Below are 56,380 nucleotides of genomic sequence, written 5' to 3'. Positions count from 1 at the left end.
CCAACTGGCTCTGCGGTTTGTAGCGGCTGCTTTCCCTGAAACCTTCACCAAAGGTCTCTGAGTCAAAACGCATGGTGTTGAAGATGTCCTGCACTCTTAAGATGATGTTGCCCTTGCCGTTCAGAATCTCTTTGCGGGCGCTCAACCCGGTAAAGAAAAACGCCGACCGTTCGCCTTGCACTGTCACAATAGGGGAGCGGTAATTGGCAGAAAGCTGCACCTCGGTTTTAAAGGGAAGTTTGAAATTGGCGTTCAGGCGGCTGGTCCAGCTGAAGCGGCTGTTGGAAGCCAAACCTTGCTCAGAGCCGTTGATGTAGTAATTAAACGCCGAGGCATTGGCGTTAAGTTTAAGCCAGGTAGAAGCATCCAGGGTTCCTGTCAATTCCATGCCGTAAGAGCGGCCGCTGGCAATGTTCTGGAACGTGGTGAGCGTGGCTTGGCGCTCGTTTCCGTCAACGTCCAATAACTGCCTGATGGGCTGCACAATGTCGGTCATTTGGCGGTAGAAAACAGCCACGGTAGCCGTGGTGCGTTCCCAGAAATGCAGGTAATTCACTTCCAGGGCATCAATAAACTCGGGGTCCAGGTCAGGATTTCCCTGGCGCACATTGTACAGGTCAGAGATGTCCCGGAAGGGGTTGAGTTGGCGGGTGCCAGGCCGGTCAATGCGACGGCTGTAGCTGGTCTGTATTTTCTGCTCCTCAGAGAAAGCATAGGTCAGGAACACGCTGGGGAAGACGTTGAGGTAATCTCGTTTGTTCTTTTGTTTCTGGGTGATCTGGTTGGCGGTAATGTTGGTCTGCTCCACGCGCGCGCCCAGTTGGTAGCTTAGTTTGCCCAGAGCGTTGCCGTAGTTTCCGTACACGGCGTGCACCCATTCATCATAGACAAAGCGGTTGGTGCGGCCAATATTGTTCTCAAAGGTGTTGCTCTCACGGCTAAAGTCAGTGGCTTGCACGTCTTCATCGCTGCGTTCATAGGTGCTGCGGTAGCCGGCTTCCCATTTGCCTTTCTCACTGAAGGGCTGCACGTAATCTACCTGCAGAGAGCCTTCGCGTTCCTGCTCCAGGTTGCGGTTGCGCTGGAACACCACAGGCCTGAACCTGCTGGGCGATCCATCTTGCAAATAGAAATACTGACTGAATTCGTCCTGGCCGGGTTCCTGTTCCACGTTGAAGACGGCATCGGCGGTGAGTTCACGGCCCGCCTGCGCAAAAGTTTTGCGGTAGCCCAGGGAATATTCCCAGAGGTTGCGGGTCTCAGAGCCCAGTACATTTCTGGTGGACGTGCTGTCTAAGCCTTCATTGCGGCCCAGGAAGCGGTAAAATGTATTGCCTTCGTTTTCATTGCGGCCCCGGCGGTACAGCACAGAACCGGTAATACTTTGCAAATCAGTCAGCTGGTAATCGGCCCCGAACCGGATGTTGTGGCTGCTGTTGGTGCGGTTGTTCTCAGATTCTACCTGTTGGTAATTAATGGCGTCTTCCGTCTGAAAATTCGCCCGGTTGGAGCTGCCTTTGCCTTCACGGTAATCTTGCCGGAAATCATAATTGGTGAACACGTTCAATTTGCCAAAGCGGTAGTTGAGGTTCAAAGACGAATTGTAGCGTTCATTCAGGCCCACGTTCAAAGACGCCACGCCGTTGAGCCCGCGCTGTTTCTCTTTCTTTAAGATGATGTTCAGCACGCCGCCCGTGCCGCTTGGGTCATATTTGCTGCTGGGGTTGGTGATCACTTCCACGCGTTCAATGGTGCTGGCCGGAATCTGGTCCAAGCCCAAACCGGCGATTGCCGATGGCTTCCCGTCAATCAAAATGGTGATGTTGCTGGTGCCGCGCATGCTCACGGTGCCTTCCTGGTCCACGGTCACGCTGGGCACGTTCTGCATCACATCTACCGCCGTTCCGCCCACGGTAGAAAGGTCCTGGCTCACATTATACACACGTCTATCCAGACCATATTCTACCTGCGCGCGCTGGCCTACCACTTCCACGGCTTTGAGCTGCGTGCTGGACATGCGCAAACCAATTAACCCTAGGTTTACGTTGGGCGCGGCGGCGGTTACCTGTACATTAGGCACCACGCGGGTCACATACCCCACAAACGATATTTTCAAAGCATAGCGGCCCACTGCCACCGGAGCCAAAGTAAAACTGCCGTCGCCTTCCACCAGCGCGCTGGCCGTGATGGTGGAATCTGGCAAGGCCAGCAACGCCGCCGTGGCGTAGCCAATGGGCTGCTTGGAAGTGGCATCTTGCAATTTACCGGTGACTTTGCCCTGGGCCGAAGCCTGGAACGAGAAAAGAAAACTTGCGCAACACAGAAGAAAAAGGGAAAGCGGATGTTTCATGCAGGGGAAATAAAGCGTTTTGGTACTCTTGAAGTTGATAGTCATTAGTAGGTTGGATGCCGAAATGGGCAGAAAGTTTAATACGTAGCTACATTAAATTTTAACCTTGCCAGAAGTCAGACTTTTCTTTCTAACGGAAAACTGGCTTTGCTTGAACAGGAAACCCATGATTTTCTGATGCTTACCTGTGGCTGATAAATAGTTAACCGCTGAACTCGCTTTCTGTTTTCGGGCTCATTTCTGGAAACGGGGCCAAAAACAGAAAGGCCCGAAGAAAACTTCGGGCCTTTCATATGTATGGGTTGATTTTACTACAAGTGAATCACTTCGCCGTAGGCAGCCGCGGCGGCTTCCATGATGGCTTCTGACATGGTGGGGTGCGGGTGAACGGCTTTGATGATTTCGTGACCGGTGGTTTCCAGTTTACGGGCCACTACAATCTCGGCAATCATCTCGGTGACGTTGGCACCAATCATGTGCGCACCCAGGAACTCGCCGTACTTGGCATCAAAAATCACCTTCACAAAGCCGTCTTTCACGCCACCGGCGCTGGCTTTGCCTGAGGCCGAGAACGGGAACTTGCCTACTTTGATTTCGCGGCCCAGTTCTTTGCACTCTTTCTCAGTGTAGCCCACTGATGCAATCTCCGGAGAGCAATAGGTACAGCCCGGTATGTTTTTGTAGTCCAATGGCTCTGGGTGGTGACCGGCGATGGCTTCCACACAGATAATTCCTTCTGCACTGGCAACGTGCGCCAAAGCCGGGCCTTTCACAATGTCGCCGATGGCGTACACGCCTTCCACATTGGTTTTGTAGAAATCATCGGTCTCTACGCGGCCGCGCTCTACTTTCACGCCCAATTCCTCTAAGCCAAGGCCTTCCAGGTTAGTCTGGATACCCACCGCTGATAAAACTACATCGGCTTCAATAGTCTCTTCGCCTTTGGCGGTTTTGATTTTCACCACGCAACCTGCGCCGCTGGTGTCTACCGACAATACCTCAGAGCTGGTCATCACGTTGATACCCGATTTTTTGAACGATTTCTCCAGTTGCTTAGAGATTTCTTCGTCCTCCACGGGCACAATGTTGGGCAGGTATTCCACCACGGTCACCTCAGTGCCCATGGCGTTGTAGAAATACGCGAACTCCACGCCAATAGCGCCAGAACCCACTACCACCATTTTCTTGGGTTGGTTTTCCAGCACCATGGCCTGGCGGTAGCCTATGATTTTCTGGCCGTCAATCGGCAGATTTGGCAACTCGCGGGAACGGGCCCCGGTGGCCAGAATGATGTGCTTGGCTTCGTAGATTTGGGCGGTGCCGCCTTCTGGGGTCACTTCTATCTGGCCTTTGCCTTTGAGTTTGCCGTAACCGGCTATGTGGTCAATCTTGTTTTTTCTGAACAGGAACTGAATGCCTTTGCTCATGCCCTGGGCCACGCCGCGGCTGCGGTTCACCACCGCGCCAAAGTCAGCCGATGCCTCAGAAACATTGATGCCGTAATCGGCGGCGTGCTTGATGTACTCAAACACCTGCGCGCTTTTCAATAAGGCTTTGGTGGGAATACAGCCCCAGTTTAGGCAGATTCCGCCTAGTTCGGCTTTCTCTACCACGCCTACTTTCATCCCTAACTGTGATGCCCGTATGGCGGCCACGTACCCGCCCGGGCCGCTGCCTACCACTATCAAATCATATGTTGCTGCCATGTGTTTGGTCTAAAGGTTTGTTAGGCAAAGCTACATCATAATCACGCTTTTGCCAAGTGAAACCGCAGCAAGCCGTTTTTGGGCTCATTTCCGGAAACGAAGCCGAAAACGGAAATTTTCCCATGCCTAGGGGCAGATTTCAATAATGCCGTTGCTGGACTTTTAGTCATACCTTCGCAAGAAAATTTGATAACACATGCAAAAGCTACTCCCCGCAACTGTCTTTCTCTTTCTGGTGGTCACCTACCAGGCAATGGCCCAGAACACAGATGCGCTTCGGCAGAAAATACAGCAACTAGTGGCCGGGAAAAACCTGGAAGTGGGAGTGGCCATCAAAGGGAAAACCGCTAAAGATACCCTGACGGTCAACGGTAACCGGCAATTCCCCATGCAAAGTGTTTTTAAGCTGCACATTGGCATTGTCATGCTGGCTGAGATTGACAAAGGGAAGTATTCCCTGGACCAGAAAATACGCATCACCCAGGCAGAACTTCTTCCTGGTTTGTATAGCCCGCTTCGGGAGAAATACCCACAGGGAGCCGAGCTTCCGCTGTCAGAAATCTTACAATACACCGTTTCCAGCAGTGACAACGTGGGCTGCGACGTTCTCCTGCGACTTCTGGGCGGACCCAAAACCGTGGAAAGCTATTTTCACAGAAACAAGGTGACGGACCTGTCCATTAAAATAAACGAAGAGGTGATGCAGGCCAACTGGGACCTCCAGTTCCAGAACTGGACCACGCCGCTAGCCGCCAACGCCGTGCTCTCCAAGTTTTATTACAACCAGGGGAAATTACTCTCGCCGGCTAGTCACGCCTTCCTCTGGAAAATCATGAAGCAAACCGAAACCGGCAAAGACAGATTAAAGGGAAAATTGCCCCCAGGAACGGTGGTGGCGCATAAGACCGGTTTCTCGGGCATCAACAAAGCGGGTGTAACCGCGGCCATGAATGACATTGGCGTTCTGTTCCTGCCCAGCGGCCAGCCCATTTTCATAAGTGTGTTTGTCTCGAATTCAAAAGAAACCACCGCTGTAAATGAACAAGTGATTGCGGACATAGCAAAAGCAACCTGGGCCCATTTTACTACCAAAGCCAAATAAACATCACTTGGGCATTTAGCGGCAAAGCCCAGACTATTCTAACCCTGGAAGTAGCAATCAATGGCTCCCCGTTTTGGGGCTCATTTTCAGAAACGAGGCCTAAAACGGTAATTTTACGCCACAGCCTCTCCATCATTCTTTCATTGATTTAAAGCTATGTTAATTGACTGCCTAGGGTTACTTTGCAATGAGAACAGAACAAGGGAGAGGGAATACACTTCATTCAAAAGTTCACTTCTATTATAAGTAACCATGAAAATGATACTAGCCATAGGCTTGGGAAGTTTCCTGGGCGGCATCGCCCGTTACCTGCTTTCCTTGGCCATCCAGACGAAGGTGGGCGTGGCGTTCCCCTTCGGGACGTTGGCGGTGAATGTGGTGGGTTGCCTGTTGATTGGCGCGGTGTTTGGATTGGCCGAGAAAGGAAATCTCTCACCTGAAGGACGGCTTTTTCTGGCCACCGGCGTGCTGGGCGGCTTCACCACGTTTTCGGCGTTCTCCTATGAAACCGTGGCCATGCTGCGCGATGGACAAGTGGGCTACGCCGCCGCATATGTAACTGGCAGCGTGTTGTTAGGTCTATTATCGACGTTTGCGGGTATGTCTGCGGTAAAGGCTTTCCTGGCCTGACAGACATTGCGCCGCACGGGCATTTTTACTTGATGGTGTTTCAGGCAGTCTATTAGCGGTAAAAGCATAACTCCCGTTTTGGGCCTCATTTCTAGAAATGAGGCCCAAAACGGGAGTTATGCTTTTTTGAAATATAATTAATCTGAATCAGCTCCGTCTCCTACAACATCTTCTGGTTCAATATTCCGGTGATGTGGCTTTTCATCAACTGACCACCATGCATCAGAATTGTCAGTTTTCTTCTTGGGTTTGTTCTTCGGTTTGCCATACGTGTTATAAGAGTAAATCCAGATGAAGACAATTGCTGCTAATACAACTAATAGAAACATCATAGTTATAAGAAGTATTAAAAACAGGCAGCAGGAAAGTACACTGAAAAGGTAGATTACTTGGCCGGCGCCACAGAGGCATCTCCGTAGGTGCTTACTTCTACCTGGGGTTCTTTGCCTTGCTGCAAGGTGACTTTGAACAAATAGTCATATTGGTGGTCGGCTACTTCTGTCAAAGGTTTTTTAGCGCCCAGGGCTTCAATGATAGAAAGGACGGTATTGGAATGTCCGGCCACTACTACGGTTTTACCTGTAAAATTCTGGCTAAGGTTCTGGGCCAGTTGGGTAGCGTTGCCGGCGTCATATTGTTGCACGGTCTGTTTTTTGGCCTGGGCCAGCGGCTGCAGCGTGAGTTGCGTGCGTTTGTATTTAGTCGCGAAGAATGCGGCAATCGGCTCTTTGCCTAATTTGGAAAGTAAATCCAGGGCGCGTTTCTGGCCGGCCGCCGACAGCTCCGGGTCATCTGTCATGGCGCCGCTGGAGGGTGCTTTTTCGGCGTGCCGCACCACGTAGATGACGGTTTTCTGGCTGGCCTGCGGCGTGGTGAACAGGGCGCAACTCAGCAGGCTGGTGGCCACCAGGGCCAAAACGCCCACCAAAAAGAAAGACTTGAAGTTTTTCATACACAAAAGATTTAGGCCTTGAAGGTACATAATTTCCTGAAAACCCGGGCAGGGCAGGGGCGGTGCCTTTGGCTTTTTCCCTGTGGCACCTATCTCTAGGTCAAATCACATGCAGAGCATATTTTTTGCCGAAGCGGAATATTTCAGGATAACTATATACCCCTAAATCTAGTATGTAGCATCAGATTATTCGTTTGGGTCTATGCAATCATTTTCGGCTTATTGGCAACAGGGGTTTCGGCGCGCGCGCCTGGTTTCTTTGTGGGCGGTTCTCTTGCTGGCGGGCGCCTGCAACACGGCCAAAATCCATTACCGCGAAGGTCTGGAGCGCATGAGCAAGAACGACTACATTGGCGCCATTGCCGAGTACGACCAGGCCATTGCCAAACGCCCCAACGACGGCAGCCTGTACCGCCTGCGCGGCATGGCCAAGTACGAGTCCAGTAATTTTGACGGGGCTTACGCCGATTTCACCAACGCCATCTCGCTGACACCCACAGATGCTGAATCCTATAAATTTCGCGCCGATATCAAGCAGAACCGCAAGCAGTACAAAGCCGCCATCGCAGATTATGATTTGGCCATTCAGCACCAGCCCAGCTATGCCAAGGCCTTCAACAACCGCGGCCTCAACAAGGCGCGCCTCAAAGACAACAGCGGCGCCATTGTAGATTTCAGCCAGGCCATTGCGCTGCAGAAAGATTACAGCGTGGCGTACCTGAACCGCGCCAACCTGTACGTGCGCCAAAAGCAATACCCCAAAGCCCTGGCCGACTATGACCAGGCTATTATACATGACCCCAGCCTGGCCGAGGCCTTCTACAACCGCGGCGTGCTCAAACACACCCAACGCAAAAAGAAAGAGGCCTGCGCAGACTGGCAGAAAGCCTTTGAGTTAGGCAATGCGCAAGCCAGCGCACTGCTCAAACGTTTCTGCAAGTAGTTTCCGTTTTTGGCCTCATTTCTGGAAATGGGGCCAAAAACAGGAATATTTAAGGCAAACGTCAGCGCCTATCTAAGCAGTTCGCAAACAGAACTACGCAGTCTCTTCTCCCTCTGGGAGAAGGTTAGGATGAGGGTGTATTCATATAATTAAACAAAACTGTTTACAAAAAGACCCTCACCCTAACCCTCTCCCAGAGAGAGAGGGAATTCTACTTTGCGTTTTCGGGCTTGTTTCTGGAAATGAGGCCGAAAACGCAGTTGTTAGTAAATCTTGGGGTGGTGCTTTTGCAAAAGCGGGCATTTAGTATCTTTGGGGCTGTACCAATTGGCTTGCTGGCTCCGGCGCAGCGGGCTTCTACCCAAGACCTATGAAATTACTGGAAGGAAAAATTGCGTTAGTGACGGGTGCCTCCAAGGGCATCGGGAGGGCTATTGCCAAGAAATATGCTGAGCAGGGCGCCAGCGTGGCGTTCACGTATCTGTCAAGCGTGGAAAAAGGCCAGGCCCTGGAACAAGAATTAGCCGAGTACGGCATTCAGGCGAAAGGTTACCGCTCAGATGCCTCTGATTATGCCCAGGCTGAGCAATTGGTGGAGGACGTGGTAAAGGATTTCGGGAAGCTGGATGTGCTGGTGAACAACGCGGGCATCACCAAAGACGGCCTGCTCATGCGCATGTCTGAAGAACAGTGGGACGCGGTCATCAACACCAACCTGAAATCTGTCTTCAACCTCACCAAAGCCGCCACCAAACACATGATGCGCGCCAAAAGCGGTTCCATCATTAACATGACCTCTGTGGTGGGCATTAAAGGCAACGCCGGCCAGGCCAACTACGCCGCTTCAAAGGCAGGTATCATCGGGTTCACCAAATCAGTGGCCTTGGAATTGGGTTCCAGAAACATCCGCAGCAACGCCATCGCGCCCGGCTTCATTGAAACCGACATGACCGACGAGCTGGACGCCAACACCGTAGCCGAGTGGCGCAAAGCCATTCCGTTGAAACGCGGCGGTGCCCCCGAAGACGTGGCCAACGCCTGCGTGTTCCTGGCCTCAGACCTTTCATCGTACATTACCGGTCAGACCTTGCAGGTAGACGGTGGTATGTTGACGTAATGGTTGATTTTTTATAGAAACAGAAAAGCCGATGTTAGGAGATCCTGACATCGGCTTTTTTTTACCCCCAACGGTTAGTATAAACAACGGGCTAAGCCGTTGGCCTAAGTATGGTGTTTATATAGTTTTGGCACAAGTAATTTTTTACTCATTCAGAATTGTTGGTCCTGGTATAAGTTGTCTGTTGAGAATTTCTTTAATTTCAGGAACGAGTTTGCTTAACGTCATATAAGTGTTGTCTGCGGCATTTAGCACTAAAACAGGAACAGAGTATTTTTTGAAATTCTGCTGATACTGTAAATTCTTGTCGAAGGTGAACAAAGCATCAAAGTTCTCTGCTATAAGTAGCTTCATCAGTTCCCCATTCTTCTTTCCGTTCCAGCCTTTGTCGCTGACGGTATAGATTTCATGTTCTGGAAAGTCAAGTTTAAGCCGCTTAGGTAAATTTTCGTCAAGCAGCAGCCTCATATATCTTTTCTATATTTTTAGAAGTCATTATTTTTTCGGCAATTCCCAGCACACTAATCGCCTGTTCTTTGCTTACAGTCGGAAAATCTTCTAAAAATCCGTCTAGGGTAACTCCTTTTTCTAAATGAAGGAAAAGCGATTCTATCGGAACCCGTGTCCCTTTGAAAACAGGCTGTCCTCCTAATATTTCTTGGTCAATGCTGATGAAGTCCCTGATATTAGTCATAAGTCAAATATACGTTTTTTACAGAAGTAAGGTAGTTCTTTAGCTGGTGCCTAACCGACTAGTATAAACATACTAAATGAATCACACCACCGCTACATCAAGAAGCGGCCGGTTGCTTAAAAATAAGAAAATTTCTTGCCTGCTGATAAGACAAAAACGAAGCCGAGCCTGGAGGCATGCCTAACGGTGCCCCGTTGGTTATCTAAATGGAGAACCAGTCAAGATTACTCCTTAATGATGAGACAAGGAAGTGAATAAAGGGGGTAATGCCATAAGAATGAAACAATTGCGGCACATTGCAGTAAAGCAAAACCGTAGTTCAAACAATGTTTCATCTCACCTTAAAATTTATGGAATATTCTTTAGTACAGCGCGGCAACCCAGCCAAGCCTACGGCCGCCAAGAAGTGGTATGCCCAAAGCGTCTCTACCCGTAAAGTGCCCATTCGTGACATTGCCAACCGCATTAACCAGATAAGCACCGTAAGCGTGCCAGATACCATAGCCGTTATTGAGAGCTTGCTCACGGTGCTGCCCGAGATGCTGGGCGAGGGGGCTATTGTGGAGCTGGGCGATTTCGGGTCTTTCCGGACGGTGGTGAGCAGCGAGGGGACTGAGACGCCGGAGGAGTTCACGGCCGCGCAGATAAAGAACGTAAAAATATTGTTCAGGCCGGGCAAACTGGTGAAACAGGCCGTTGAAAACGCCCCTCAAACCCTGGTGAAAAGTGCTTAAAAGGGGCCAGGCCAAAAGGTATTGACCTTTCACCCAAAAGGCCCTAAGCTTTTAGTAAGAAAGTACTAACCTTCTCACTAAAAGCTTAGGGCCTTTTTCTTTGCCACAAAACTCATATAGAACCTTTCTTGAGGAAAAAATACTCGCCCTTGCTGCCATCTGGAAAAGCAAGCAACGGACTCATGTAAATAACGTGCAAGGCCGTCGGCCGATGTATGACTTTTACGCACTGTTAGGCACGTTTTTTTATTCTTCTATGGAGAACACTTTAGCAAGCCCAGACTTGATTTCTTCTAGCTGCTCAGATGTTATTCTTCCCAGCTTTTTTGTAAACCGAAGTTCAGAAAGTGAGCGCACTTGAAAACAGTCCGTTGCAGATGGTTTTGAGAGGTTATTATTTTTTCCTAGTATTATTTTCACCATCCAAGGAGCTATATCGTATCGGTCTTTCCAATCCGTCAACGGTACAATGATTTTTAGGGGCAGCTTACCAAGCGTATTGTCATTAACTATTATAGCCGGTCTAGTCTTTTTAATCTCAGAACCAACAGTCGGGTCTAGGTTAATCAGCCATACTTCACCTTGCTTCATAGAAATTCTCGAAGTCCAGCCCAATAAAAGCCGTCAAGTCCTTGTCGGTTGAATAGTCTACACACAAGGCGTCTGCAGCCTTTTCAAGTTGCTTTTTGTTTTCCGATTCCCGAATAGACTTTAGCGTCTGCTCCACAATCTTTAGCCTTTTGCCTATTGGTAGCCTTTTTATTTCTTTAATTATCTCTGTCGTTCCCATATACCGAATATACAAAATTTAACAGGCAAAAGTTGAGAATATTTTAAATGTGCCTAACGGTCTCGTATAAAAAACGTGCTAGGCCGTCGGCCGTAGCATGATTTTTATACAATGTTATGTGCCTGCCCTTTATTTATTCTGCTTTGTTTTATGAAATTTATATCCCAATCCTATTGACCATACCCATTTGTCTGCACCTTCAAAATGGAAAAATGGCGCAATCAAAGCAACGTTCTTAAAGTCAATTCGTGGGGAAACCCCAAGTTTAGCACCCGTCTTTCCTTCCTTGATGTAAAATGACGGTAAAGCACCAACGCCTACTTTCCAATCATCATTTAGTCTTAACATAAGGCTTGGCCCGCCAACATTATAAAGCGTAGAAGTTCTTACCAGCTGTAATGCCAAGCATACCTTCTAAGCCAAAATCCCATTTTGGATTTGATTCGCTTTTAATTTCTTGGGCAAAAGTTAAAGTTGAGATAAAAAATGTTAAGCTAAAAATTACCGTTCTCCTTAAAATCATCTTATATTTTTATTTTGTAAGCTTTAAGGCATTGTCAAGGCGCTGCGCGGCATTGTCCCAATTGATGATGTTAAACAGATTGTCTACAAAATCGGCCCTTTTGTTTTTGTATTTCAGATAATAGGAATGCTCCCAAACATCAATCACCAGCAAGGGAATGACACCCCATTGGGTTAATTTCTCGTGATTTTCGCATTGAAGGATTGTTAATTTGTCCGTATAAGGCTGGTAGCCCAGAATGCCCCACCCATTGCCGTCCACGTCCTTGGATGTTTTTGCCAGATACATCTTCAATTTATCGTAACTGCCGAAATCTTTATCGATGCGTTTTAGTAAGTCGCCTTTCGGGTCGGACTTCTTATTGGTCAAGTTTGTCCAGAATATAGAGTGAAGGATATGGGAGGAGAGATGGAAAGCCAGTTTCTTTGTCCAGAAGTCAACGGTTTCAAGATTGTCCTCGTCCAAAGCTTTCCGTATCATCTGCTGGTCTTTGTTCGCACCTTTTACAGCTCCGCCGTGATGGAAGGTGTAATGTAGATGCAAGGTTTCTTCGTCCATGTATGGCTCTAGATGACTTTTCGCATAGGGCAAAGCCTGATGAATGAAATTTCCGTCCTTGTCCACTAACTTGTCAATAGTATTGACCGTTAGGTTTTGAGCAAATGCAGATGTTGTTGGAATGATAGAAGCTCCGCCAAGTATAAGTCCTGATTTTAGAAAGTCTTTTCTGTTCATAATTACATGTTTAATCTTGCACTATTATATTTTAGGGTTGCACATAACTACAGTATAACTGCACCTACTACGTTTATACAACCACCATTGGGTGTATAAACGTAATCGGACTAACGAATATACTATATAGTTTTCATATTATATCTTCTACTTTCACCCTCCTTTCCAAACCAGAGCCCCAAAACGCCCTCCCACAATAACCCGTCAAATCTGGCAGTTAGAAAGAAAGGCTATGCCAAGTCTGGGACTTGCGTTATCTTGCTGATTCATCTGGTGACTGACTAACGTTTCGTGCAATCTTTCCAAATCCATACGGTTTACTCGCCCTGGTACCTGTTGCTGTGTCTGGCGGCGGGCATTGGCATTTCATGGTTGTTGTACCGCAAGAGCGGGCCCTGGCCCACGGGGTTGCGCTGGTTTCTGGCCACCTTGCGGGCCGTGCTGGTCACGCTGGTCTGCTTTCTATTGCTGGAGCCGTACACGCGCAGAATCAAGCAGGAGGAGCTAAAACCCACCGTGGTGCTGGCCCTGGACAATTCAGAATCGGTGGCATTGTTTACCCCTAAGGACCAGTTGAACAGCGCGCTCCAAGCCCTGGACGGCCTGGCCGAACGGTTGCGTGCCAAAGGCCTTCGGGTGGAGTATGAAATCAATTCTGCTGATTCAGCGGTGACCAACTTTGCCGAGATACCCTTTGCCGCGCCGGTCACCAACCTGCACGCCCTGCTGGAGACCGGCCGCCGGAAATACCAGAAAGAAAACCTGGCGGCGCTGGTGCTTATCTCAGACGGTATCCACAACCAGGGGCCAACGCCCACCTTTCAGAATTACGCGGCCAACGTGTACCCCGTGGCCTTAGGCGATAGCATTCCCAAGCCAGATGTGGTGCTGGAGGAACTGGCCTACAACAAAGTCAATTACAGTGGCACCTCGTTCCCGGTGCAGGCGCGTTTGCGGCACACGGGTTTTGCCGGCACCACGGTGACCGTGCTCTTGCAGGAAGGTGGCAAGACGGTACAGCGCCAGAACGTCACGCTTCCGCGCAGCACCGACGTGCCGGTGTCTTTTCAGGTCACGGCCGCGCAGCCGGGCAAGAAGCATTATGAAGTGCTGGTGCAAGGCCCAGATGCAGAATTTACAAAGCTCAACAACCAGCGCCACGCGTACTTAGATGTGGTGAAAGGCAAACTGAACATTCTGCTGGCCGCCGCCGCCCCGCACCCAGATGTGAAAGCCATTAGGAGCGCCTTGATCACCAACCCGCTGCTAAACGTGGAGGTAGTGCTGGGGCCGTTCCAAAATCCTAAGTTCCAGTCCCCGTATGATGCCGCCATCCTGCACCAGATTCCCAACAGCAACGGCATGGGCACCAACTGGCTCCAGCGCCTGCGCACCGCCAACGTCCCCAGCTTCTACATTTTGGGTTCCCAGACCGATTTCAACGCGTTCAACAACCTGCAAGCGGGCATCACTTTGCCCAGGCCGTCTATTCAATTTGACGAAGTGCAGCCGCTGTTGAACGCAAAATTCCAACGCTTCGCCACCGAGCCCATTGCCAAAGGGCGCATCAGAACCTGGCCGCCGGCCGCCGTCACCTTCGGGGATTGGGCTTTGGGCGGCTCCACGGAAATAATATTGTACCAGCAGGTGGGCAATGTGCAGTCCACAAAGCCTTTGCTGGTGTACAAGGCATCGGCGCCCGCGCCAACGGCCGTTCTGTTAACCGACGGAAGCTGGCAATGGCGACTCTCAGAAGCGGCAGACCACGGCGAGGCCCAGATTTATGATGACCTCATGACGCACATGGTGCAACTGCTGGCCAACCGCCGCGACCAGAAACGCCTGCACGTGTACCCCGTGAAAGATGAATTCAACGTGTCTGAGGAAGTGATTTTACAAGCCGATGTCTATAATGCCGTGCAGGAAGAAGTGTTCGGGCAGACGGTTTCGCTCACCCTCACCCGGGAAGGCGGCCAGCAGACGCGTCACCGGTTTAAACATGAACAAGGCGGCGAAGGCCTGAAACTAGGCGCCCTGCCCGGCGGCGTGTACCGTTACAGCGCCACCACCCAGGCAGACGGGCAGACCCACACAGACACCGGCGAGTTTTTGGTAGTGGAGCAGAACCTGGAAGCCCTGCAAGCCGTGGCAGACCATGAACTATTGAACCAACTGGCCCAGCGCTCAGAAACCCGGCTGTATTACCCCACGCAACTGGCCCAACTGGAGCAAGACCTGCTGGCCGCCAATTTCAAAACCATTTTGCGCAGCAAGGAAGAAGAGAAAAACCTGCTAGAGCAATCCTGGTATTACATTCTGCTCCTGGTGCTGGCCTGCGCAGAGTGGGCCCTTCGGCGGTATTACGGAAGTTTATAAAGTAGGTGCTTTTAGTAGCATGGAAAGAGAATCGGCTTAAAACTACTCTAAGGCAAGTCTTCTTTCTGCCAACTTCTTGCCCGGTTCTACTTTCCGTTTTGGGGCTCGTTTTGGGAAATGAGCCCTAAAACAGATTTTCCGCCAGAAGTTTTTCTTACATTCACAGGCCCAACGCCCTGCCCATGTCTACAGAAGAGAAAGACCAATTAGTCACCATTTGCCGGTACAACACGCCCATAGACGCGCACATGGCCAAAAACAAACTGGAGAGCGAGGGCATTATGGTGTTTCTGTTTGACGAAAACATAGTGTCCATCAACCCATTGTTCAGCAACCTCATGGGCGGCATAAAACTCAAAACCCTGGCCAGCGACGCGGACAAAGCCGTTTCCATTCTGAATTACGTCACAGACCAGCCCTATATCGGTGAACAGGAAACCGCCGTACAATGTCCTCGCTGCGGCTCCTTCAAGCTTACCTATGTCTATGAATCTGGCAATAAACTGAAATCGTTTTTTGGGTTTGCCATCGCCTTCCTCACTTTTACGCTGCCGCTGCTGTCCAAAGACCAATACCAATGCAATAACTGCGGAAAGAAATTCAGGAGAGCGTAAGCCTTCCCGCCAACCGCCTGTTTTCGGGCTCTGTTTTGTAAATGGGCGTTAAAACGATTTTTCAGTTCTTCACTTATTTCCTTTTTCCTTGCGCTATCTTCTCCTTAACAAGCCCTTTGAGGTACTTACCCAGTTCACAGATGAAACGGGTAGGCAAACCCTGAAAGACTACGTGCCGGTACCCAACGTGTACCCCGTAGGTAGGCTGGACTATGACTCTGAAGGCCTGGTCTTACTCACCGACAACAAGCAATTGCAGCATCGGCTCTCAGACCCTAAGTTCAAGGTGGAGAAAACCTATTGGGTACAGGTAGAAGGAATTCCTACGGAAGAGGCACTGGAACATCTGCGGAGCGGCGTCACCATTCAAGGCAAGAAAACGGCTCCGGCCAAAGCGCGGCTGCTGGAAGACGTGGAACTCTGGGAACGGTCAAAACCCATCAGGTTCCGGGCGAACATTCCCACCACCTGGGTAGAAATAAAGATAAGCCAGGGCATGAACCGACAGGTGCGCAAAATGACGGCGGCCGTAGGATTTCCAACGCTGCGCTTGGTGCGCGTGGCCATCGGCAAGCTGACACTAGGGGAGTTGCAGCCCGGGGAATACAGAACTTTAACCGAAGAGGAAGTGAAACAACTGCACCTATTCGCCAAGCCCAAAGCCCCATATCAGCCGCCCTTCCGGAAAAGGTAAGAATTCCGTTTTCGGCCTCATTTCTGGAAACGAGGCCAAAAACAGAAAATCATACACATAAAAAAAAGGCGCCGCTTGCGGTGCCTTTTTTTTATGAAGTGTAAGTGATAAGAGTTACACAGAGAAACTGTCGCCGCAGCCGCAGGTACGGCTGGCGTTGGGGTTATTGAAATAGAAGCCTTTGCCGTTGAGGCCGTCAGAGAAATCCAACTCGGTGCCTGCCAGGTAAAGGAAGCTTTTCATGTCAACCACTACCTTCACGCCTTTGTCTTCAAACTCCTGGTCCATGGGCTTTACTTCGTCGTCAAAGTCAAGCTGGTAAGACAGACCGGAGCATCCGCCACCGGCCACCGAGGCTCTCAACCGGAAGCTGTCATCTATGTTAGAATCCTTCTTCAGCTTTTCTACTTTCTCTTTTGCTTTATCAGAAACGGTAATCATACGCGTATCCTCCTTTCTTTATTTAAGACACCGGGTTCAAGACCACACTAAAAACCGTGATGGTGTTGATGTCTCGGCCGTAATACAATTTATCCAGCGCGTCATACATGTTAGTGGCCCTGAAGTACGACGTGTTCAGCTCGCGTTCGCCCCGCGCCACCCACTGGATGGTGAAGGAACTTTGCTGGTCGCGGGCCTGCCGCACATAGTCCAGCATCTTACGCAACGCGTCTACTTTGTCATAGCCCGTGACCGTATGAAACAGGAACGACTGATGATGGCGCGGGTTCACCGTGATTAGGTCTAGCCGCGTCCGGTCCTCCATGGGCCGGAAGTCAAACAGCAGTTGGCTGCCCTCCAGGCCCAGATGGTCTTCAATCTGCTTCTGAATGCGGGCGCTTTCTACGTGCACATTGGTGGTTACGTCCATTGCGCTCAAGCGGTGCTTAGTGGTGGGCTTTGGCTTCTACCAATGGCTCCATTCCGTTTTTCACGCGGTAGTCATTGATAGCAGATTTAATGGCGTCCTCGGCTAAAACAGAGCAGTGAATCTTCACTGGCGGCAAGGCCAATTCTTCCACAATTTCCATGTTGTCAATGGCCAGGGCCTCATCAACAGTTTTGCCTTTCAACCACTCGGTGGCCAGAGAAGAAGACGCGATGGCCGAACCACAACCGAAGGTTTTAAACTTGGCATCTGTGATCACCTGATTCCCGTCTACCTCAATCTGCAGGCGCATCACGTCACCGCACTCTGGGGCACCTACTAAACCGGTACCCACGTTTGTTTTTGATTTGTCCAGCGTGCCCACGTTGCGGGGGTTGCTGTAATGGTCAATTACTTTATCTGAATAAGCCATTTTCTTATAATTACGAATTAAAAATTATGAATTAAGAATTTGAGGTTAAGTAATTAGTTTATACGTATTTAGAATCTAAAACGAACAATTCCTAATTCTCAATTCCCCATTCTTAATTAAGTTCTAGTGTTCTGCCCACTCTACAGAGTCAAGGTCTATGCCTTCTTTGAACATCTCCCACAGCGGGCTTAGTTCACGCAGTTTGGTCACTGCTTCTTTCACGTGGTTAATCGCGAAGGTTACTTCTTCATCCGTGGTAAAGCGGCTTAACCCGAAACGCAGGGAAGAATGCGCCAAATCATCGCTCATGCCCATAGCCTTGAGCACGTAAGATGGCTCCAGAGAAGCAGACGTACACGCAGAGCCCGAAGAAACGGCCAGGTCTTTTATACCCATCATCAAACCTTCACCTTCTACATATTTGAAAGAGATGTTGCTTACGTGCGGCAGACGGTGCTCTTTTGATCCGTTCAAATACGACTCTTCCATTTGCAGCAATTCACGCTCCAGACGGTCACGCATGGCAATGATGCGGGCGGTATCAGAAGCCATATCGGTGCGGCAGATTTCGCAGGCTTTGCCTAAACCCACAATGCCGGGCACGTTCAAGGTCCCAGAACGCATGCCGCGCTCGTGTCCGCCACCGTCCATTTGGGCGGTTACTTTTACTCTTGGGTTCTTGCGGCGAACGTACAAAGCACCAACGCCTTTAGGACCGTACATTTTGTGACCAGAGAAAGCCATCAAATCAATACCATCGGCTTTTACATCAACCGGAATTTTACCTACCGCTTGCGTGGCATCTGAGAAGAAGAGCACGCCGTGCTTCTTGGCAATTTCGCCAATCTCTTTGATAGACTGTAGCACGCCTACCTCGTTATTGCCATACATGATGGAAATCAAGATGGTCTTGTCAGTGATGGCGGCTTCCAGTTCCTGCAGGTTAATCAGGCCTTTTTCATCAACTTCAAGGTAAGTTACCTGCCCGCCAATTTTCTCAATGTGCTTGCAAGTGTCCAACACGGCTTTGTGCTCAGTGGTGGCCGTGATGATGTGGTTGCCCTTAGACGCGTACATCTCAAACACGCCTTTAATGGCAAGGTTGTCAGACTCCGTAGCACCAGAAGTGAAAATCAATTCTTTGGGGTCACAGTTGATAAGGGCGGCAATCTGCTCGCGGGCGTAGTCAACGGCTTCCTCGGCGGCCCAACCGAACGGGTGGTTACGGGACGCCGCATTCCCGAAGTGGTTGGTAAAATAGGGCAACATCGCCTCCAAAACCCGTGGATCCATGGGCGTGGTGGCATTATTATCTAGATAAATCGGAAATTTCAGCATCTTCGTCAATAGTTTTCCTTTGTATTGGTTATCAAAAAAACAGCGAACAGCGGCTATAAGTTTGATTGTTGGCACAAAAATACACAAAAATCACCAGTTAGAATATCTTTAATATACTGTATGAAAGTAGAGCACATCGGCATTGCCGTGAGAAATTGTCAAGACGCCAACCAGTTGTTTGAGAAATTGTTAGGCGCAGGCCCGTACAAGGCAGAAAAAGTGGAATCTGAAGCTGTCAACACTTCTTTTTTTCATGTGGGCAACACCAAGATTGAGCTGCTGGAATCCACTTCAGAAAACAGCGCCATTGCCAAGTTTATTGAGAAGAAAGGCGAAGGCATCCACCACATTGCGTTTGAAGTAGCCGACATCTACGCCGAAATGGAACGGCTGCGCAACGAAGGTTTTCAGTTGTTAAACGAGACCCCCAAACGCGGCGCCGACAACAAACTGGTCTGCTTCATTCACCCCAAAACCGCCAACGGCGTGCTGGTTGAATTGTGCCAGGAAATAAAGGAATAGCGGTTTTTCCGTTTTCGGCCTCATTTCTGAAAACGAGGCCGAAAACGTAAATAAGCAGAGACACGCGTAGGAGCTGCGCACACTACGAGGTCAGATTACTACGGTTATATGATATTACAAGAGGTGTGATTGTTGCCGGGTTTTGAAGGCGCTTTCCTGAATGATACTTAGTAGTGTAGAAAGCAAGCGAATAGTACACAGTCCTGCCGCAAGTTTAGCGCAGCGTAACTTGTGGCTCCTATATGGCAAGCTTTCAGCTTGCGCAAGTTGAAAACTTGCTTTAGTAATTACCACAAGTTACACTGCGTTAAACTTGCGGTAGGGCAAACCTATAAATTGTCGCCCGCTCCACAGACCTCGTAGTGTGGTCAGCTCCTACGAGTGTCTCCACCAATTCCCGTTTTCGGCTTCATTTCCAGAAACAAGCCCTAAAACGCAATGGCAAGGTTCCCCTCTCCGTGGGAGAGGGACTAGGGGTGAGGTTTCATTTGATTTACCCTGAGGCTAATTTTCAAAATCGCTACCTTTGCGGGCCGAATGGCGCCACGCAGGTGGCTGCTTGTTTTTTGATTGAATTCTCGCCCATGACTAGCCCAAACATTTCCCTTCCAGACCATCCTGTTTTTGCCGTGGTGGCGCAGGCGGCCAAAGAACTCAACGCGGAGGCTTACGTGATTGGTGGGTATGTGCGGGATTTGGTGCTCAATCGGTCCAGCAAAGACATTGACGTGGTGTGCCTTGGCAATGGCATTGAACTGGCGCAACTGGTGGCCAGCAAGTTGCCCAACAAACCCAAAGTGGCCGTGTTTAAGAACTTCGGGACGGCCATGCTGCGGACTAGTGACGGCTGGGAAGTGGAATTTGTGGGCGCCAGAAAAGAATCATATCGCGCCGAAAGCCGCAAGCCCGAAGTGGAGCAAGGCACGCTGGAAGATGATTTGAACCGAAGGGATTTTACCATCAACGCTTTGGGCTTAAGCCTGAACGAAGGCTCGTATGGCCAAATTATTGACCGGTTTGAAGGCCTGAAAGATATCAAAAGAAAGAACATCAAAACACCTTTGGCGCCGGGCATCACGTTCTCAGACGACCCACTCCGCATGATGCGCGCCATTAGGTTTGCCAGCCAATTGGATTTCGATATTGACCCAGACACGTTTGACGCCATTTCTGAGCATAAGGAGCGCATCAAGATTGTGTCGCAGGAGCGGATAACGGATGAATTGAACAAAATCATCTTGTCTAAAACGCCCAGCTACGGGTTTAAGCTGCTGTTTCAGACCGGTTTGCTGGAGTTGATTTTCCCGAAGATGGTGAAGCTGCACGGCGTAGAGACCATCAACAAGAACTCACACAAAGACAATTTCTACCACACGCTGCAGGTCTTAGACAACGTGGCCGACGTCTCCAATGACCTCTGGCTCCGCTGGGCCGCCATCTTGCACGACATCGCCAAGCCCGAAACCAAGCGTTACAACGAGAAAGTAGGCTGGACCTTCCATGGCCATGAAGACCGCGGCGCGCGCCAGATTCCCAAGATTTTCGCTGATTTAAAGTTGCCCCTCAACGAGCACATGAAGCAGGTTCAGAAACTGGTGCTTCTCCATCTTCGGCCCATTGCGCTGGTGAAAGAAACTGTGACCGACTCGGCTATCAGAAGATTGCTGTTTGAGGCCGGCGAAGACATTGACCTGCTCATGCAACTCTGCAAAGCCGATATCACCTCCAAAAACAATGATAAAGTGAAGCGCTACCTCCAGAATTTTGAGCGCGTGGAGCAGAAACTGAAAGAAGTGGAGGAGAAAGACCAACTCCGCAATTTCCAGCCGGTCATCACAGGCGATTTAATTATGCAGACGTTCAACCTTGCGCCATCTAAAGAAGTAGGTATTCTCAAAAGCGCCATTACAGAAGCCATTCTGGAAGGTGAAATCAGAAACGAATACGAAGAAGCCTTTGCGTATTTGCTGAAGCGCGGCCAGAAATTAGGTTTGACGCCAATAGATTCACAATAAGCAGTTACACATAAATTAACCTGCCTTTTTGCTTCTCTGTCAGCCTAAAAGAATCTCGGTGGCAAGCTGTACTATCAGAAAATAAATGCTTCCCTAGTTGGCCACCGAGATCTTTTCAAGATGACAAAATGGATGGTTGATTTGCCTTTCTGAGTAAAAAGGATGGCAAAAGTAAATTCCCGTTTTCGGGCTCATTTCTGAAAATGAAGCCGAAAACGGGAATTGTCTTTAGTGTTGAAAAGAAAAATCGGGGTCTCAATTGGGAGGGAAACCAAGGAAGCGCCCGATTCTCTCAACAAACAACAAAACACAAATTCTTGATACCAGGCAAACGCGGCGTATTATTTTGCTTTAGGCACTACTTTTTCTTGCAAAATTTTCAGTTGGGCATCAATCACCAGTTGGTTATGTCCATGCGCTGAATTAGGGAGCAGCACCAATTCTTTCTTGGGCGCTTTCAGTTTGTTAAAATAGGCCGTCGTCAACTCAGGGGCCGTGGTGAGGTCGCCTGCGCCTTGAATAAAATAGACAGGCAGTTTGAATTTTAGGCCGGTGCGCATGAAATCCTGGTCGGCTATCATAGAAGGCAGGTTCAGTTTTTTGTCCCCAATCAGGTTCACAAAAGAGTAATCATCGCCGTCATAGCGGTGTTGGGTGTCTTGCTCGTTGTCATATTCTGGGGCTATTTTATTCCAGGCGGCGGGGGCGGGTTGGGCGCGGCTACGTTCATATCTTTTCACCACACGCAGCATTTGTCCATAGTTTTTGGGGTCTGCGTAGGGTGGCGCACCAATGGTTTGTAGCAGGTCAATGGCTGGCTGGTCTTTGGCCTGTTGCGCCAGGGCCAGTACCTTCTTATACGCCAGTTCAAAATTAGCCCAGAGGTTCACCACCTGTGAATGCCCCACATACGCGGAATACAGGTCCGGACGTTTAAGCGCCATTTCCACGCCCAAGATGGAGCCCCAGGAAGTGCCCAGCAACGTGATTTTCTTTTTGCCGAGGTGCTTAATCAAGTATTCTGAAAGCGCTACGCCATCTGCGGTCATTTGCGCCAGGGTTAAGGGGTTGGCGCTTAAGAAATCTGGAGTTAATTCCTTGGGAGCGTTCTTTCCGAAGGTTTTGCCCGCGCCGCGCTGGTCCCATTGCACCAACAGGAAATCTTTCTCCCAGGAACCGTACAATTGGTCGGCATACGGCGTCAAAGGGCTTCCCGGCCCACCGTGCAAGAACAGCAAAACGGGTTTGGCAGGATTTCCTTTAATAGTTACCCACTGGTCTTGGCCGTTGATAGTGATGAAACGTTGCTCGTTCAGAAATGTGCTTTGGTCAGCGGCAGAAGGGTTAGCTGCGGCCGCCTGGTTTTTCTGAGCTTCGGCTGGAAAGGAAATCGCAATAAAAAAGGCAATACAGAGACTGAGCGCGACCGAAAGGCGGCGTAGGATGGGGTTTTTCATAGCTGGTTGGTGTTGAGCGCGAGAAGATTGGATTGAAATAAAAAAGGAGGACTTTGCCAGAAGCGCGTCCTCCTTGTACAAAAGGGGCTCCAAAGAAATCCAAGAAAGGAGCCCCTTTGTGTTTTCCGTTTTGGGGCTCATTTTCAGAAATGAGCCCCAAAACGGCTGGTTATTTTCTTCGGCTTACTTTGGAGCCACCAGATTGGTCGGTGTCAACTTGTTTCACATCACCGGTGTATTGCAAGTTGCTGGCGCCGCTGGCTTGGGCCCGCAGGTGTTCCTGCACGTTTACCACACCTTCGCTGGCGCCGCTCAAGTCCACCTCGGCCCGGCTGGCGGTCAATTTATCGGCTACTATGTCACTGGCGCCGCTGGCTTGGGCATCTAGGTGATCAGTGTGGCCTTTGAGCGTTACCTTGGAAGCGCCGCTCAGGTCAAGTTCCAAATGGCTGGTACTTATGCCCATGGCTACCTCGCTGGCCCCAGATTGGTTTAGGCTGAAGTTGTCTGGGGCAAACCCGAAGACTTCGGCTTTCACCGCGCCAGAAACGTTGAGGGAGGTGAGGTCTGGGGTCTCAATCTCAATCAGAACCGGACGTTGGTTGCTGTTCCAGAACGTGAAAAGCTTGCCTTCGCGCTTTATTTGCAGCACGCCGTTCCGTACCCGCACCGTCATCTTGTCCAGGTCACTGGTGTTGCCGGTCACCCGCACTGAGGTGCGGTACGACTGCTTCACCCGGATATGGTACGCGCCGCCGGCTTCTATCTCAGTGAAGTCCCGCACGTTGTAGATTTTAGACACGCCCTGGTAGTCATCGTTCAGAATGCTGAGTTCATCATCTGCCATAATAGCCACGCCTTTGTTGGAGCCTTTGGGAGCAGTGGTAGTATCTACCACGCTGCAGGTAAGGCACTCCAGACGTCCGTTTTTCATTTGCCAGGTGTTAGAGGACAGATCATCTGCGTAATACTCGCCGTTGGTGACATCACTGGCGAAATGGTCTGCGAAGCCAGCCGAGAATTTCAGGGTTTTGCCTTCAGGAATTAAGATTTTAAGGTCTAAATCCTGGTCTCTGAAAATGGCGTTGTTCTTAAAGGTGAAGGCATCATCAAACCTGATCACCGAGTCGCCCTGCTGGGTCATTTTGTAGGAGATCATCTGGGCGTTGGCAATGGCATTTTCTTCGTTGGTACCCTTGGCTTTGAACACTTGCACCACTTTTACATCGGTTCCGTTGTAGCCTTCCATTTTAATGTCTAAGCGGTGCCCGTAGTCATGTGACGTCTCTCGCACGTTCAAGACCAAGGTTTGGGCCGAAGTGGCAAACGTCTGCTCCACTGTATATTCCCCGGATTCTTGGAAGTGGCGGGTAGTAAGCGCAATCCCGCTCAGCAAGGCAGCCACAGCCACCAACCAAACCCCTAGCATAGACCAACCCACCGCCGGACGCAGCAAGAATCGTTTGGCCAACAGCCCGATGCCCAATAAGAAGAGCAACAGCGCCGGAATGATGCCGGCAAAGAAAGCGGCCCAGATTAACCAACCGGGTACGGCGTTAAAGAAGGCCGTGGCCGGAATATCACCTATGTGAATGAATTCATTTCCGGCTTCAATGCCCAAACTGGTAGCCAAACCAACCATTAAGGCTATTAAAAAGGCTCCTGACACCAACATCAGCATCAAACCCGCGAAAACCCGCACCATGGTGATCACAAAGCCCAAAATAGGGTTCAGCATTCTGGACAACACCTGAATAATCTGGGAAACCAGGCGTACTGGGAAAAGGAGAACTTTCGCCAAGGTACTTTCCTGCCCATTGGCGTCTTTCATGTTGAGCGTGTTCTTCACAGATTCCTCAATGCTGGAAAGCGTGACCGGGTTGCCTTGCATCTGCACGCGCTCCGTGATGGTCTTGGCCTCTGGCACAGCTATCCAGAGCACAATGTAGGCCAGCAAACCCACGCCAAAGAAGAAGAAGATAAGAAAAAGCAACCTGATGATGGCCACGTCTGTCCCGAAGTAAATAGCGATACCACTGGCCACGCCGCCCAGCTTCTTGTCTACCGGGTCTCTGAATAGCTTGCGGGCAGAAATCTCGGGCAAAATCTCGCTTTTAGGCAAAGCCACCCAGCAGATAATGTAAAGGACCACGCCAAACAAGGTGAAACCACCCGTTAACGGTACGCCCAACACCAGCAGAATAAACGCTAATCTAATCCAGAGCGGGTCTACTTGTAAATAGTTGGCTATGCCAGCAGCTACCCCAGCCAATACTTTTCGGTTCACATCGCGGTACAGGCGTTTTTGTTCGCCGGGTACCGGAGCGCCCACAGGTGGGGTGGTGGCGTGGGTGTAGGATTCAGCCTCTAAAGGTTCTTCCATCTCAAAGTCTGTGATGGTACCCATCTGTGCGATGAGAGCCTGCACATCTTCGCGGGTGATGACCTGCTTGCCCGGGTTCAGGCGGGAGAAGAAAATCTCGGCAATACGTGACTCAATATCGGCTACAATCTCTTCATGCCCTTCATAAGAGGAGAAGTACGCCTTGATGGCGGCCAGGTATTGGCGCAACATCTCGTAGCCGTCTTCCTCCACATGGAAGATCATGCCCTGTAAGTTGACACTAATGTTCTTTTTCATGACTAGTTGGATTTCTTGCGGTTGATGATGAACGTGGTGGAATCTACCAACTCTAGCCAGGTGAGGCGGAGTTGCTCTAAGAACTCAGTGCCAATGGGCGTGAGTTTGTAGTATTTGCGGGGTGGCCCAGAGGTTGATTCAACCCAGGCATAATCTAAGAGGCCGGCGTTCTTCAGTCTGGTCAGCAATGGGTAGAGCGTCCCCTCCACTACTATCATCTTGGCGGCCGTGAGTTCCTCCAGCATATCAGAGGCATATACTTCGCCGCGGGCAATGATTTCCAGAATGCAGTACTCCAGAATCCCTTTCCGCATCTGCACTTGTGTGTTTTCTACTTTCATGGTCTGTGAGTCTGATTTATGATACAAATATATAACTAGGTACTATGTAACGCAAGGTACTGTTACAAAATATTTTTGTGTAGTGCGTTTGCGGCTTGTTTAGCGGGTTTTGCCGTAAAAATATTTTTTTGGAGAGCAGGAGAGGCGGGTAAAAAAAGAATTTTCGTCCTTAGTGGAACACAACCAATACTTTATGTGTAATAAACCAAGTTACGTATAGGAACATCTATATAATAGAAGAGTCCTTTTATCTTTACATCTGAATACGTTCCTACTTCGTTTGTATTTTACTCTATGGCTTTAAGAATTTTACTGGTCTTCACTTTTCTGTGTGTGGTGCTGGCGCCCAAGGAAGCTTGGTCACAGAACATCTCTGCCCCTAAATACAGCAACGAGTTCCTTAACCTGGGCGTGGGTGCCCGGGCGTTGGGTATGGGGGGCGTACAAAGCGCTATTGTGCGTGACGCCACCGCCGGCTTCTGGAACCCCGCCGGGTTGGTGGGCTTGCCTAAGCGGCACAACGTTTCCTATATGCACTCTGAGTTGTTTGCGGGCATCATCAAAAATGACTTTGGGTCATACGCCACCAAACTGGATTCCAGCAGTGCGCTGGCCTTCTCAGTGATACGGGTGGGGGTTGATGATATTGCCGATACCCGCCGCCTGGTGAATGAATACGGTGCCATTCAATATGACAGCATCCAGTTTTTCTCTGTGGCAGATTATGCGTTTTTGGCCTCCTACGCCAGAATGAGCAACAAAATACCAGGTCTTGCCCTGGGTGTGAATGCCAAGGTCATCTATCGCAATGTGGGTGATTTCGCCAACGCCTGGGGATTTGGCATTGATGCCGGCGCTCAACTACGGCATGGAGCCTGGCAGTTTGGCGTCATGGCGAAAGACATCACCACCACCTTTACCGCTTGGCGCCTAAACGCCGATGAACTGGGTGATACCTACCATGAAGAGGAAACCGCCTTTAACACCAACAGCATTGAGGTGACCTTGCCCAGGATGATTTTAGGTGCTGGCCGGTCTTTCCGGTTTGCAGACCGTTTCACTGCCCTGGTAGCCACCGACCTGGATGTCACCTTTGACGGCAAACGGAATAGCTTGCTTTCTAGCGGCTTGGTTTCCATAGACCCTAAAATTGGGGTAGAAGTCGGGTTTGCCAATGTGGTGCACGTGCGCGGCGGTATCAACAACATTCAGCAATTCCAGGATTTTGAGGGAAAAAAAAGCTGGAAGGTACAACCCAACTTCGGACTTGGCGTGGCCACGCACGGACTTATGCTTGACTTAGCCCTTTCCCGCATTGCTGATAATTCTGAGATGTCTTCGGTCATTGTTTCTGTTGCATATAGTTTTGATTGATTTTTGGTTGCTGGCTCCTATGAAACAACGTTCACGCTTCGTTACAACTGTACTTTCTTTTTTCTTTCTCTTCCTTTTTCTGGGAATGGGGCAGGTCTCTGCCCAACTTCAGGTCTTTGGGAACGAGTGGATTAATTACAGTCAGAAATATTACAAAATCAAAGTGCCTGCCACGGGCATGTATCGGTTAGACCGCGCTTATCTGCAGGCCGCAGGAATTTCTGACGTTGACCCCAGAAACCTGCAGATGTTCCGCCGAGGCAAGGAAATCTCCATTCATGTAGCTGGTGAGTCTGACGGTTCTTTTGACGCTGCAGATTACATTGAATTCTATGGGGAGAAAAATGACGGGGCCCTGGACCGGGAACTGTTCAAAAATCCCACCGCTGACCACATCAATCCTTATTATAGCTTATACACAGACACCGCTGCCTATTTCCTAACCTGGTCTGCTACCCCAGGCAACCGAATGGAGGCCTATAACCAAGATCCTGCTGGCTTAACGCCATCACCTTGGCATTGGCAGGAAGTTATGTTTTTTGACAATAGTCAATACACCAGAGGGAAACGATACGGTGAGAACTATATGTCCTGGATGGATGCCGGTGAAGGTTATGCAGGTGGTTCTACTGCAGGGTTTACCTTTAGCTTGCCTGGTATGATTTCCAACCCAGCTTCAACTGGACCTGCGCCAAGGGTTGAAATTGCTATGATGGGCTCCAATGACAATACGCATACGGTTGATATCTTTGTGCGGACCCCGGCAGACGCTGAGCGTTTGATAGGGACCTTTGATTTGGAAGGATATGCCTCTGATAAGAAAATCCTGCCCTTAGAATATACAGATTTTGCAGCAGACGGAAGACTGAGAATTAGAATTGCCGCCCGGAACACAGCATCACGGGTGCGCACCCTGTATTTCAAATCTATCTTCGCACAGCGCAACACCATGGCCGTTGCCGGCCTGCCTTTTATTCAACAGGAACCCAGTGCTACGCCTGCCTATTATGTGTTTGAGGGGGCCTCTGCTACTGCTGCGGTTGGCTATGACATAAGTATTCCGGATCAAGTTAAAAGAGTTGCAGGTATGGTGTCAGGGGCACAGAAAGGGTTCGTGTTTCCGGCTAATTTCTCTAAAGCAGTCCTTTGGACGTCTGCCCACCTGATTCCTGAACCTGCCAATGAAGTTAAGTTCAGGTCTATGGTGGGTAACAAGTCTGACTACCTTATAATTACACATGAATCACTAATGAAACCAGGAGGTGGCTCACAAAACCCAGTGCGTGATTATGCTGCTTATAGGGCTTCTACTATAGGAGGTGGTTATGATACACTGGTGATAGATGTAGACCAGATTTACAACCAGTTTTTCTATGGTGATAAATCCTCTGCCGCTTTGCGCCGCTACATGAAATTCATGATGGCGAATGGTAATCCTAAATATTTGTTTTTATTGGGGAAAGGTTTAGAGGCTGACAACGTCGCAAGTAGAAAGAATCCATCATCTCTGCTTGTTAGGGATTTGGTGCCAACAGGCGGTACGCCAGGGTCAGATGTTTTCTTTACCTCAGATTGGGAACTGGGTCAATACACGCCTAAGGTGGCCACTGGAAGGATTCCGGCCAATACGCCGGCAGAGGTTATGGGTTATCTGAATAAAGTGAAAGTGCATGAGGCCTTGCCAGAAAATTTAGATTGGCGTAAAAATATATTGCACCTCATTGGTAGCACCGGGGCAGAGCAGAACACGCTTTTGTCTTACATGCGCAGCTATGAGCGCATTGCCGAAAGCCGTTGGCTTGGAGCCAATGTCAATTCCATTATCAGAAATTCATCTGGCGGTCTGGAGAACCTGAACATTGCCGGTGAGTTAAATGCAGGCCTTTCTCTAATCACGTTTTTTGGGCATAGCTCAGGTACCGTCTCTGACTTAGATATTGGGCGGGTGTCTGATGTAGTAAACGGCTACAACAACACCAGCAAATACCCCATGCTGTTGATGAACGGCTGTAACGCCGGTAACATTTTCACCACAGGCCGTACCTTTGGCGAAGACTGGTTACTCACCGAGAACAAGGGGGCCATTGCCTTTTTGGCGCATGACAACTATGGCTACCCATCGTTGTTGAACGTGTTCTCGTCTAACTTTTACACTACCGCCTTCGGGGACCAGGAATATTTGTCTAAACCTCTGGGGTTACAGCACCAAAGAACCATTGAACTCACGGAACAAAAGATTGGCGGGGCCAACGCCACGGCCATGAACATGCAAATGGTGCTGCAAGCCGACCCTGCCATTGTGGTATTCGGGCCGGAGAAAGCAGACTATACCATTCCAAATGGGGGAGTGGCTTTGGAATCTGCTGACGGTTCAAAAATCACTGCCAACTCAGAAAAGTTCAAGGTTAACATTGACATCAGAAATCTGGGCCGCGTGAATGAAACACCATTTACCGTTTCCATTTCCCGTAAACTGGAAAATGGTACCACCATTACTTATGATCCGGTTGAGTTTGAGCCTATCTATTACAGAGACACTATCTCCATTGAACTGGAGGCGAAAACCACCGAAGGGGTAGGCGTGAACCGTTTTGAAGTGAAAGTTGACGGCGTAGATGCCATTGATGAAATTGACGAAACCAACAATACCATGACCCTGGAGTATTTCTTCTCCAGAAGTGGCGTATTGGCCATTGGTCCCCAGGAGTTTTCCATTGTCAAAGACAATAAGGTGAAATTGGTAGGCCACTCCACTGATTTGCTCATTGGCAGAAGGGGCTATTATTTTGAGATAGACACTGTGCACACTTTTGACAGCCAGTGGAAGAAATCTACCGTGGTGCAGGCTGATTTTATGCCTGCCTGGGAAGTAACGCTCCCGGCCAATACCACGCAGAATGACAGTGTGGTGTATTACTGGCGGTTTCGCTATGAAACCCTAACTCCGGGAGAGGAATTAGTATGGGCCAGCAGTTCTTTCAGATATATGCCGGGTAGCACTACCGGGTGGTCTCAGAAAGGCATAGGACAATTGCAAAAAGCAGAAAAGCAACGCCTAGAGGAAAATACCCAGAAACGCACGTTTGAATTCACACCCACCTTCCGGATTTTTGAAGTCAAAGGCGTAGGCGGCGGCCAACCGTTTGGATATCCGCCATACGGTATTTTCCTGGACAACTTCAAAACCATTGAGGCAGATTGTAACACCAACCGGCCTAACATGATGGCGGTAGTGTTGAATGACAAGACGCTCCAGCCTTTAGACGCACCTTCTGCGTATGCCTCTATTTGCGGAACGCCACCTAAGTTTGTGTACCACTTCAATGATTTGCGGCAGGCGGCTAATTTAACCAAACTGCAGCAGTTCCTGGAATCTGTACCAGCCGGCTACCACATTGCCATGGTGGGCATGAGCAATGTGCCATATTCTACCATGTCACCGGGGTTAAAGGCTGCGTTCAATTCCATTGGATCTTCATTGATTGATAAATTAGCCACTGGCGAACCGTTTGCCATCATTGGTAGAAAAGGGGCGGCACCAGGCTCTGTTCTGGAGATTGGGCCATCGGCTGAAGATCCGTCGCCGGCTAACATGCAAACAATCAGGATTGAAAGGGAAGTGAGGTCTCGCGCGGGACAAGGAACACTGGTATCTAACCTGATTGGCCCCGCCACCAAATGGAACTCTTTGCAGCACCAGGTGGCCTTGTTAAACCAGGATGATGCGTACCAACTGGATGTGATTGGGGTAAGCGCCAATAATGAGGAAGTAGACCTGTTCACAGATGTAAAGTCATCTGACCTCAATCTTTCCAGCGTGAACGCCGCCACTTATCCTTATCTGAAACTAAGACTTGTTTTAAAGGACGAGGCAGAGCGCACGGCGCCTATCTTAAAACAATGGACCATTTTGTATGACGGCGCGCCCGAAGGAGTTATGCGTCCCGATTTGGTTGGTCTGGCCAAATACAGTCCTGAGGCTATTTCGGCACAGGTGAACAACGGCGAATTGGATTTGCAGTTTGCGTTCTCCAATGTGAGCGGCGTTGATTTTACGGAGGAGTTGACCGTGGAAACCATTTTGTTCCAGGAAAACGGCACCCGCACCGAGAAGATTTTTAAAGTACGGGCGCTGGAGAAAGACGGGACCGTGTTCTTCAACCATAAAATCTCCACATTACAGCTACAGGGCAACAACCGCCTGAGGGTGACAGTTAACCCCCGCAGCTTGACTGACCCCGCCTATAAGCCTTTGTTGGAGCAGAATTACCTGAACAACACCATGGAGATTCCGTTCACGGTGGGCACCTTCACGGGGCTGCCCCCGGTTATTGACGTGGTGTTTGACGGAACCAGAATCATTGACGGGGAGATTGTGTCGCCAAGGCCCATGATCAGCATGGTGTTGAAAGACAACATGAAGAAAATGCCCATCACGGACCCGTCTGCCATGAAGGTGTTCCTGAAGAAACAAGGCGGTGAGTTTTCCGAAATTAACTTAACGAACAACTCCGCCATCACCTTCTTCCCGGGCAACGCTACCACTGATTTCAGGGTGGAGTACCAACCGCAGCTAGAGGATGGCATTTATACGCTGGAAGTACAGGGCACCGATGCCTTCGGGCAGAAGGCGGGTTCAGAGAACTACAGCATTAATTTTGAGGTGGTGAACGAGTCAGCCATCTCCAACTTCTATCCGTACCCCAACCCGTTCTCGTCTAAAACCAGGTTTGTGTTTACGCTCACCGGGCAGACGGTGCCGGAGAAAATGAAAATCCAGATCATGACCCTTACCGGTAAAGTGATCAGGGAGATTCAGCGGGAGGAGTTGGGTGCCATCAAGATAGGAAACAACGTCTCTGAGTTCGCCTGGGACGGTACCGATGAATTTGGCGATAAACTGGCCAACGGCGTCTACCTGTACCGCGTGGTGATGGGCAACGAGCAAGGTGAGATGAAACAACGCGCCACCGCCGGGGACAAAGCCTTTAAGAATGGCTACGGCAAAATTTATATTCTGAGATAACTTCCTGTTTTCGGGCTCATTTCTGAAAATGAGGCCAAAAACGCAAATAAAAAAAGAGCGCCATGTGATTGGCGCTCTTTTTTTGTGGTAGAAGCAAAAAAGCATTTCTACTAGCTTATTGGCAGCCTTTCTGATGGAAATGGTAACGTAATTACAAAACGAGATTTTACTGTTTTTGCCCTCGTTTCCAGAAATGAGCCCGAAAACGGAAAAGCCCTGTCCCTTCTCCCTCTGGAATTAGGTTAGGATGAGGGGCCACTTATGATAGACTTGGAATTAAGGTACCGTAAATAATTACACCCTCACCATTTCCCTCTGGGAGAGGGGGTTTCCACTTTCCCGTTTTCGGCTTCATTTCCAGAAATGAGCCCGAAAACGGGAATTAAAAAAGGGGGCACCTTTTATGGCGCCCCTTTTTTAATTCTGGCTGAAACCTGCTTTCCTTCTAAACGTGAAAAACGAGTAGGGATAGGCGTGTCGATCATCAGCCTCGTGCTCTGCCTGTTCCGTGATTTCCCAGACGTCGGGTTCCAGTTCCGGGAAGTAGACATCACCCTCAAAGGATTCATGCACCAAGGTCAGATAGACCACTTCAGCGAAGGGCAGGGCTTGTTGGTAAATGTCGCCGCCGCCCACTACCATCACGGTTTCATCAAGCGCCAACGCTTTCTGCAGGGCCTCTTCCACGCTAGTGGCCACCAAACAGCTTTCTGGGGCAACGTAATCTGCTTGGCGCGTGACAATGATGGACGTGCGGCCCGGTAGGGGTTTGCCGATGGCTTCAAACGTTTTTCGGCCCATGACCATGGGATGGCCCAAAGTGAGGCGTTTGAAATGCTTGAGGTCTTCGGGGAGATGCCAGATAAGCTGGTTGTCTTTCCCAATCACGCGGTTCTCAGAAATAGCGACGACTAACCCAATCATACAGCGTGCGTGAAGGTGAAACCCCTGAGAAAATCCTGAAGACTCATGCGCTTTTTACCTTCCATCTGTAGTTCCTCCACCGTATAGGCTGAGTCTTCGCCGCATTGCAAATGCAGATACGTTTTGTTGTCGGTGTCATAGGTGCCGGGAATTTTCAGAGAATGCGCAGGTACCACACTTCCCTTGAAAATCTTGAACGTCTTCCCTTCCAACTCCAGCCAGGCCGCCGGGTACGGCGACAAACCTCGTACAAAATTATGCACGTCAATGGCTGACTTAGTTAAATCTATCCGGCAGGTTTCCTTGAAAATTTTAGGCGCCATGCGCAGCGGCTCCTTGGCCTGCGGTTGCGGGTAGGGTTGCGTGCGTTCATCCACCACGGCATCAATAGTTTCCACCAACAGTTCTGCACCGGCGTGCTTCAGTTTCTCGTAGAGCGTCCCGAAGTTGTCTTCCGGGGCAATGGCCACTTTTTTCTGCAGGATGATGTCGCCGGTGTCAATTTCGTGCCGAAGGAAAAACGAAGTAACGCCGGTTTCCTTGTCTCCGTTGATTAAGGCCCAATTGATGGGCGCCGCGCCGCGGTAATGGGGGAGTAACGAACCGTGAATGTTCAAGGAACCCATAGGCGGCATGTTCCAGACGGCTTCGGGCAGCATTCTGAAGGCCACAATCACCTGCAAGGTGGCGTTGAAACTCCTGAGCTCTTCCTGAAACGCCTGGTCTTTCAAGTTGGTAGGCTGCAATACCGGAATACTGTGCTGCAACGCCACTTCCTTCACCGGCGAGTGTAGCAGCTTCAGGCCGCGTCCTGCGGGTTTGTCTGGTGCGGTTATGACGGCCACTACGTTGTAACCGTGGGTTAGTAAGGCTTGCAGGGCAGGCACGGCAAAGTCAGGCGTACCCATGAAAATCAGGCGCAGGTCTTGTTTCTGCATGTTAGTTGGTATCTGGGTAAAGCAGATATTGTTTGCGCATCTTCTTGTAAGCGTCAAGGCCTGGTTTCCAGGAATCCCTGATTTGTTTTTCGGTCATGCCGGCCATGATTTGTTTCTGCAGTTCATCGGTGCCGGCCAGGCTTTTGAAGAAGTTGTTGAAGAATTTCTCTTTCTGGCCCGAGGCCTGGTAAAAATCCAGCAAGTAGCTCAGTGTGAAAGGCTCCTTCAGGTCCAGATTCCGGAGGTCTTTGCCATAGCAAATCTGGTTTTTGTACGGCGGCTCCATGGACATGCCGGGAATAGGAACGGGCGTGAACGAAAACGATTTGTCTGGGTAATACGGCGCACCAATCACCTGGAACGGCATCTGCGTGCCGCGGCCCTGGCTCACGGTCGTTCCTTCAAACAGACACAGGAATGGGTACAGTTTTATGCTTTGGTCGATGGGTAGGTTGGGCGAAGGCTTGATAGGTAAAGAATAGAACTTCTTGCGGTCATAATTCTTTACCAATATGGATTTTACCTCGGCCTGTACGCCGTTTTTAAGCCACTTTTCGCCGTTAATCATCTTGGCATATTCGGCTAATGTGAGACCGTGTGAAATGGGAATAGTGTTCATGCCCACGAAGGATTTGAACTCGGGCTTAAGCATGGGGCCGTCAATTAAGTAACCAATCGGGTTGGGCCGGTCCAGTAAAAGCATGGGCTTGTTGAGTTCGGCGCAGGCTTCCATCACGTAGTGCATGGTGCTGCTGTAAGTGTAAAAGCGAACGCCCACGTCCTGAATGTCAAACAAGACCACGTCCACGTCTTTCAACTGCTCGGGCTTCGGTTTTTTGTTGCTGCCGTAGAGTGACAGAATGGGCAAGTTGGTTTTGGCATCTACGCTGTTACTGATGTGCGCACCCGCATCGGCATCTCCCCTGAACCCGTGCTCCGGCGCGAAGATGACCGTGATTTTTACGCCGTGGCTCAGCAAGGTATCTACCAGGTGGGTCTTGCCGATGGTGGAGGTTTGGTTCACCACCATAGCCACACGCTTGCCTTGCAGGTACGGCAAATACAACTCTGTCTGTTGTGCGCCCGTTAGCAGGGTAGTTTGTTTGGGGGCTTTGGCTGCAGTTGTTGTGGCTGCCGCAGGAGCAGCGCTGGAGGCAGGAACACTGGCGGTTTGCTTGCAAGAGGCCAGGACCACACAGAAAGCCGCCGTACGGAGGAAGGGTGAAATCATAGGTTTAGTTTAAAAACAGATAAGTATCTTTAAGCGCAATTAACAACAAGCAGTGAATCTTTCCCGCTACATTGCCAGCCGTTTGGCGGGCGCCCGTTCAGATTCTTTTACCGCCTCGGTCACAAAAATAGCAAAGTTCAGCGTAGGTCTGGGCATTGCCATCATGATTGTGTCATTTGCTATCTTAGAAGGCTTTCGGCACGAGATACAGGCCAAGATTTTCAGCTTCGGGGGGCACCTGCAAATCAGCAAATTTGACACCAACAACTCGTTTGAAGGCTACCCCATGGGCACCACCACCGGCCTCAACGACTATGAAAAGATTCCGGGCGTGTCACACATCCAACCCTTCGCGCGCAAGACGGCCATTATTAAAACCGAAGACGAAGTGCTGGGCGTAGTCTTGAAAGGCGTTGATTCTACCTATGATTTCCGGGGAATGAAAGCCAACCTGATTTCCGGCTCCACCATTCAATTTACAGATACCGCGGCTTCTAACGAGCTAATGATGAGCCAGATTATGGCCGATAAACTCCGTCTGAAAGTGGGCGACAAAGTGCTGTTCTATTTTATCCAAAACCCGCCGCGCATGCGCCGGTTTGAGGTGAAAGGCATTTTCAAGACCGGTCTGGAGGAGTTTGACAACGTGTACGTGCTGGGTGATCTGCAGCAGATCAGGGATTTGAACCAGTGGCCAGATTCATTGGTAGGCGGTTACGAGATTTTGTTGAACGACTTCACGCAGATTGACACCGTGGCCAACCAGGTCTTCGACCACATGAACTATGACCTGCAACTGGAGAAAATAACCGACACTTACGCGCAACTTTTTGACTGGCTGGAACTGCTCAAGCGCAACGTGATTATTTTTCTGGTGCTGATCATTTTTGTGGCCACGTTCAACATGGTTTCCACGCTGTTCATCATGATTCTGGAACGCACCAACATGATTGGCGCTCTTAAAGCCATGGGCGCCACCAACCGGCAAATCCGGAACATCTTCCTACATCGTGGTTTGAGACTTACCATTTGGGGAATTATTGGTGGTAATCTGCTGGCTTTGGCCTTCTGCGGTGCGCAAGACTATTTCCATCTTATTCCGCTTGACCCTGAAAACTACTACATGGACACCGTTCCTATTTACTGGAGTTGGCGCATCTGGCTGGGCATCAACGTAATTACTTTCTTTTTGACCATGCTGTCTGTAATGCTGCCTACCTTAATGATTTCCAGAATCAGTCCGGTTAAAGCCATCAAATTCGATTAAAGGTAAAATGGAAATTCCCGTTTTCGGGCTCGTTTCTGCAAATGAGCCCGAAAACGGGAATTTTGTTTGATGCCAAATCTTAGTCCTCAACTTTCAATCAAGGGCTTTCCGTTTTTGGCTTCGTTTTCAGAAATGAGCCCGAAAACAGAACACTAGCCGGGGAGCTGTATCTGCTGCTGCTCAAAGGCAATCTTTACTTTCTCGGTTAACGCCTCGCCCACAGAGCCCGCCTCTTGTCGCTTGCTCCATGCGCGCAGGTACAAGGTCACAGATTTATCGTTTAAGGAAGTGATGCCGGCCGTGGGAGCCGGTTCCTGCAGCACGTTGGGTTCCTGCAAAGCCAGTTGGCGAAGCAATTCGCGCACGGTGGCCAGGTTGTTGCCGTAGCCAATGGTAAAGGCCAGTTCCACGCGGCGCGTCTCCTGTGAGTCATAATTGATGATTACCGCCGAAGCCAGCGGACCGTTGGGAATATAGATATTCTTGTTGTCTGAGGTTCTAATGACGGTGTTAAAGATATTGATAAGCACCACATTGCCTTTCTGACCGAGCGTCTCAATAAAATCGCCCACTTTGAACGGTTTGATAGTGAGCAGCAGTACGCCTCCGGCAAAATTGGCCAAACTGCCTTGCAACGCCAAACCAATAGCCAAACCGGCGGAGCCCAGCAAGGCAATAAAAGAGGTCACTTCCAGCCCCACCTGCCCAATCACCACAATCATGAGCAAAATCATGAGCACCACCTTGAGCACATTCTTCAGGAACGGCCGCAGCGAGGGGTCCATGTTCCGACGCTTCATGAGGTTATAGGCGGCTTCCGTCAATCGGTTAATAAGCCAAAGCCCAATGATCAGGATAAAGAGGGCAATCAGAAATTTTATGCCGTACACCAGCGCAAACTGTTGAATAGTAGGGAGGAGGTGGTCCAAATCAAACATGGGAAGAAGGAAGATTGATGTTGAAGGGTGAAACTACGTTAGAAATAGCTAAGTACCTGCTGCAGGAGCGTTTTTTTGTACAGGCCATGCGCCAAAGCCAGTAAATACAACATTGTAATAGGCCCTTGTATTCTCTGTAGAATAGGTGCTCGTTTCTCCGCCGCCAGGTAGCCATGCAACGCCAGTAAAAAAAGCAATGTGCTAGGGGAGATAAGCCGGAAGTCAAACATGTCAAACTTCATGAGAAATCGCATGATTACCATAGTCAGCCAATAACTGAGCCCCACTAAGCCAATGATCAACGCCACCGAATCTTGCAAAGTAGGAGCGAGCAATCCTTTCACCTGTGGAACCTGGTACACGCGCCAAAGCACAAATCCCAGCACCACCAACTGGAAACCGAAGAGCGCCCAGGACGCATAATCCAGCACCAACGGGTTAAAATGCCTGATCACCGCGAATTCATTTACCTGCGTGAGAAGTAAATTTTTGAGCAGCAGCAGAAAGGGTTCATCGGCGTAAAAGCGGGTGGTGCCGCCGTAATAGCCCGAATGCTGCTTGACAAACCAGACGTAACAGGTCACAAACCCCAGCACCCCGGCGGCTATTCCCAGCAGCAAGCCCACTTCCTTCCAGTTTCGTTTGAGCAGAAAATAAACCCCAAACAACGAAAGCACGCCCAACAGAAATCCACCGAAGTATCGGTACAAAAATGCGCTCAGAATGGCAAACAGTAACTGAAATGCCCACTCCACGCGCTGTTCTGGCCTATACAGAAAATGGTGCAAGGCCACCGCAAACCACAGCATGATAACAGTAAACCCGCCCTCAGACCACGTGAAAGAGAAAATGTCCAGCAAAGAGTGCATACAGAACACCAAAGCCACCCAGAACGCCTGTTTAGGAAACAACTTCCTGATCAACAAAAATGAAAACCCAATCCAGGCTAAATTGACCAGTTTGGCACTCCAGAACGCCGAAATACCAGTGAGTTTGGCCACCGTGGCAATAGACAAGGGGTAACCTAGCGGCCAGATGGTGAAGACAATGGTTTTGCCGCCATTGATATGCACCAATTGTCCCGTATCTGCCAAGGCCTGGCCTGCGCCCGCGTAATGGGAAGAGTCTGGTGTGGTATACCCGTTTTCTTCCACCGCCACCCTTACCAGAATCACCAAGGACAGCGCCAAAAATAGCAAAAGCAGTTTCACGCTCTCTCGCATGGTTACGCCAGAAGTTTGCACCGCAGCAATAGGTTGGGGTCCAGGCAAATCTTCCGGAAGGCCGTCTCTTCAGCAAGGGAGCACACGCCAGGGAAATCACCGGTTTTTCCCAGCATGTCGGTCATCAATTGGAAATGCAGGTGCGGCGGCCAGTCACCGTTTTCTGGGTAAGGTCCCATGAAGGCCACGCGTTCTCCGGCAGCTAATTCTTTTCCTACAAAAAGGCCGTCCAAAGAAGTTCTGCTCAAGTGCCCGTACAGCGTGTAAAATGTGATGCCTTCCAGTTCATGTTCCAGAATGATGGTAGGGCCGTAGTCGCCAAAATTGTTGTTGTCCTGAAAACTATGGACTTTGCCTGCCAGCGGCGTGTAAATGGGAATTAAGGCCGGTGCCCAGATGTCAACGCCCAAGTGCAGGGTGCGGGCTTGTTGGGAACCGTCAAAATGCTCGCTTCGGCGGTAAATGACCCGGTTCTCAAAGTAGCCGCCCACACCCACGGTGGCGTTTTTCTCAGCAAGCATCTGGTTTACAAATACTTCAAACGCCGCCGTGTCCCGCAGGTCGGTTTCCAGGAGTTGGGCATTGGCCGCGGTGAAATCAAGCCGGGTTACGTCTGGGGTGTTGAGGTCGTGGTCCAGGATGGGGGCCAGGTGGCCAGTGTAATTCCTGAGTAAGTTTTCCAGTTTTGGGGCTATTTCCATTTTAGAGGCCAGAAACGGTAAAGGCAGCGGGTTAACAGCGAGCAAGATACAAAAAAGCTAACGCTTGATAGTTTTTTGGCCCACCATATGACACGCCAACCTTAAATATCGTAACTTTCCCGACTTAAACCAGTTTAGCAAAAACCACAAGCTTTTGTTTTAGCCTACAGAACTATGAGTAACGCGTATTTCAATATGAACGTGGTGGACATCACCCAGGAAACCGCCGATGCCATCACCCTTCACCTAGACCACCCAGACAAGAAAAGCATTCCCTATATTCCGGGCCAGTTCCTTACTTTAATCATCCCCATTGATGGTAAAAAAGTAAGACGCTCGTACTCTTTGTGCAGCACGCCCGAGGAGCCATATTTCTCAGTGACGGTCAAGCGTGTGGAGGGCGGGTTGGTGTCTAACTACCTGGCAGATACCGTGAAAGTAGGGCAGCAGATTGAAGTGATGGCCCCGCTGGGGAACTTCGTGCTGAAAGCCGATGCGGGCCAGAAGCGCCACTTCTTTTTCTTTGGCGGCGGCAGCGGCATCACGCCGTTAATGTCCATGACCAAAAGCGTACTGAAAGACGAGCCGCAGAGCCGCATTACGTTAATCTACGGCAACCGAAACTTGGATTCGGTTATCTTCAAAGATGCGCTGGCGCAACTGGAGCAGCAATTCCCAGACCGCCTGAAATTGGTGCATGTCTTCAACGAGGCCATCGCAGATGCCACCGAGACGCAGGAAAACATCGGCCTGTTGGACCGCACCATGGTCCTGCAACTGCTGGAAAACCTGAAAGTGGACGGCTATACCCAGGAAAGTTTCTACATGTGCGGCCCCGAAGGCATGATGAACGAGGTGCGTGACGCCCTGCAGTTCATGCGCGTTCCCGCCACCAACGTGTTCAAAGAAAGCTTCACCGCGCCTACCACCGTGGAAGACCACGGCGCCGATGTTTCTTCTGAGGAATCCAACGAAATCATCACCCGCACCGTGACCATCATCTATGAAGGCAAAGAGCACCAAGTAGAGGTGAACCCCGACGAGACGATTTTAGAAGCCGGCCTGCGCGCCGATATTGATTTGCCGTACTCTTGCCAGGCCGGTCTGTGTACCGCCTGCCGCGGAAAATGCCTGAGCGGCCGCGTGCACCTAGACGAGCGCGAAGGGCTTTCTGATTCTGAGATTGACCAAGGCTATGTCTTGAATTGTGTAGGCCATCCGCTCACCGCCGGCGTGGTGATTGAGATAGGATAATCTTCTGTGACCACTTTTATGGAAAACACGTCCCCACCCCTGGCGCTGCCCACCCGCAAACCCAGAACCTATTTGCCAGACACCTTTGAAGTGCAGGACTGGGCCTCTTTGGAGCCTATTTTTGAGGAACTGAAGAACCGCCAACTCAACTCACTGGCAGAACTGGAGCGCTGGATTGCCGACCGCAGCGAACTGGAGAGCGTGCTCTCTGAGAACCTGGCCTGGCGCTACATCAAGATGACCTGTGACACGCAGAACGAAGCGCTCACTGAGGCCTTCCAGTTCTTCGTGACCGAGATTGAGCCGAAGGCCTCGCCGTATGATGACGCCTTCAACCACAAGCTGGTTTCCTCAGAGTTCGCGCAGGGGCTAGACGAGCAAAAATACCGCATCTACCTGCGGGGCGTGCGCCGGGCCATTGAGTTGTTCCGGGAAGAGAATATTCCGCTGCAGACCGAAATCAGCACCAAACAGCAGCAATACGGCTCCATTGCCGGGGCCATGATGGTGACCCTGGACGGCGAGGAAATGACCCTGCAACGCGCCGCCGACCGCCTCAAGCAAACCGACCGCGCCGTGCGGGAACAAGCCTACCTGGCTATTCAAAATCGTCGTCTGGAAGACAAAGACAAGCTAGACGACCTTTACACCGAACTGATTCAGCTGCGCCACCAAGTGGCCGTGAACGCAGGTTTCGCTAACTTCAGAGATTACATGTTCGCGGCGCTGGGCCGGTTTGATTACGGCCCCGAGGACACGTTTTCGTTTCACCAAGCCATCAAAGAAAAAGTGGTGCCGGTGACCAAACAGATAGACCGCGCCCACAAAGAAAAACTGAACCTGGACACGCTCAAGCCATGGGACATGGACGTGGACCCAAGCCTGTTGCCGCCCTTGGAACCGTTCAAAACCGGCGAGGAACTGCTTTCCAAAACCATTGACATTTTCTACCACTTAGACTCATTCTTAGGCGACTGTCTGGTGACCATGCGCGAAATGGGCCATCTGGATTTGGAATCAAGAAAAGGGAAAGCGCCGGGCGGTTATAATTACCCACTAGATGAAATTGGCGTGCCGTTTATCTTCATGAATGCCACTTCTTCGCTGCGCGATGTGGTGACTTTGCTGCATGAAGGCGGCCACGCCGTGCATTCTTTCTTAACCCGTGAGTTGCCCTTGAATTCTGCCAAACACCCACCGTCTGAAGTGGCAGAATTGGCGTCTATGTCCATGGAATTGCTCACGCTGGACCATTGGGATGTATTCTTCCCGAATCAGCAGGACCTGGTGCGCGCCAAACGTCAGCATTTAGAAGGCGTTTTGGAGACGTTTCCGTGGGTGGCCACCATTGATAAATTCCAGCACTGGGTGTATGAAAACCCGAATCACTCGGTAGAAGAACGCCACCAGAACTGGGTGCGTATTTTTGAGGAATTCAACCTGCAGGAAGTGGACTGGTCGGGATTGGAGCACTTGAAACCGTACATCTGGCAGAAGCAACTGCACCTCTATGAAGTGCCTTTCTACTACGTGGAATACGCCATGGCCCAACTAGGCGCCATTGCCGTCTGGAAGCGTTACAAAGAAGAACCCGTTGCCGCGCTGCAAGGTTACAAAGATGCCCTGAGCCTGGGCTACACCGCCACCATCAGTGAAATCTACGCTGCCGCCGGCATCCGTTTTGATTTCTCACCGGAGTACATTCAGAACCTGGTAGATTTTGTGAAAGACGAATTGGCCAAACTGGATTAAATTTCCATTTAAAGCATAAGAAAAGCCGCAAAAGAAAATCTTCTGCGGCTTTTCTGTTTTCGGGCTCATTTTCAGAAATGAAGCCGAAAACAGGATTTACTTTTCTGGAATCAGGCCTGAGTCTTGTTGTACACTTTCTACTGGCAGATTTCCCCCTTGAGGATTACCCAAACGTGCGCTTGAGTCAGCGAGCGTAGCTCTGCTACGGGGTGTTATATAACCGAGCCTTGAAATGGCGTATAGAACTCAACACATTCCTTTGTTTGACGCATTTCGTCCCCCTTTGAAGGGGGTAGGGGGATGATAAAGTCAGCCTGAAAACCATTAGCCTAAGCTTAGAAAAACAAAGCGGAAAAGAAGCTGGAATTAATTATCTCCTATAAAATCATCCCCCAACCCCCTTCAAAGGGGGACGAAATGCGCACCCTTTCTTAAGGCTTTTCCGTTTTCGGGCTCGTTTTCAGAAATGAATCCTAAAACGCACTTTCCACTGCTATTCTTATTCCTCGTTGGTTTGGGATGCGGCCGATTTATCTACCCATTGGAACAGCGGCATGGGCTGCAGCGTGTCATAAGGCTTGCCTAATTTGGGGATCTGTTTTTTGTAGCGGCGAAGGAGCGTGTTGATTTCCTTAGCAGTTTTGTCATAGCGGCCGCGGTAAAAAATGACTTCGCTGTGATGGGCTTGTATGCTTTGCTGCAGGGAATCTACGCGTAGGTCGCCGGTGGGGCCGTCTGTGGGCAAAAAGGCTTTTATGGCATTCCACACGGATTCATGGGCCAGGTCATAGGCGTCAATTCTGTCTGAGACGCGCACCGTGTTGCGGTCATAACGCAAAGTAGGCAACCGCCTAATGGCTTTCTGCAGGTCGGCGCGCTGCTGGGCGGCAACCACGGCGGGCGGAAGCGCGGCCAACAAATCTTCCATCTGCTTTATTTTGAGGCTGTCAGAGTCCATCATCACGTTCCATTTGCCGGTGAGCGTGTCGGTGAGAATGGTCAGTTCGGTTTTGAGTTGTTCATTGGAGATGGGGCGCGCCAGCGGGCCAGACCGTCCGGAGTCTTTGGAGCACCCGGCCAGAAACGTGACCAGCACTAAAAGGGCGCCAAAGAAAAATTTATTTTTCATAGTGTTTATAAAGGCTTGAACTGTTCAAATAACTGCCGGCAGTCATGGCAGAAGTGCATGGAACGGCAGAGCGTAGGGCCGAAGGGCGTTCGCATCTCCGTGTTCAGGCTATTACAGTTGGGGCATTCAGCGTATTCCAGAATATCTAAATCCAGAATGCCCTGGTACGGCTGCGGCGGCGCCAGCCCGAACTCCTTTAGCGCCTTGCGGCCTTTCTCACTGATTTTATTGGAGTTCCAGGGTTCGTCAAAACTCATGGTCACCGTAAATTCCTGCACACCGTGCCGCTGCAAGGCCTGTTCCACTTCTGCCCGCATGTATTCCATGGCCGGACACCCTGCAAACGTAGGAGTCATGCGCACCGTTACATGCTGCGTTTCTGGCGCAACGTTAATGCCCGTGATCACGCCCAGGTCATTCAAAGACAGCACCGGAATCTCGGGGTCTTTCACCTCATCCAGGAAAGCGCGAATTTGGTCTTGCGTGTACATGGTGTCCGTTGTTTTACAGTTTGTTATGCAGCTGCTTTGTTTATACGTAACCTAAAACCAAGCTTAAAAGTTGAAAGCCCACCTAAATAAAGGCTTCCCCGAAATAGAATTTCCGTTTTCGGGCTCATTTCTGAAAACGAGCCCGAAAACGGAAACCAAGAATCGCCTTAATACTTATTTACCACTCAGCGGTGGGGTCAATCTTGAAGACTTCGGCCATTTCATCTAACAGCGGTTGCAGGTGTTCTGTGTGCTGGCCATAGCGACCACCATACACCGGCGTGAGGCTGCGTAAATCTGGCAGTTTCAGGCTGGTTTTGGCCAGAACGGTAGCAATACGCTCTTCCCACTGGGCTTGCAGCGCGGCTTCGCCGATGTAAACACCAGTGTCAATCAATTCCTGCTCGTATGTTGATGGCTCAAAAATACCCAAGGCAAACGGCAACGCGTATTCCAAAGAATCTTGTAAACGGCTGATGCTTTCCTGGGTGGCAGAGCCAAGTTGTTTCACCAGCGTATTGCCATGGAGAACGTGGTATTTCACTTCGCCTTTGAGTTTGGTGGCGATTTTAGCAATGCCTTCATAACTGGACTGGCTCAAGGCCTCAAACCGTAACACTTCGGCATTGTCAAACAAGAAGTGCCGAATCAAGCTGAAATCATATTCGCCGATGGGCAATTCTACCAATTGGCAATTATGGAATTGGTCGGCGTTGCGCATGAAGGCTACGGTGTCGGGTTCGCCTTCGCCTAATTCATGCAGTAGGGAATAAAACGCTAAACTATGACCTAATTTGTCCTGCGCCATGGAGGAAAACGCGATGTCTTCTTCCAGCATAGGGCCCATGCCCGTCCATTCAGAGTTGCGGTGGCCCAGAATCAGTTGGTCGTCGGCTATTTTGTAGAGCAGGTCTTTTAACGCGAGGTCTTGCATGGTCTTAGGCTTTCTGTTCGGCTTTGAAGCGGTCAATCTTGTCCTGTACACGGTAGGCCATGGCCTCACGGTACTTTTTCTCGGGCGTGGTGGCCCAGATGTCTTTATCTTCCTCTTCGCGAAGCACATGCTCGCTGGCGACTACCCACACATTCACCACGGGCGGCACGTTCAAGGTTTGCTTGGCAACTTCCAACGCATGTTCCACTGACCGCGCCAGAATGGTGCCGGCGTGTTGGTGCGCTTTGCCGCGTTTCTTCAAATGGAAAAACTCATAGGGCTGTTCCGGAGTCTCAGGCAAGGTCTCTAAAGTTGGCAGCGAGTCATACACAGAAGTGTTATCATCGGCGTAGCCGGAAACAAAAATATGCTGCGTTTTGGCCACCCACATACCCGAACACATGGCGCGGCGGCTATACTGCTCTTTGCCATACAAAAACGCAATCTCCTCATTGGCCGCATGCACTGGCCCCACATACGTATAAGCAGAACCTTCTTTTTTCTGATGAAAAACTTCATAGTTCTCCAACTGGTCCAAAGCCGGTTTAGGCGAAGGATTGGGTTCTTCCTCTATGTGTAACCGAGTTACCCGTGGGTCCAGCGATTGAATGTGGTCAGCGTCTTGAGACATTTTGTTGAGTTCTGAGTTCTGAGTCTGGAGTTCTGAGTCAGAAGAGGTGGAATGGTTTGTTTGGTAATTAAGCGGTAAAGGGCGGACCGGGATTGCGAGTAATTTTATCCTCTTTCCCTTTACTCAATTCTCCTTTTGATACCTCATTTTGTCATCCTGAAAGGACTTTGTGAACAAGCTAGAAAAGCGCTTAGTAAAAGCTGCTACAAATTGCTCACAAGGTTCTTTCAGGATGACAAAGGGAGGAGATGGTGAATAGCGGCTTTACGCCAATGGTCTCACATAACTTGCCTTTGGCGACAGCAAGGCTCTGCGCACCCAGGCACCGCGTTCCTCGGCGGTGCGGCGCACAGCGAGGCGTTCTGCGTTGCAAGGGCCGTCACCGTTAATTACGCGTTTGAATTCGTCCCAGTCTGGTTCAGTATATTCCCACACGCCTTGCTCGTTTTTGTGGAGTTTGGCGTCTGGAACGGTCAAGCCCAGTTCCCAGATTTTAGGCACGTACATGTCTAAGAATTGCTGGCGGCAGGCATCATTGGTCGCCATTTTTACTTTCCAGCGCATCAGGGTTTCCGTGTGCGTGCTCATCTTGTCACTAGGCCCGAAGAAGGTCATGATAGGGGGCCACCACCGGTTGAGCGCTTCCTGAATCATTTTGCGTTGGATAGGCGAGCCCGTAGCCATGTGTACCACAGCGTCATGACCGTATTTCAAGTGAAAGGCTTCCTCGGCGCAGATGCGGTCCAGGGCGCGACAGTAGGGGCCATAGCTGCCTTTGGCGTTGGCCATTTGGTTTACAATGGCGCCGGCGTCAATCAGCCAGGAGATAATATTGGAGTCTGCCCAGGTGAAAGCCGGGTAGTTAAAAACGTTGGAGTATTTGCTTTTGCCATTGATTAAATCAGTGAGCATTTGCTCACGGGTTTTGCCCAGGGTTTCAGCGGCGCTGTACAGGAGTTGCGCGTGGCCTACTTCGTCCTGCACTTTGGCCATTTGGGCCAGTTTGCGACGGAAGCCGGGGGCACGGGTAATCCAGGTTCCTTCTGGAAGAGCACCAATGATTTCTGAGTGGGCGTGCTGCTCAATCATGCGGGTCAATTGCTTGCGGTAGAGTTGCGGCATCCAGTCGGTGGGCTCAATCTTTTCGCCGCGGGCTATACGGGCTTCAAACTCGGCGAGCAGAATAGGGTCTTCCTGTACTGCTTCGTCAAACTTGGTGGCTTCAAAAACGTTTCCTCCTCCGTACATAATCTTTTGATTTAAAAAGCTTTAAAAATTCTTAAGCCCGTTGAGCAGCAGGTTAGACAGATAGTCGGCTATCTCGTCTGGGCTCATTTTGCCTTCGGGCTTGTACCACATGTGCAGCCAGTTCAGGCTGGAAAGTAGGGTCAAGACCACAAACTTCTCGTCGTTCACTTTAAACTCGCCGCTGGCAATGCCTTCGCGCACAATCTCTCTGAAACTCTCTTCGTATTCATGGCGCAACTGGTTGAACTTGCCCAGGGCAGGCTCACTTAAATGGCGCCATTCGTTTAAAAACACGCCGGCGGCCGGTGGGTTTTTGGTCAAGACGCGCACGTGGCCGGCAATGGCCAACCGCAGTTTCTCGCTGGCGGGCACATCCTGGTTTTTAACATCGGCAAAGGCGGCCATGAACTCGTCTGCCATTTTAAAACACACCCGCTGCAGAATGTCTTCCTTAGATTTGATGTGGGAATACAGGCTTCCGGCTTCAATGCCTAGTTCAAGGGCCAAATCACGCATGGTGGTGGCGGCAAAGCCCCTAGATTTGAAAAGCGTGGTAGCGACTTGGTCAATTTGTTCTTTGCGCGACATACAATTACTATTAATATCCAAATCTACAAAAGCTAACACCTGTTAGCAAGAAAAAGTTTTATCTCGGCCCTATAAGAAAGCGGCCCATGGCGAACGACTCAGAAAACCGTATCTTCGTGGCTGATTCCTGTACAGGGCAATTTTTCTAAAAATAAGCCGAATTAGGTTGACAGGCAGCATTTTTAGCAAAATAATCACCGCAACACTACAAATTATGTCAGAATATACCTCTTTAGATACCTTGGGCGAATTTGGTTTAATCCGTCGTCTGCAAGAAAATATTGACCTCAACCAGCCTTCTACCATTGTGGGTATTGGCGATGACGCCGCCGTGCTGGAGCCGGGGCAGAAGCAGATTGTCATTTCAACGGATATGCTGGTGGAGAACGTGCATTTTGACCTTACCTTTTGCCCGCTCAAGCATTTGGGCTACAAAGCCGTGGCCGTGAATGTGTCTGACATTGCCGCCATGAACGCTATTCCTACTCAAATTGTAGTGAGCTTGGCCATTGGCGCGCGCTACACCGTGGAAGCCATTGAGGAACTCTACGCCGGCATGCGCCTGGCCTGCGAAAACTATAAAGTAGATTTGGTAGGCGGCGACACCACTGCTTCACGAAGTGGTTTGGTCATTAGCATCACCGCGCTGGGCGAAGTAGAGAAAGGCAAAGCCGTACTCCGCAGCACCGCCACTTTGAATGACTTGATTTGCGTGACCGGCGACTTAGGCGGCGCGTATTTAGGTTTGCAACTACTGGAGCGTGAGAAACAAGCGTTCTTAGCGGACCCCGAAACCCAGCCCGAATTGGAAGGCAAGGACTACGTGGTAGGCCGCCAACTCAGGCCCGAGGCGCGCATGGACGTGATTCATGAACTGAAGGAACTGGGCGTGCACCCCACCGCCATGATTGACATTTCTGACGGACTGGCTTCTGAGCTGCTGCACATCTGCACGCAGAGCCGCGTGGGCGCGAACATCTACCAAGACAAACTCCCCGCCGACCCGCAAACCCTGGAAACCGCCGAAGAATTCAAATTGGACCCCGTGACCTGCATCATGAACGGCGGCGAAGACTATGAACTGCTCTTCACTGTGAAAATGGCCGACTTCGATAAGATTCGGAACCACCCAGACATCACCATCATTGGTAACATCACAGATGCTAGCGAAGGGGTGAAACTAGTAACACCGTCTGGTAACGCATTCCCCATCAAAGCCCAAGGCTGGAACCACTTTGCCTAAATCGTCGCTGATTGTCATTCGGTTGCTGGCGCTGGTTGGCACCGTGGGCCTGCAGTTTCTGGCCGTGGAATTGTTTCAGCTTTTCCGGCAGCAATGGGGTTTGTTCCTGCTAATGGTGGGTTCGTATGTGTTGGGAAAACTTCTGCAGAAACGCGCAGGTTCTGACGTTGTGAGAGCCATAGGTTGGGGTGTGCAGTGGGCTGGCGTAGTGGCGTTGGTGTTGTGGGTGGTGTTTATGTTGTATTTGGCGTTTTTCTATTAAAGATTTGGTGTGACAATTCCCGTTTTCGGGCTCAATTCTGAAATTGAGCCCGAAAACGGGAATTGTGGTTTGGCTGTATAAGACTGCTGTATTTATCATACGTTGAATGCTTGATAATTAAAGTATTAAAAATGTGAAGGTTATTTATAGTATGTTTAAGATAATGTTTTAAATGATAGAATAAAGTATGTTATATATAGAAGATGGTGATGAAGTTAAATTGCCTAAAAAATTTCATTCCATTAATAATTTATGTGCCATTATATATGACCAACTTACTGAGATATTGACAGACGAAAATTATATCTCATTAAAAAAGACTATGATTCCTTTTGATAAGGAAAGCCAAATTTTAATTAGTGAATTTGATAATGGAGAAATAAATCCACTCGATTGGCTAAAAGAGAATAAATTAAATGACGCCTTAGCTACAGTTCTAGCTAAACACATCTCTATGTCAATTTTGTCTGACTTTGTAAATTTTATTTACGAATCATTAAGTTGTGCAAGAAAAGGAAAGATGTCTGTTGCTTATGCTTTAATAAGAAAACCCCTTACGGATGAATTATTGATTTTTGAACAGATATTAAATGATAAAAATGAATTTGTCGACAGGTTCTTTCACGATGGATTGCCTTCAACTTACGACCCAAGTGAAAGAAGTTTGGATAAAGGTCAAATTATTGCGAACGCTTTTGAAAAAATTAAGGCTAAGTTTACCCTTAATAAAGATATAATCTATCAATTAAGATATGATAAATCGTGTAAAGCAGGGATAAATGGAATTTCAAACCAAGCATTGCATATCGTAACGAAAGATTCAAATTATAGAACTGCAAATCAAGATTTAAATTTCGTTTTCTCGAATCATGATGATTTAGAAAAATATTTTATTCATTACTATAATTTTGTTCCATATTTGCTTATTTATTCAGTTGCAGTAATAGATGAATTAATATTTAGTTTATTGCCAGATAATGAACAACAAAAGAATTTAAAAGCAGTAAAAAAACTTCAGGAGACTTTTAGGGCAAATATTTTTATCAAACGAAACTTCTTTGATTAATATGAAGGAAGTAGAAACGAATAAAATTTTTGAAGCTTTAGGTGCCGAATTTAAATATGTATGTGAAGATTGTGGGGTTAATGGAGAATTTAGGGAAGCTGATTTTAAGTTATTTTTTGAAACTGAAAATTTTGTATGCTTCAATTGTTTTACTCCACTTTTAAGTTCTTCTGAATCTATTGCTCCAATTGTTAAGTTGTTGAACGAATTAGAGTGAGTAAAATGCTTAGCAAAAGTTAATCCTTAAACAGAAAAGCCTTCCTTGTCACGCAAGAAAGGCTTTTCTGTTTCAATATTCTACACTACTTAATCCTCCGGATACGGAATAAACACGAAGTTCATAAAATCCCTATCCACCACAAACAGGCAGCAGTATTCATCGGCGTCACGGTAGGCTTGGATGAACTCGTCGGTTTTGTCGGCGGCCACCAACTGGCGGTTCACGAATTCCTCCAGAAAAGAGGCGTTCACGTTCCACTTCAGGTTCAGCTCAGCCGCTTCAATCAACAGGCCGCCAATCTTGGTCACCTCGCGGGAAAACACGAAAATGGGGTATTGGGAGATTTCGCGCTTTCTAATCTGGTAAGAAGCCTCTTTCAAGGTGTCTGACACCTGCACGAAATCTGTGGTGATGGTGCCAAGGTATTTGCCGTTCAGTTCTGGGTCGTTCTGCATGGTATTGGTATCAAGTAACGCGTATCAGGGAACACGTACAAATATAAATTTAGATGCGTTTTCGGCTTCATTTCTGAAAATGAGGCCGAAAACGGCTTTTTTAAAAATTTCTCTCCACAGGAAACAGCGGTGGCTAGCGCAAGGTCAACAACGCCACACTCTCCACATGGTACGTCTGAGGGAACATATCCACGGGCTGTACTTTCACCACGTCATACAGTTCGGCCAATAGCTCTAAGTCACGGGCTTGGGTAGAAGGGTTGCAGCTCACGTACACAATTCGGTTGGCTTTCACCTCCAGCAACTTGGCTACCACGTCGGGGTGCATGCCGGCGCGGGGTGGGTCAGTGATAATCACATCGGGCCTTCCGTGGTGGGCGAACAGCTCGTCGGTGAGCATGTCTTTCATATCGCCGGCGTAAAAATGCGTGTTGGTGATGTCGTTGATTTGGGAGTTGATTTTGGCGTCTTCAATGGCGCTGGCCACGTACTCAATGCCTACTACCTGCGCCGCATTTCGGGCCACAAAGTTAGCGATGGTGCCCGCGCCGGTGTACAAATCATACACGGTTTCAGTGCCATTCAGCAAGGCAAATTCGCGGGTGAGTTTGTACAAGGTGTAGGCCTGCTCAGAGTTGGTCTGGTAAAAAGACTTCGGCCCGACTCTGAACCGCAGACCTTCCATCTGTTCATGAATGTAGGGCTCGCCGGCGTAGCATTTCACCTCCAGGTCATGGAAGGTTTCGTTGCCTTTGCTGTTCACCACGTACTGCAACGACGTAATCTGCGGGAACGCCTGAATCAGATAATCAAGCAGCGGGAAAAGAAGTTCGGGGCTGTCTGAGAACACCTGCAGAATCACCATCAAATCACCCGTATTGGCCGTCCTGATGATTAAATTCCGAAGAAACCCTTCCTGTTTCACCAAGTCAAAAAACGGCAAATCATGCTCCAGCGCATACGCCCGCACGGCCAACCTGATTTCATTTGACGGCGCTGGCTGCAGGTAACAGTGCTGAATGTCCACAATCTTGTCGAACCGCATGGGAATATGGAAGCCCAGCGCACGGCGCTCCAGTTCTTCGCCGCTGTCAATCTGCTCTTTGGTGAGCCAGGCGTTGCCCGAGAAGGTATATTCCAGTTTGTTGCGGTAGAAGCTCACGCGCTCAGACGGCACAATGGGCAGCATTTCATGGCCAGTAATCTTGCCAATGCGCTCAATGTTGTCGTTGACTTGTTTCTCCTTGTAGAACAGTTGCGTGTCATACGGAATATGCTGCCATTTGCAGCCGCCGCACACGCCAAAATGCTCGCAGAAAGGCTGCGTGCGCAGTTCTGAGTATTCATGGAAATGCACGGGCACGCCTTCCAGAAAGTTCTTTTTCTCCTTGGTGATGCGCGCGTCCACCACGTCGCCGGGAGCCACGTCGCTCAGAAAGATGACAATGTTCTCATGCCGAGCCAGGCATTTGCCCTCGGCTACCATTTCTTCTACCCGCAGCTGGGTCAGAATGCCGTATTTGCTTTTTCTCTTCTTGAATTTTCTCACGATGCCGCAAAAATACGAAGAAAAACGCTAGGCCACCGCCGGGAATTTATTTTCCGTTTTTGGCTTCGTTTCCAAAAATGAGCCCCAAAACGGAAGCAGGTGAATAGCTCACGCACGTTACCTTTTTGTAAAATTTTTACCCACAGAAACTGCGCACCAACCCTTAGAACCCTAGCGCTGCAGGTTGCCCTTGCAAATACTTCCTGAATGCCCAGGGGCTGGGAAAAACCTCCGTGAAAAAATGAGTACTTTTGTTTAAAGAAAGAAATCTGGTTGGCCAGTAAGGCGTTAGCCGCTGCCCAGCCCCACACTTTTAGTTTTATACAATGCGGAAACAACTACAAAAACTGAGTTTAATTCTGGTGGCTTTGCTTTGCAGCGGGCTCAGCGGGACGGCATGGGGGCAGATTGCGCTCTCGGGGGGGAATTACCAGGAAAACTTTGACGGCATGGGTGCTTCTGGCACTGCGCTGCCCAGCGGTTGGGCCGCTTTGCGGTTGGCTGGCACTGGCACCGTTGGCGCGGCTTTGTCGCCAGTGGTGAACGAGGGCAGCGCCGTTAGTGGCAGCGTGTACAATGTGGGTTTGCCCAACGCGGCAGACCGTGCGTTGGGGTCGTTGGCTTCTGCCTCTACTATTCCCGCCTTCGGGGCACAGTTCACTAATGCTACTTCTGGTGATATTACCAAGTTTGACCTCACGGGGTTCATGGAACAGTGGCGGACCGGTACCCGCGCAGACTTGTTAGAATCCATGGTTTTTGAATACAGCACGAACGCCACCAGTTTGAATTCCGGCACCTGGACTGCCCTGCAGAGTTTAGATTTAGTAGAAAAATTGTCTGCTTCCACTACAGCAGAACCAGCCAATGGTAATTTAGACGCTAACAGAACCGCCATTGCGGGATCTTTCTCTGTGCGGGTTCCTTCTGGCGGCACCATCTGGTTTAGATGGAAAGACACTGACATTACCGGCAATGACGGTATGTACGCCCTGGATGATTTGGTAGTGCGGCCCACGTACTCCACCGTTGACAATGTGCCTCCAACGTTTGTTTCAGCAAGTCCGGCCAATGGTGCCACCAACGTTTCTACGCAGCTTGATTTGGTCTTGACCTTCAGCGAGCAAGTTGAGGCTGGGCCTGGGCGGGTAACACTTTCCGGCGACGATATTATCATATCAAGAAATGCCAATGACCCAGAAATTTCTTATAGCGGCAACACGGTCACTATCCGGAATTTAAGCTTATGGTTAGGTGTAACATATGTGGTAAGTGTAGCCAACAATGCGTTCAGAGACGGCGCCGGCAATTTCTTTGCAGGTATTCCTGCCGGAAGCTATTCTTTCACCACTTCCAGCACTGGCACGCCGGTGATTTTCACCAACCAAGAAACTTTCACGTTCCCGCTAACCCAAACCGGTCAGTATTCTCCCATTGTGGGCTATGATTTGTCTGCGCAGCATTTGCAAGGTCCGGTGACAGTGGCGGTGAGCGGCGCTTACCAGATTTCCAAGACCAATGACCCTGCTAGTTTTAACGGAGCCACCTTGACCTTTACGGCAACGGAATTGGCCACCACTAAAATAGTGTACGTTCGGTTTGCGCCCACGTCTTCCAGTGATAGAAACGGCACCATCACGCACACCTCAAATGGCGCGCAGGCGGTCACCGTAAGTCTATCGGGGACGGCCTTCAACCCCAATACGCAGGATTTTAACACGTGTAGCACGCAATTACCGGGCGGCTGGAGCCAATTCAGCGTGACCGGGGCGCAGGTGTGGAGCTGTACGGCCTTCGGACGGTCTGGCACCGCGGTGCAGATGAGCGGTTTCAGTGGGGGCAACCAAGCCAACGAAGACTGGTTGATTTCGCCGGCCATTGATTTGACGATGGGCTACAATTATCCGGTGCTGAATTTTTGGTCAAGAACGGCCTTCTCCGGCGCTCCGCTTAAACTGATGGTGTCCACCAACTACTCGGGTACCGGTAGCCCAACCGCCGCCGGCGTGACCTGGACCGAGGTGAACGGACGGTTCCCCGAGGCTGCGTCTGATGTCTGGACCCAAACCAGAAACCTGGATCTTACCCGTTTCAAGGGCAACAACGTGCACGTGGCGTTTGTCTATGCCTCCACCATAACCGCCGCGCCGCGCTGGACCTTAGATGACTTTGAGGTTTCCAATTCCACCACGCCGCCGCTGGCAACCTTGATCACCAACCTTACGCCGCTCTCAGACGCAGATTTCGGGACGTTGGCAGTGGGAGCTTCGGCAGACAAAACCTTTACGTTCACCACCGAGGGTTTGTATTCAGACCTGACCGTTTCTATGGCCGCGCCTTTCCAGATCTCCAAAAACGGTACAGATTTCGCGCAGACGCTGACTTTCACCCAAACCGAGGCCGCCACGGCTAACGTCATCGTCCGGTTCACCGCGATACAGGTCAACAACCAGGCGTACACCGGTCGAGTGACATTCACGGCCAGCAACCTGAACCAACAGTTGGGTTATTTAACGGCCGCCGTGCTGAGCAAAGACAATACTTTTGACGTGGTCACCTGGAACATTGAGTGGTTTGGGTCGGCTAGCCAGGGCCCGTCTGATGACGCGCTGCAGAGAGCCAACGTGAAAAAAGTGATAGAGGCCATTGACGCAGATGTGTACGCGTTCCAGGAAATTTCCAACGCCGCGGCCTTCAATGAGTTAAAAGCCCTGTTGCCAGACTATGAAGGGTTTGTCTCCACGTATTCCAACAACACGCAGGAAGTCGCCTACTTTTACAAGAAAGCCACGGTCACTGAAGTGCAACGCAAGTATTTGTTGACGGGCACCACCAACATCAACAACTTCTGGGCCAGCGGGCGCTACCCGTATCTGTTGGAGGTAGACGCCACCATCAACGGCGTGACCAAGCGCCTGCACCTCATTAACATTCACGCCAAAGCCAACGACGGCGCCACGCCAGAAGAAGCCTTGGTAGCCTACAACCGCCGCTTAGATGACGTGCGCGTGCTCAAAGATTCTCTGGACCGTTATTTCCCCAACGCCAGCATTATTATGTTAGGTGATTACAACGATGACATAGACGAAACCGTGGCCGATGTGGCGACGCGGGTCTCTACGTACCAACCGTTCGCCAGTGATGCAGCCAATTATAGATTCGCCACCTTGCCGTTGAGCCAGGCGGGTCTTCGCACCTACATCACCCGTGAGAACGTGATTGACCACATCTTATATTCCAATGAATTGGAGGGCTTCTTTATTGAGAACTCGGCCAGAATTGTGATTCCGTATGCTATAGTGGGGGCTGCCTCACCAGATGTGTATGCCAGCACCACCTCAGACCACTTGCCGGTGATGGCGCGGTTTAGCCTGGTGAATCCGTTAGGCTTGAGAAACGAAGCCAAGCACGGTGGCCTACAGCTGTTTCCGAATCCTACGCAAGGTGCGGTGCAGTTGCAGTTGCCGGCAGAACTGGCCCACAAGAACCTGAAGCTAAGCCTGCGTTCGGTGCAAGGGCAGGTGCTGGGAACGTTCAACGGGTCGGTGCGTGCTGTTTCTGGCCAGGTCTCTGCCAAACTTCAGGGGGCCGCGGCCGGGTTGTACCTGGTGGTGGTTGAGGTAGACGGAAAAACGTTTTACGCCAGAATCGTGAAAAACTAATCCTAGCCTTTCTGTTTTCGGGCTCATTTCCAGAATTGAGCCCGAAAACAGAAATACTTTTAGATGAAAGTCCCTTATTTTAAAACTTTAGCAATCCTATAGCTAAAAGCCCGCTAAACTCATTTGGCGGGCTTTTTTTATTAGTGGAATAATGCATTACTTTAGCCGCTTCTAAATAACTTTTTCCGCATTCATACACGTTACCTATCCTCCGCATGAAACCACTGTTTTCTTCCTTTTTAGCTTTGTTGGTAGTATTGGCTGGCTGTACCACCAGTGACCGGCAGGCGGCGTCCTCCACTGCTGCAGACCGAGGCGTGCTGGGAAGCAAGGGCATGGTGGTAAGCGCGCACCCAGACGCCACGCGCCTTGGCCTGGCCATTTTACAGAAAGGCGGCAACGCCTATGATGCTGCTGCGGCCACCGGGCTGGCGTTGGCCGTGGCGTATCCCATTGCGGGCAACATTGGCGGCGGCGGATTTCTGGTGTACAGAACGGCCACCGGTGAAATAGGGTCTTTAGACTACCGCGAGCGCGGCCCGGCGGCGGCCACCAAAAATATGTACTTAGACGCGCAGGGCAATGTGATTCCAGATTTAAGCATTTTGGGTCATTTGGCTGCCGGGGTGCCGGGCGCGGTAGACGGCATGGTGACTATGCACCAGAAACTGGGCAAATTGCCTTGGGACCAGGTGGTGC

At 50.0% G+C, this 56,380-nt stretch carries 52 protein-coding genes (2 of these 52 cut by a window edge); 21 read left to right on the top strand and 31 right to left on the bottom strand.

The features are described from left to right. Both IMY23_RS08285 and lpdA read right to left on the bottom strand, forming a co-directional pair. Nucleotides 1-2,350, bottom strand: partial view of a TonB-dependent receptor domain-containing protein gene (locus IMY23_RS08285; RefSeq protein WP_192821628.1) — the 5' portion only. It extends 113 nt beyond the left edge of the window; the window shows 2,350 of its 2,463 coding nt (coding positions 1-2,350); the start codon lies at nucleotides 2,348-2,350; the stop codon falls past the left edge of the window. Between the two features lie 311 nt (nucleotides 2,351-2,661). Further along, on the bottom strand, nucleotides 2,662-4,056 hold the full coding sequence (gene lpdA, locus IMY23_RS08280; RefSeq protein WP_192821627.1) for a dihydrolipoyl dehydrogenase: 1,395 nt from the start codon (nucleotides 4,054-4,056) through the stop codon (nucleotides 2,662-2,664). A 196-nt stretch (nucleotides 4,057-4,252) separates the two neighbouring features. On the opposite strand from lpdA, the gene bla reads away from it, so the two are divergent. Beyond that, on the top strand, nucleotides 4,253-5,158 hold the full coding sequence (gene bla, locus IMY23_RS08275; RefSeq protein WP_192821626.1) for a class A beta-lactamase, subclass A2: 906 nt from the start codon (nucleotides 4,253-4,255) through the stop codon (nucleotides 5,156-5,158). Nucleotides 5,159-5,410: 252 nt separating this feature from the next. Continuing rightward, nucleotides 5,411-5,788, top strand: a complete 378-nt coding sequence (gene crcB / locus IMY23_RS08270) for a fluoride efflux transporter CrcB (protein ID WP_192821625.1) — start codon at nucleotides 5,411-5,413, stop codon at nucleotides 5,786-5,788. Between the two features lie 137 nt (nucleotides 5,789-5,925). Here crcB and IMY23_RS08265 read toward each other — a convergent pair whose 3' ends face one another. Both IMY23_RS08265 and IMY23_RS08260 read right to left on the bottom strand, forming a co-directional pair. After that, a complete protein-coding gene (locus IMY23_RS08265) occupies nucleotides 5,926-6,120 on the bottom strand; it encodes a hypothetical protein (RefSeq protein WP_192821624.1) in 195 nt (64 codons plus the stop codon). Between the two features lie 53 nt (nucleotides 6,121-6,173). Then, nucleotides 6,174-6,740 carry a histidine phosphatase family protein gene (locus IMY23_RS08260; RefSeq protein ID WP_192821623.1) on the bottom strand — a complete coding sequence of 189 codons (567 nt, stop codon included), beginning with the start codon at nucleotides 6,738-6,740 and terminating at the stop codon, nucleotides 6,174-6,176. Nucleotides 6,741-6,942: 202 nt separating this feature from the next. Between IMY23_RS08260 and IMY23_RS08255 the strand changes: the two genes are divergently transcribed. Together IMY23_RS08255 and fabG are read left to right on the top strand one after the other, a co-directional pair. Next, complete coding sequence (locus IMY23_RS08255; protein WP_192821622.1) at nucleotides 6,943-7,683, top strand: tetratricopeptide repeat protein; 741 nt, start codon at nucleotides 6,943-6,945, stop codon at nucleotides 7,681-7,683. A 370-nt stretch (nucleotides 7,684-8,053) separates the two neighbouring features. Continuing rightward, complete coding sequence (gene fabG, locus IMY23_RS08250) at nucleotides 8,054-8,800, top strand: 3-oxoacyl-[acyl-carrier-protein] reductase (protein ID WP_192821621.1); 747 nt, start codon at nucleotides 8,054-8,056, stop codon at nucleotides 8,798-8,800. Between the two features lie 144 nt (nucleotides 8,801-8,944). Here fabG and IMY23_RS08245 read toward each other — a convergent pair whose 3' ends face one another. After that, nucleotides 8,945-9,268: a DUF5615 family PIN-like protein gene (locus IMY23_RS08245; protein ID WP_192821620.1), complete on the bottom strand. Its 324-nt coding sequence runs from the start codon at nucleotides 9,266-9,268 to the stop codon at nucleotides 8,945-8,947. Then, complete coding sequence (locus IMY23_RS08240) at nucleotides 9,252-9,494, bottom strand: DUF433 domain-containing protein (protein ID WP_192821619.1); 243 nt, start codon at nucleotides 9,492-9,494, stop codon at nucleotides 9,252-9,254. The genes IMY23_RS08245 and IMY23_RS08240 overlap by 17 nt, the downstream gene beginning before the upstream one ends. A gap of 350 nt (nucleotides 9,495-9,844) precedes the next feature. On the opposite strand from IMY23_RS08240, the gene IMY23_RS08235 reads away from it, so the two are divergent. Next, nucleotides 9,845-10,228: an HU family DNA-binding protein gene (locus IMY23_RS08235; protein WP_192821618.1), complete on the top strand. Its 384-nt coding sequence runs from the start codon at nucleotides 9,845-9,847 to the stop codon at nucleotides 10,226-10,228. Nucleotides 10,229-10,474: 246 nt separating this feature from the next. On the opposite strand, the gene IMY23_RS08230 is transcribed toward IMY23_RS08235, so the two are convergent. The 4 genes from IMY23_RS08230 to IMY23_RS08220 all read right to left on the bottom strand — a co-directional run bounded on the left by IMY23_RS08230 (nucleotide 10,475) and on the right by IMY23_RS08220 (nucleotide 12,276). Further along, entirely contained in the window at nucleotides 10,475-10,819 is a 345-nt protein-coding gene (locus tag IMY23_RS08230; RefSeq protein ID WP_192821617.1) for a type II toxin-antitoxin system PemK/MazF family toxin, read from the bottom strand. 328 nt (nucleotides 10,820-11,147) lie between these two features. Beyond that, nucleotides 11,148-11,366, bottom strand: coding sequence for a hypothetical protein (locus IMY23_RS19965; RefSeq protein WP_225986456.1), 219 nt, complete (start codon nucleotides 11,364-11,366; stop codon nucleotides 11,148-11,150). A gap of 19 nt (nucleotides 11,367-11,385) precedes the next feature. Further along, nucleotides 11,386-11,541, bottom strand: coding sequence for a hypothetical protein (locus IMY23_RS19960; protein WP_225986455.1), 156 nt, complete (start codon nucleotides 11,539-11,541; stop codon nucleotides 11,386-11,388). A gap of 9 nt (nucleotides 11,542-11,550) precedes the next feature. Then, nucleotides 11,551-12,276 (bottom strand): superoxide dismutase, encoded by a 726-nt coding sequence (locus IMY23_RS08220; RefSeq protein ID WP_192821616.1) that lies wholly within the window; start codon nucleotides 12,274-12,276, stop codon nucleotides 11,551-11,553. Nucleotides 12,277-12,567: 291 nt separating this feature from the next. Between IMY23_RS08220 and IMY23_RS08215 the strand changes: the two genes are divergently transcribed. From IMY23_RS08215 to IMY23_RS08205, 3 genes are all read left to right on the top strand, one after another. After that, nucleotides 12,568-14,652: a vWA domain-containing protein gene (locus IMY23_RS08215; RefSeq protein ID WP_192821615.1), complete on the top strand. Its 2,085-nt coding sequence runs from the start codon at nucleotides 12,568-12,570 to the stop codon at nucleotides 14,650-14,652. A gap of 182 nt (nucleotides 14,653-14,834) precedes the next feature. Continuing rightward, nucleotides 14,835-15,266: a DUF2007 domain-containing protein gene (locus tag IMY23_RS08210; protein ID WP_192821614.1), complete on the top strand. Its 432-nt coding sequence runs from the start codon at nucleotides 14,835-14,837 to the stop codon at nucleotides 15,264-15,266. Nucleotides 15,267-15,354: 88 nt separating this feature from the next. After that, complete coding sequence (locus tag IMY23_RS08205) at nucleotides 15,355-15,960, top strand: pseudouridine synthase (protein WP_192821613.1); 606 nt, start codon at nucleotides 15,355-15,357, stop codon at nucleotides 15,958-15,960. A 114-nt stretch (nucleotides 15,961-16,074) separates the two neighbouring features. On the opposite strand, the gene IMY23_RS08200 is transcribed toward IMY23_RS08205, so the two are convergent. From IMY23_RS08200 to IMY23_RS08185, 4 genes are all read right to left on the bottom strand, one after another. Beyond that, nucleotides 16,075-16,401 carry an iron-sulfur cluster assembly accessory protein gene (locus tag IMY23_RS08200; RefSeq protein WP_192821612.1) on the bottom strand — a complete coding sequence of 109 codons (327 nt, stop codon included), beginning with the start codon at nucleotides 16,399-16,401 and terminating at the stop codon, nucleotides 16,075-16,077. A gap of 22 nt (nucleotides 16,402-16,423) precedes the next feature. Further along, the gene (locus IMY23_RS08195) at nucleotides 16,424-16,831 is read right to left on the bottom strand and encodes a hypothetical protein (RefSeq protein WP_192821611.1); all 408 of its coding nucleotides are present in this window, start codon (nucleotides 16,829-16,831) and stop codon (nucleotides 16,424-16,426) included. Nucleotides 16,832-16,847: 16 nt separating this feature from the next. Continuing rightward, entirely contained in the window at nucleotides 16,848-17,261 is a 414-nt protein-coding gene (iscU, locus tag IMY23_RS08190; RefSeq protein ID WP_192821610.1) for a Fe-S cluster assembly scaffold IscU, read from the bottom strand. A gap of 123 nt (nucleotides 17,262-17,384) precedes the next feature. Then, nucleotides 17,385-18,596 (bottom strand): IscS subfamily cysteine desulfurase, encoded by a 1,212-nt coding sequence (locus tag IMY23_RS08185; protein ID WP_192823724.1) that lies wholly within the window; start codon nucleotides 18,594-18,596, stop codon nucleotides 17,385-17,387. Between the two features lie 123 nt (nucleotides 18,597-18,719). On the opposite strand from IMY23_RS08185, the gene mce reads away from it, so the two are divergent. Together mce and IMY23_RS08175 are read left to right on the top strand one after the other, a co-directional pair. Continuing rightward, nucleotides 18,720-19,121: a methylmalonyl-CoA epimerase gene (gene mce / locus IMY23_RS08180; protein WP_192821609.1), complete on the top strand. Its 402-nt coding sequence runs from the start codon at nucleotides 18,720-18,722 to the stop codon at nucleotides 19,119-19,121. A gap of 584 nt (nucleotides 19,122-19,705) precedes the next feature. Further along, nucleotides 19,706-21,136, top strand: a complete 1,431-nt coding sequence (locus tag IMY23_RS08175; protein WP_192821608.1) for a CCA tRNA nucleotidyltransferase — start codon at nucleotides 19,706-19,708, stop codon at nucleotides 21,134-21,136. A 341-nt stretch (nucleotides 21,137-21,477) separates the two neighbouring features. Here IMY23_RS08175 and IMY23_RS08170 read toward each other — a convergent pair whose 3' ends face one another. From IMY23_RS08170 to IMY23_RS08160, 3 genes are all read right to left on the bottom strand, one after another. After that, a complete protein-coding gene (locus tag IMY23_RS08170) occupies nucleotides 21,478-22,593 on the bottom strand; it encodes an alpha/beta fold hydrolase (protein ID WP_192821607.1) in 1,116 nt (371 codons plus the stop codon). Between the two features lie 169 nt (nucleotides 22,594-22,762). After that, nucleotides 22,763-25,234, bottom strand: a complete 2,472-nt coding sequence (locus IMY23_RS08165) for a GIN domain-containing protein (RefSeq protein ID WP_192821606.1) — start codon at nucleotides 25,232-25,234, stop codon at nucleotides 22,763-22,765. A 2-nt stretch (nucleotides 25,235-25,236) separates the two neighbouring features. Continuing rightward, nucleotides 25,237-25,575, bottom strand: a complete 339-nt coding sequence (locus IMY23_RS08160) for a PadR family transcriptional regulator (protein WP_192821605.1) — start codon at nucleotides 25,573-25,575, stop codon at nucleotides 25,237-25,239. Between the two features lie 294 nt (nucleotides 25,576-25,869). On the opposite strand from IMY23_RS08160, the gene IMY23_RS08155 reads away from it, so the two are divergent. Together IMY23_RS08155 and IMY23_RS08150 are read left to right on the top strand one after the other, a co-directional pair. Continuing rightward, complete coding sequence (locus tag IMY23_RS08155; RefSeq protein ID WP_225986454.1) at nucleotides 25,870-26,949, top strand: hypothetical protein; 1,080 nt, start codon at nucleotides 25,870-25,872, stop codon at nucleotides 26,947-26,949. Between the two features lie 19 nt (nucleotides 26,950-26,968). Then, nucleotides 26,969-31,975 (top strand): C25 family cysteine peptidase, encoded by a 5,007-nt coding sequence (locus IMY23_RS08150; RefSeq protein ID WP_192821604.1) that lies wholly within the window; start codon nucleotides 26,969-26,971, stop codon nucleotides 31,973-31,975. Between the two features lie 417 nt (nucleotides 31,976-32,392). On the opposite strand, the gene IMY23_RS08145 is transcribed toward IMY23_RS08150, so the two are convergent. The 3 genes from IMY23_RS08145 to IMY23_RS08135 are packed head-to-tail and all read right to left on the bottom strand — an operon-like array spanning nucleotide 32,393 to nucleotide 35,068. Continuing rightward, nucleotides 32,393-32,899: a dihydrofolate reductase gene (locus IMY23_RS08145; RefSeq protein ID WP_192821603.1), complete on the bottom strand. Its 507-nt coding sequence runs from the start codon at nucleotides 32,897-32,899 to the stop codon at nucleotides 32,393-32,395. Then, on the bottom strand, nucleotides 32,896-33,837 hold the full coding sequence (fmt, locus tag IMY23_RS08140; protein ID WP_192821602.1) for a methionyl-tRNA formyltransferase: 942 nt from the start codon (nucleotides 33,835-33,837) through the stop codon (nucleotides 32,896-32,898). Before fmt ends, IMY23_RS08145 begins: the two co-directional genes overlap by 4 nt. Nucleotide 33,838: 1 nt before the next feature. Next, nucleotides 33,839-35,068: an exo-beta-N-acetylmuramidase NamZ domain-containing protein gene (locus IMY23_RS08135; RefSeq protein WP_192821601.1), complete on the bottom strand. Its 1,230-nt coding sequence runs from the start codon at nucleotides 35,066-35,068 to the stop codon at nucleotides 33,839-33,841. 52 nt (nucleotides 35,069-35,120) lie between these two features. Here IMY23_RS08135 and IMY23_RS08130 point away from each other — a divergent pair, with 52 nt between their 5' ends. Next, nucleotides 35,121-36,335, top strand: a complete 1,215-nt coding sequence (locus IMY23_RS08130) for an FtsX-like permease family protein (protein ID WP_192821600.1) — start codon at nucleotides 35,121-35,123, stop codon at nucleotides 36,333-36,335. A 152-nt stretch (nucleotides 36,336-36,487) separates the two neighbouring features. Here the strand turns inward: IMY23_RS08130 and IMY23_RS08125 are convergent, their stop codons facing one another. From IMY23_RS08125 to IMY23_RS08115, 3 genes are read right to left on the bottom strand one after another with little or no spacing between them, the layout of a single operon-like run. Continuing rightward, nucleotides 36,488-37,273 (bottom strand): mechanosensitive ion channel family protein, encoded by a 786-nt coding sequence (locus IMY23_RS08125; protein ID WP_192821599.1) that lies wholly within the window; start codon nucleotides 37,271-37,273, stop codon nucleotides 36,488-36,490. Nucleotides 37,274-37,311: 38 nt separating this feature from the next. Then, nucleotides 37,312-38,496, bottom strand: coding sequence for a hypothetical protein (locus tag IMY23_RS08120; protein ID WP_192821598.1), 1,185 nt, complete (start codon nucleotides 38,494-38,496; stop codon nucleotides 37,312-37,314). A gap of 2 nt (nucleotides 38,497-38,498) precedes the next feature. Next, complete coding sequence (locus tag IMY23_RS08115) at nucleotides 38,499-39,197, bottom strand: peptidoglycan DD-metalloendopeptidase family protein (RefSeq protein ID WP_192821597.1); 699 nt, start codon at nucleotides 39,195-39,197, stop codon at nucleotides 38,499-38,501. 174 nt (nucleotides 39,198-39,371) lie between these two features. Here IMY23_RS08115 and IMY23_RS08110 point away from each other — a divergent pair, with 174 nt between their 5' ends. Together IMY23_RS08110 and IMY23_RS08105 are read left to right on the top strand one after the other, a co-directional pair. Then, nucleotides 39,372-40,451, top strand: a complete 1,080-nt coding sequence (locus IMY23_RS08110; protein WP_192821596.1) for a ferredoxin--NADP reductase — start codon at nucleotides 39,372-39,374, stop codon at nucleotides 40,449-40,451. Between the two features lie 18 nt (nucleotides 40,452-40,469). Next, on the top strand, nucleotides 40,470-42,203 hold the full coding sequence (locus IMY23_RS08105) for a M3 family oligoendopeptidase (RefSeq protein WP_192821595.1): 1,734 nt from the start codon (nucleotides 40,470-40,472) through the stop codon (nucleotides 42,201-42,203). Between the two features lie 499 nt (nucleotides 42,204-42,702). On the opposite strand, the gene IMY23_RS08100 is transcribed toward IMY23_RS08105, so the two are convergent. From IMY23_RS08100 to IMY23_RS08075, 6 genes are all read right to left on the bottom strand, one after another. Next, on the bottom strand, nucleotides 42,703-43,332 hold the full coding sequence (locus IMY23_RS08100; protein WP_192821594.1) for a lipoprotein: 630 nt from the start codon (nucleotides 43,330-43,332) through the stop codon (nucleotides 42,703-42,705). Nucleotides 43,333-43,337: 5 nt separating this feature from the next. After that, entirely contained in the window at nucleotides 43,338-43,823 is a 486-nt protein-coding gene (gene paaD, locus IMY23_RS08095) for a 1,2-phenylacetyl-CoA epoxidase subunit PaaD (RefSeq protein ID WP_192821593.1), read from the bottom strand. A 178-nt stretch (nucleotides 43,824-44,001) separates the two neighbouring features. After that, nucleotides 44,002-44,757 carry a 1,2-phenylacetyl-CoA epoxidase subunit PaaC gene (gene paaC, locus IMY23_RS08090; protein WP_192821592.1) on the bottom strand — a complete coding sequence of 252 codons (756 nt, stop codon included), beginning with the start codon at nucleotides 44,755-44,757 and terminating at the stop codon, nucleotides 44,002-44,004. 4 nt (nucleotides 44,758-44,761) lie between these two features. Next, complete coding sequence (locus tag IMY23_RS08085; protein ID WP_192821591.1) at nucleotides 44,762-45,388, bottom strand: phenylacetic acid degradation b; 627 nt, start codon at nucleotides 45,386-45,388, stop codon at nucleotides 44,762-44,764. Between the two features lie 264 nt (nucleotides 45,389-45,652). Beyond that, nucleotides 45,653-46,636, bottom strand: coding sequence for a 1,2-phenylacetyl-CoA epoxidase subunit PaaA (gene paaA / locus IMY23_RS08080; protein ID WP_192821590.1), 984 nt, complete (start codon nucleotides 46,634-46,636; stop codon nucleotides 45,653-45,655). A gap of 21 nt (nucleotides 46,637-46,657) precedes the next feature. Then, nucleotides 46,658-47,224: a TetR/AcrR family transcriptional regulator gene (locus IMY23_RS08075; RefSeq protein ID WP_192821589.1), complete on the bottom strand. Its 567-nt coding sequence runs from the start codon at nucleotides 47,222-47,224 to the stop codon at nucleotides 46,658-46,660. A gap of 214 nt (nucleotides 47,225-47,438) precedes the next feature. On the opposite strand from IMY23_RS08075, the gene thiL reads away from it, so the two are divergent. From thiL to IMY23_RS08055, 4 genes are all read left to right on the top strand, one after another. Continuing rightward, nucleotides 47,439-48,467 carry a thiamine-phosphate kinase gene (gene thiL, locus IMY23_RS08070; RefSeq protein ID WP_192821588.1) on the top strand — a complete coding sequence of 343 codons (1,029 nt, stop codon included), beginning with the start codon at nucleotides 47,439-47,441 and terminating at the stop codon, nucleotides 48,465-48,467. Then, the gene (locus IMY23_RS08065) at nucleotides 48,460-48,729 is read left to right on the top strand and encodes a hypothetical protein (RefSeq protein WP_192821587.1); all 270 of its coding nucleotides are present in this window, start codon (nucleotides 48,460-48,462) and stop codon (nucleotides 48,727-48,729) included. Before thiL ends, IMY23_RS08065 begins: the two co-directional genes overlap by 8 nt. Before the next feature lie 187 nt (nucleotides 48,730-48,916). Continuing rightward, nucleotides 48,917-49,795, top strand: a complete 879-nt coding sequence (locus IMY23_RS08060) for a hypothetical protein (protein WP_192821586.1) — start codon at nucleotides 48,917-48,919, stop codon at nucleotides 49,793-49,795. Nucleotide 49,796: 1 nt separating this feature from the next. Further along, complete coding sequence (locus IMY23_RS08055; RefSeq protein WP_192821585.1) at nucleotides 49,797-50,012, top strand: hypothetical protein; 216 nt, start codon at nucleotides 49,797-49,799, stop codon at nucleotides 50,010-50,012. An 89-nt stretch (nucleotides 50,013-50,101) separates the two neighbouring features. Here the strand turns inward: IMY23_RS08055 and IMY23_RS08050 are convergent, their stop codons facing one another. Together IMY23_RS08050 and rlmD are read right to left on the bottom strand one after the other, a co-directional pair. After that, a complete protein-coding gene (locus tag IMY23_RS08050) occupies nucleotides 50,102-50,470 on the bottom strand; it encodes a hypothetical protein (RefSeq protein ID WP_192821584.1) in 369 nt (122 codons plus the stop codon). A gap of 133 nt (nucleotides 50,471-50,603) precedes the next feature. Then, nucleotides 50,604-52,019 (bottom strand): 23S rRNA (uracil(1939)-C(5))-methyltransferase RlmD, encoded by a 1,416-nt coding sequence (gene rlmD / locus IMY23_RS08045; protein ID WP_370589838.1) that lies wholly within the window; start codon nucleotides 52,017-52,019, stop codon nucleotides 50,604-50,606. 326 nt (nucleotides 52,020-52,345) lie between these two features. Between rlmD and IMY23_RS08040 the strand changes: the two genes are divergently transcribed. Together IMY23_RS08040 and ggt are read left to right on the top strand one after the other, a co-directional pair. Beyond that, nucleotides 52,346-55,681, top strand: a complete 3,336-nt coding sequence (locus IMY23_RS08040; RefSeq protein WP_192821583.1) for a T9SS-dependent choice-of-anchor J family protein — start codon at nucleotides 52,346-52,348, stop codon at nucleotides 55,679-55,681. 215 nt (nucleotides 55,682-55,896) lie between these two features. Continuing rightward, a protein-coding gene (gene ggt / locus IMY23_RS08035) for a gamma-glutamyltransferase (protein ID WP_192821582.1) crosses the window boundary here: on the top strand, nucleotides 55,897-56,380 show its 5' end (the start). It continues 1,226 nt past the right edge of the window; 484 of the gene's 1,710 nt are visible here — the first part of the coding sequence; it begins with the start codon at nucleotides 55,897-55,899; the stop codon falls past the right edge of the window.

This window comes from Rufibacter sp. LB8 (assembly GCF_014876185.1).
Taxonomy (GTDB): Bacteria; Bacteroidota; Bacteroidia; order Cytophagales; family Hymenobacteraceae; genus Nibribacter.
Note: the sequence above shows the minus strand (reverse complement) of the source record. Positions and strands in the feature narration are given on the sequence as shown.

What these genes read in the sequence shown, in the direction of transcription:
- lpdA (WP_192821627.1), bottom strand. Translation starts at nt 4,056, where the DNA reads ATGGCAGCAACATATGATTTGATAGTGGTAGGCAGCGGCCCGGGCGGG.
- bla (WP_192821626.1), top strand. Translation starts at nt 4,253, where the DNA reads ATGCAAAAGCTACTCCCCGCAACTGTCTTTCTCTTTCTGGTGGTCACC.
- crcB (WP_192821625.1), top strand. Translation starts at nt 5,411, where the DNA reads ATGAAAATGATACTAGCCATAGGCTTGGGAAGTTTCCTGGGCGGCATC.
- IMY23_RS08265 (WP_192821624.1), bottom strand. Translation starts at nt 6,120, where the DNA reads ATGATGTTTCTATTAGTTGTATTAGCAGCAATTGTCTTCATCTGGATT.
- IMY23_RS08260 (WP_192821623.1), bottom strand. Translation starts at nt 6,740, where the DNA reads ATGAAAAACTTCAAGTCTTTCTTTTTGGTGGGCGTTTTGGCCCTGGTG.
- IMY23_RS08255 (WP_192821622.1), top strand. Translation starts at nt 6,943, where the DNA reads ATGCAATCATTTTCGGCTTATTGGCAACAGGGGTTTCGGCGCGCGCGC.
- fabG (WP_192821621.1), top strand. Translation starts at nt 8,054, where the DNA reads ATGAAATTACTGGAAGGAAAAATTGCGTTAGTGACGGGTGCCTCCAAG.
- IMY23_RS08245 (WP_192821620.1), bottom strand. Translation starts at nt 9,268, where the DNA reads ATGAGGCTGCTGCTTGACGAAAATTTACCTAAGCGGCTTAAACTTGAC.
- IMY23_RS08240 (WP_192821619.1), bottom strand. Translation starts at nt 9,494, where the DNA reads ATGACTAATATCAGGGACTTCATCAGCATTGACCAAGAAATATTAGGA.
- IMY23_RS08235 (WP_192821618.1), top strand. Translation starts at nt 9,845, where the DNA reads ATGGAATATTCTTTAGTACAGCGCGGCAACCCAGCCAAGCCTACGGCC.
- IMY23_RS08230 (WP_192821617.1), bottom strand. Translation starts at nt 10,819, where the DNA reads ATGAAGCAAGGTGAAGTATGGCTGATTAACCTAGACCCGACTGTTGGT.
- IMY23_RS19965 (WP_225986456.1), bottom strand. Translation starts at nt 11,366, where the DNA reads ATGTTAAGACTAAATGATGATTGGAAAGTAGGCGTTGGTGCTTTACCG.
- IMY23_RS19960 (WP_225986455.1), bottom strand. Translation starts at nt 11,541, where the DNA reads ATGATTTTAAGGAGAACGGTAATTTTTAGCTTAACATTTTTTATCTCA.
- IMY23_RS08220 (WP_192821616.1), bottom strand. Translation starts at nt 12,276, where the DNA reads ATGAACAGAAAAGACTTTCTAAAATCAGGACTTATACTTGGCGGAGCT.
- IMY23_RS08210 (WP_192821614.1), top strand. Translation starts at nt 14,835, where the DNA reads ATGTCTACAGAAGAGAAAGACCAATTAGTCACCATTTGCCGGTACAAC.
- IMY23_RS08200 (WP_192821612.1), bottom strand. Translation starts at nt 16,401, where the DNA reads ATGATTACCGTTTCTGATAAAGCAAAAGAGAAAGTAGAAAAGCTGAAG.
- IMY23_RS08195 (WP_192821611.1), bottom strand. Translation starts at nt 16,831, where the DNA reads ATGGACGTAACCACCAATGTGCACGTAGAAAGCGCCCGCATTCAGAAG.
- iscU (WP_192821610.1), bottom strand. Translation starts at nt 17,261, where the DNA reads ATGGCTTATTCAGATAAAGTAATTGACCATTACAGCAACCCCCGCAAC.
- mce (WP_192821609.1), top strand. Translation starts at nt 18,720, where the DNA reads ATGAAAGTAGAGCACATCGGCATTGCCGTGAGAAATTGTCAAGACGCC.
- IMY23_RS08175 (WP_192821608.1), top strand. Translation starts at nt 19,706, where the DNA reads ATGACTAGCCCAAACATTTCCCTTCCAGACCATCCTGTTTTTGCCGTG.
- IMY23_RS08170 (WP_192821607.1), bottom strand. Translation starts at nt 22,593, where the DNA reads ATGAAAAACCCCATCCTACGCCGCCTTTCGGTCGCGCTCAGTCTCTGT.
- IMY23_RS08165 (WP_192821606.1), bottom strand. Translation starts at nt 25,234, where the DNA reads ATGAAAAAGAACATTAGTGTCAACTTACAGGGCATGATCTTCCATGTG.
- IMY23_RS08160 (WP_192821605.1), bottom strand. Translation starts at nt 25,575, where the DNA reads ATGAAAGTAGAAAACACACAAGTGCAGATGCGGAAAGGGATTCTGGAG.
- IMY23_RS08155 (WP_225986454.1), top strand. Translation starts at nt 25,870, where the DNA reads ATGGCTTTAAGAATTTTACTGGTCTTCACTTTTCTGTGTGTGGTGCTG.
- IMY23_RS08150 (WP_192821604.1), top strand. Translation starts at nt 26,969, where the DNA reads ATGAAACAACGTTCACGCTTCGTTACAACTGTACTTTCTTTTTTCTTT.
- IMY23_RS08145 (WP_192821603.1), bottom strand. Translation starts at nt 32,899, where the DNA reads ATGATTGGGTTAGTCGTCGCTATTTCTGAGAACCGCGTGATTGGGAAA.
- fmt (WP_192821602.1), bottom strand. Translation starts at nt 33,837, where the DNA reads ATGCAGAAACAAGACCTGCGCCTGATTTTCATGGGTACGCCTGACTTT.
- IMY23_RS08135 (WP_192821601.1), bottom strand. Translation starts at nt 35,068, where the DNA reads ATGATTTCACCCTTCCTCCGTACGGCGGCTTTCTGTGTGGTCCTGGCC.
- IMY23_RS08125 (WP_192821599.1), bottom strand. Translation starts at nt 37,273, where the DNA reads ATGTTTGATTTGGACCACCTCCTCCCTACTATTCAACAGTTTGCGCTG.
- IMY23_RS08120 (WP_192821598.1), bottom strand. Translation starts at nt 38,496, where the DNA reads ATGCGAGAGAGCGTGAAACTGCTTTTGCTATTTTTGGCGCTGTCCTTG.
- IMY23_RS08115 (WP_192821597.1), bottom strand. Translation starts at nt 39,197, where the DNA reads ATGGAAATAGCCCCAAAACTGGAAAACTTACTCAGGAATTACACTGGC.
- IMY23_RS08110 (WP_192821596.1), top strand. Translation starts at nt 39,372, where the DNA reads ATGAGTAACGCGTATTTCAATATGAACGTGGTGGACATCACCCAGGAA.
- IMY23_RS08105 (WP_192821595.1), top strand. Translation starts at nt 40,470, where the DNA reads ATGGAAAACACGTCCCCACCCCTGGCGCTGCCCACCCGCAAACCCAGA.
- IMY23_RS08100 (WP_192821594.1), bottom strand. Translation starts at nt 43,332, where the DNA reads ATGAAAAATAAATTTTTCTTTGGCGCCCTTTTAGTGCTGGTCACGTTT.
- paaD (WP_192821593.1), bottom strand. Translation starts at nt 43,823, where the DNA reads ATGTACACGCAAGACCAAATTCGCGCTTTCCTGGATGAGGTGAAAGAC.
- paaC (WP_192821592.1), bottom strand. Translation starts at nt 44,757, where the DNA reads ATGCAAGACCTCGCGTTAAAAGACCTGCTCTACAAAATAGCCGACGAC.
- IMY23_RS08085 (WP_192821591.1), bottom strand. Translation starts at nt 45,388, where the DNA reads ATGTCTCAAGACGCTGACCACATTCAATCGCTGGACCCACGGGTAACT.
- paaA (WP_192821590.1), bottom strand. Translation starts at nt 46,636, where the DNA reads ATGTACGGAGGAGGAAACGTTTTTGAAGCCACCAAGTTTGACGAAGCA.
- IMY23_RS08075 (WP_192821589.1), bottom strand. Translation starts at nt 47,224, where the DNA reads ATGTCGCGCAAAGAACAAATTGACCAAGTCGCTACCACGCTTTTCAAA.
- thiL (WP_192821588.1), top strand. Translation starts at nt 47,439, where the DNA reads ATGTCAGAATATACCTCTTTAGATACCTTGGGCGAATTTGGTTTAATC.
- IMY23_RS08060 (WP_192821586.1), top strand. Translation starts at nt 48,917, where the DNA reads ATGTTATATATAGAAGATGGTGATGAAGTTAAATTGCCTAAAAAATTT.
- IMY23_RS08055 (WP_192821585.1), top strand. Translation starts at nt 49,797, where the DNA reads ATGAAGGAAGTAGAAACGAATAAAATTTTTGAAGCTTTAGGTGCCGAA.
- IMY23_RS08050 (WP_192821584.1), bottom strand. Translation starts at nt 50,470, where the DNA reads ATGCAGAACGACCCAGAACTGAACGGCAAATACCTTGGCACCATCACC.
- IMY23_RS08040 (WP_192821583.1), top strand. Translation starts at nt 52,346, where the DNA reads ATGCGGAAACAACTACAAAAACTGAGTTTAATTCTGGTGGCTTTGCTT.